The sequence below is a fragment of the Bacillus massilinigeriensis genome (assembly GCF_900117315.1).
GTDB lineage: Bacteria > Bacillota > Bacilli > Bacillales > Cytobacillaceae > Bacillus_BE > Bacillus_BE massilionigeriensis.
The window spans coordinates 3,695,432-3,753,102 of record NZ_LT630337.1 but is presented as its reverse complement, the minus strand read 5'-3'; the positions used below and the strand labels follow the sequence as shown (position 1 = coordinate 3,753,102).

At 37.4% G+C, this 57,671-nt stretch carries 40 protein-coding genes and 1 pseudogene (2 of these 41 running past the window's edge); 24 read left to right on the top strand and 17 right to left on the bottom strand.

The window, feature by feature from the left end:
- Nucleotides 1–1,041: the 3' portion of an FRG domain-containing protein gene (locus BQ6100_RS18585; protein WP_075983024.1), read on the top strand. 189 nt of this gene lie to the left of the window's left edge; 1,041 of the gene's 1,230 nt are visible here — the last part of the coding sequence; the start codon falls outside the window, past its left edge; the stop codon is at nt 1,039–1,041.
- Nucleotides 1,042–1,163: 122 nt separating this feature from the next.
- Here the strand turns inward: BQ6100_RS18585 and BQ6100_RS18580 are convergent, their stop codons facing one another.
- A complete protein-coding gene (locus tag BQ6100_RS18580) occupies nt 1,164–1,829 on the bottom strand; it encodes a hypothetical protein (RefSeq protein ID WP_075983023.1) in 666 nt (221 codons plus the stop codon).
- Between the two features lie 865 nt (nt 1,830–2,694).
- Here BQ6100_RS18580 and BQ6100_RS18570 point away from each other — a divergent pair.
- A complete protein-coding gene (locus tag BQ6100_RS18570; protein ID WP_075983021.1) occupies nt 2,695–3,561 on the top strand; it encodes an alpha/beta fold hydrolase in 867 nt (288 codons plus the stop codon).
- 457 nt (nt 3,562–4,018) lie between these two features.
- On the opposite strand, the gene BQ6100_RS21335 is transcribed toward BQ6100_RS18570, so the two are convergent.
- Nucleotides 4,019–4,189, bottom strand: coding sequence for a hypothetical protein (locus BQ6100_RS21335; protein ID WP_159433176.1), 171 nt, complete (start codon nt 4,187–4,189; stop codon nt 4,019–4,021).
- 269 nt (nt 4,190–4,458) lie between these two features.
- Entirely contained in the window at nt 4,459–5,400 is a 942-nt protein-coding gene (gene tagU / locus BQ6100_RS18565) for a polyisoprenyl-teichoic acid--peptidoglycan teichoic acid transferase TagU (protein ID WP_235816552.1), read from the bottom strand.
- A 412-nt stretch (nt 5,401–5,812) separates the two neighbouring features.
- Here tagU and BQ6100_RS18560 point away from each other — a divergent pair, with 412 nt between their 5' ends.
- From BQ6100_RS18560 to BQ6100_RS18550, 3 genes are all read left to right on the top strand, one after another.
- Nucleotides 5,813–6,343: a hypothetical protein gene (locus BQ6100_RS18560; protein WP_075983020.1), complete on the top strand. Its 531-nt coding sequence runs from the start codon at nt 5,813–5,815 to the stop codon at nt 6,341–6,343.
- Nucleotides 6,344–6,674: 331 nt separating this feature from the next.
- Nucleotides 6,675–6,953, top strand: coding sequence for a hypothetical protein (locus tag BQ6100_RS18555; RefSeq protein WP_075983019.1), 279 nt, complete (start codon nt 6,675–6,677; stop codon nt 6,951–6,953).
- Between the two features lie 249 nt (nt 6,954–7,202).
- Nucleotides 7,203–9,326 carry a YecA family protein gene (locus tag BQ6100_RS18550; protein WP_097677931.1) on the top strand — a complete coding sequence of 708 codons (2,124 nt, stop codon included), beginning with the start codon at nt 7,203–7,205 and terminating at the stop codon, nt 9,324–9,326.
- A gap of 208 nt (nt 9,327–9,534) precedes the next feature.
- Here BQ6100_RS18550 and BQ6100_RS18545 read toward each other — a convergent pair whose 3' ends face one another.
- The 4 genes from BQ6100_RS18545 to BQ6100_RS18530 all read right to left on the bottom strand — a co-directional run bounded on the left by BQ6100_RS18545 (nt 9,535) and on the right by BQ6100_RS18530 (nt 13,407).
- Nucleotides 9,535–10,341 (bottom strand): RQC domain-containing protein, encoded by an 807-nt coding sequence (locus tag BQ6100_RS18545; protein WP_075983017.1) that lies wholly within the window; start codon nt 10,339–10,341, stop codon nt 9,535–9,537.
- A gap of 302 nt (nt 10,342–10,643) precedes the next feature.
- Entirely contained in the window at nt 10,644–11,363 is a 720-nt protein-coding gene (locus BQ6100_RS18540) for a PdaC/SigV domain-containing protein (RefSeq protein ID WP_075983016.1), read from the bottom strand.
- A gap of 290 nt (nt 11,364–11,653) precedes the next feature.
- Entirely contained in the window at nt 11,654–12,472 is an 819-nt protein-coding gene (locus BQ6100_RS18535) for a Cof-type HAD-IIB family hydrolase (protein ID WP_075983015.1), read from the bottom strand.
- Nucleotides 12,473–12,621: 149 nt separating this feature from the next.
- Nucleotides 12,622–13,407, bottom strand: a complete 786-nt coding sequence (locus BQ6100_RS18530; RefSeq protein ID WP_235816551.1) for a DeoR/GlpR family DNA-binding transcription regulator — start codon at nt 13,405–13,407, stop codon at nt 12,622–12,624.
- Nucleotides 13,408–14,174: 767 nt separating this feature from the next.
- Here BQ6100_RS18530 and BQ6100_RS18525 point away from each other — a divergent pair.
- Nucleotides 14,175–15,050: a transposase gene (locus BQ6100_RS18525; RefSeq protein ID WP_235816550.1), complete on the top strand. Its 876-nt coding sequence runs from the start codon at nt 14,175–14,177 to the stop codon at nt 15,048–15,050.
- Between the two features lie 129 nt (nt 15,051–15,179).
- Nucleotides 15,180–15,359 (top strand): hypothetical protein, encoded by a 180-nt coding sequence (locus BQ6100_RS18520; RefSeq protein ID WP_141770167.1) that lies wholly within the window; start codon nt 15,180–15,182, stop codon nt 15,357–15,359.
- Between the two features lie 161 nt (nt 15,360–15,520).
- Here BQ6100_RS18520 and BQ6100_RS18515 read toward each other — a convergent pair whose 3' ends face one another.
- The 4 genes from BQ6100_RS18515 to BQ6100_RS18495 all read right to left on the bottom strand — a co-directional run bounded on the left by BQ6100_RS18515 (nt 15,521) and on the right by BQ6100_RS18495 (nt 18,829).
- Nucleotides 15,521–16,648, bottom strand: a complete 1,128-nt coding sequence (locus BQ6100_RS18515; protein ID WP_075983012.1) for a plasmid pRiA4b ORF-3 family protein — start codon at nt 16,646–16,648, stop codon at nt 15,521–15,523.
- Nucleotides 16,649–16,891: 243 nt separating this feature from the next.
- The gene (locus BQ6100_RS18510) at nt 16,892–17,437 is read right to left on the bottom strand and encodes a GNAT family N-acetyltransferase (RefSeq protein WP_075983011.1); all 546 of its coding nucleotides are present in this window, start codon (nt 17,435–17,437) and stop codon (nt 16,892–16,894) included.
- 231 nt (nt 17,438–17,668) lie between these two features.
- Nucleotides 17,669–18,358 carry a GDSL-type esterase/lipase family protein gene (locus tag BQ6100_RS18500; protein WP_159433175.1) on the bottom strand — a complete coding sequence of 230 codons (690 nt, stop codon included), beginning with the start codon at nt 18,356–18,358 and terminating at the stop codon, nt 17,669–17,671.
- Between the two features lie 99 nt (nt 18,359–18,457).
- A complete protein-coding gene (locus BQ6100_RS18495) occupies nt 18,458–18,829 on the bottom strand; it encodes a DUF488 domain-containing protein (RefSeq protein ID WP_075983009.1) in 372 nt (123 codons plus the stop codon).
- Nucleotides 18,830–19,111: 282 nt separating this feature from the next.
- Between BQ6100_RS18495 and BQ6100_RS18490 the strand changes: the two genes are divergently transcribed.
- The 4 genes from BQ6100_RS18490 (at nt 19,112) to BQ6100_RS18480 (ending at nt 21,548) form a co-directional block, all read left to right on the top strand.
- A complete protein-coding gene (locus tag BQ6100_RS18490; RefSeq protein ID WP_075983008.1) occupies nt 19,112–19,990 on the top strand; it encodes a helix-turn-helix domain-containing protein in 879 nt (292 codons plus the stop codon).
- 47 nt (nt 19,991–20,037) lie between these two features.
- Nucleotides 20,038–20,199, top strand: a complete 162-nt coding sequence (locus BQ6100_RS21330) for a hypothetical protein (RefSeq protein ID WP_159433174.1) — start codon at nt 20,038–20,040, stop codon at nt 20,197–20,199.
- A gap of 222 nt (nt 20,200–20,421) precedes the next feature.
- Entirely contained in the window at nt 20,422–20,982 is a 561-nt protein-coding gene (locus BQ6100_RS18485; RefSeq protein WP_390622422.1) for a uridine kinase family protein, read from the top strand.
- Between the two features lie 131 nt (nt 20,983–21,113).
- Nucleotides 21,114–21,548 (top strand): SRPBCC family protein, encoded by a 435-nt coding sequence (locus BQ6100_RS18480; RefSeq protein WP_075983006.1) that lies wholly within the window; start codon nt 21,114–21,116, stop codon nt 21,546–21,548.
- Nucleotides 21,549–21,898: 350 nt separating this feature from the next.
- On the opposite strand, the gene BQ6100_RS18475 is transcribed toward BQ6100_RS18480, so the two are convergent.
- A complete protein-coding gene (locus BQ6100_RS18475; protein WP_084780481.1) occupies nt 21,899–22,660 on the bottom strand; it encodes a plasmid pRiA4b ORF-3 family protein in 762 nt (253 codons plus the stop codon).
- 370 nt (nt 22,661–23,030) lie between these two features.
- Complete coding sequence (locus BQ6100_RS18470; protein WP_075983005.1) at nt 23,031–24,518, bottom strand: Ig-like domain-containing protein; 1,488 nt, start codon at nt 24,516–24,518, stop codon at nt 23,031–23,033.
- Nucleotides 24,519–25,549: 1,031 nt separating this feature from the next.
- Here BQ6100_RS18470 and BQ6100_RS22075 point away from each other — a divergent pair.
- The 9 genes and pseudogenes from BQ6100_RS22075 to BQ6100_RS18430 all read left to right on the top strand — a co-directional run.
- A pseudogene (locus tag BQ6100_RS22075) lies at nt 25,550–26,356 on the top strand (methyl-accepting chemotaxis protein); the annotation flags it as partial.
- Complete coding sequence (locus BQ6100_RS22070) at nt 26,330–26,950, top strand: PDC sensor domain-containing protein (protein ID WP_390622446.1); 621 nt, start codon at nt 26,330–26,332, stop codon at nt 26,948–26,950. The pseudogene BQ6100_RS22075 and the gene BQ6100_RS22070, both read left to right, overlap by 27 nt.
- A gap of 291 nt (nt 26,951–27,241) precedes the next feature.
- Nucleotides 27,242–29,554 (top strand): bifunctional 2',3'-cyclic-nucleotide 2'-phosphodiesterase/3'-nucleotidase, encoded by a 2,313-nt coding sequence (locus tag BQ6100_RS18460; RefSeq protein WP_235816549.1) that lies wholly within the window; start codon nt 27,242–27,244, stop codon nt 29,552–29,554.
- A gap of 398 nt (nt 29,555–29,952) precedes the next feature.
- The gene (locus BQ6100_RS18455) at nt 29,953–33,291 is read left to right on the top strand and encodes a CDP-glycerol glycerophosphotransferase family protein (RefSeq protein ID WP_075983003.1); all 3,339 of its coding nucleotides are present in this window, start codon (nt 29,953–29,955) and stop codon (nt 33,289–33,291) included.
- Between the two features lie 368 nt (nt 33,292–33,659).
- A complete protein-coding gene (locus BQ6100_RS18450) occupies nt 33,660–36,998 on the top strand; it encodes a CDP-glycerol glycerophosphotransferase family protein (protein WP_075983002.1) in 3,339 nt (1,112 codons plus the stop codon).
- Nucleotides 36,999–37,602: 604 nt separating this feature from the next.
- Nucleotides 37,603–39,588 carry an LTA synthase family protein gene (locus tag BQ6100_RS18445; protein WP_075983001.1) on the top strand — a complete coding sequence of 662 codons (1,986 nt, stop codon included), beginning with the start codon at nt 37,603–37,605 and terminating at the stop codon, nt 39,586–39,588.
- 352 nt (nt 39,589–39,940) lie between these two features.
- Nucleotides 39,941–40,591: a 5-bromo-4-chloroindolyl phosphate hydrolysis family protein gene (locus BQ6100_RS18440; protein ID WP_075983000.1), complete on the top strand. Its 651-nt coding sequence runs from the start codon at nt 39,941–39,943 to the stop codon at nt 40,589–40,591.
- The gene (locus tag BQ6100_RS18435) at nt 40,588–41,769 is read left to right on the top strand and encodes a toxic anion resistance protein (protein ID WP_075982999.1); all 1,182 of its coding nucleotides are present in this window, start codon (nt 40,588–40,590) and stop codon (nt 41,767–41,769) included. Before BQ6100_RS18440 ends, BQ6100_RS18435 begins: the two co-directional genes overlap by 4 nt.
- 598 nt (nt 41,770–42,367) lie before the next feature.
- Nucleotides 42,368–43,576, top strand: coding sequence for an MFS transporter (locus BQ6100_RS18430; RefSeq protein WP_075982998.1), 1,209 nt, complete (start codon nt 42,368–42,370; stop codon nt 43,574–43,576).
- A 727-nt stretch (nt 43,577–44,303) separates the two neighbouring features.
- Here BQ6100_RS18430 and BQ6100_RS18425 read toward each other — a convergent pair.
- A complete protein-coding gene (locus BQ6100_RS18425; RefSeq protein WP_075982997.1) occupies nt 44,304–46,418 on the bottom strand; it encodes a transglycosylase domain-containing protein in 2,115 nt (704 codons plus the stop codon).
- A 428-nt stretch (nt 46,419–46,846) separates the two neighbouring features.
- On the opposite strand from BQ6100_RS18425, the gene BQ6100_RS18420 reads away from it, so the two are divergent.
- Nucleotides 46,847–48,001, top strand: a complete 1,155-nt coding sequence (locus BQ6100_RS18420) for a metallophosphoesterase (RefSeq protein ID WP_235816548.1) — start codon at nt 46,847–46,849, stop codon at nt 47,999–48,001.
- 211 nt (nt 48,002–48,212) lie between these two features.
- Here the strand turns inward: BQ6100_RS18420 and BQ6100_RS18415 are convergent, their stop codons facing one another.
- Nucleotides 48,213–48,989, bottom strand: a complete 777-nt coding sequence (locus BQ6100_RS18415; protein WP_075982995.1) for a transglutaminase domain-containing protein — start codon at nt 48,987–48,989, stop codon at nt 48,213–48,215.
- Nucleotides 48,990–49,233: 244 nt separating this feature from the next.
- Between BQ6100_RS18415 and BQ6100_RS18410 the strand changes: the two genes are divergently transcribed.
- The 3 genes from BQ6100_RS18410 to BQ6100_RS18400 all read left to right on the top strand — a co-directional run bounded on the left by BQ6100_RS18410 (nt 49,234) and on the right by BQ6100_RS18400 (nt 55,489).
- Nucleotides 49,234–50,859, top strand: coding sequence for a triple tyrosine motif-containing protein (locus tag BQ6100_RS18410; protein ID WP_075982994.1), 1,626 nt, complete (start codon nt 49,234–49,236; stop codon nt 50,857–50,859).
- Between the two features lie 325 nt (nt 50,860–51,184).
- Entirely contained in the window at nt 51,185–54,664 is a 3,480-nt protein-coding gene (locus BQ6100_RS18405) for a S8 family serine peptidase (protein WP_075982993.1), read from the top strand.
- A gap of 303 nt (nt 54,665–54,967) precedes the next feature.
- The gene (locus BQ6100_RS18400; RefSeq protein ID WP_075982992.1) at nt 54,968–55,489 is read left to right on the top strand and encodes a cell division site-positioning protein MapZ family protein; all 522 of its coding nucleotides are present in this window, start codon (nt 54,968–54,970) and stop codon (nt 55,487–55,489) included.
- A 190-nt stretch (nt 55,490–55,679) separates the two neighbouring features.
- Here BQ6100_RS18400 and BQ6100_RS18395 read toward each other — a convergent pair whose 3' ends face one another.
- Nucleotides 55,680–56,123, bottom strand: coding sequence for a C40 family peptidase (locus BQ6100_RS18395; protein WP_075982991.1), 444 nt, complete (start codon nt 56,121–56,123; stop codon nt 55,680–55,682).
- A 346-nt stretch (nt 56,124–56,469) separates the two neighbouring features.
- Nucleotides 56,470–57,671: the 3' portion of a hypothetical protein gene (locus tag BQ6100_RS18390; protein WP_075982990.1), read on the bottom strand. 259 nt of this gene lie beyond the right edge of the window; only the last 1,202 of its 1,461 coding nucleotides appear in the window; the start codon falls outside the window, past its right edge — the gene reads right to left on this strand; the stop codon is at nt 56,470–56,472.

Below are 57,671 nucleotides of genomic sequence, written 5' to 3'. Positions count from 1 at the left end.
TTTTATAAAGAGGTTCTTTATAGGGATCCAAAAACATCAGGTTTTATCATGCAATATCCACATGGAGTGGTTATACGACAGGCAGAAAGAAATAATTATTACCGTGGAGAAAACCAAATATTTTCAAAGAGTGTCCCCTCATTAATTAGAAAGCTTAATCAATATAATAGCGAGAGCGATAAAGAACTGTATAAGCTTGTTGCAGATATGCGGATTGCAGAGTTTGGGATGTTTTTATTTGAATTTGATTTTGTAAAGAACTGGGCAACACATTATAGTGATGTGCTATTTGAAGCTTTGGCACAGCATTACGGTTTGGAGACAAATTGGCTGGATATTACAAATGACTTTAACGTAGCTTTATTTTTTGCAACCTGCTATTATGACGGTAAGGAAAAGCGATGGAAACCGTTAACACAAGACATGATTGACAGAACTGAAAATACAAAACATGGGATGATTTTTCATATACCACAATGGCAAGTTAGTACAAAAAGTATGTTTAATATTGCTGGTCAATACTCAAGTGATGAGGATGAAAAAATTATAATTAATGATGTTTTACCAATCGGTTTTCAGCCATTTATGAGATGCCATATGCAACACGGATACGGCATAAAAATGATGGATGAATTTCCTCTTCAGGATGATACTACCTTCGAAAAATTAAGATTTCGCCATTCAGAAAAATTATCAAAAGAAATATATGAACGAATGGAACAAGGCAAATTGATCTATCCTCATGAAGGTCTTTTAGACATATTGGATATTATTGAAGTAATTAGACAGTCAACTACATTTACTGAAGAGGCGTTTGACTATGCATTTAATAATAGTAATTACTATACAGATAGAGCTAAATGCAAAAGTTTACTAGTTGAATCAGCCATTCTTGGAAATGAGAAGATTACTATTGGGAATACCCACCCTTATCATCTTAGTAGACAACGAAGGCGAAAATTAGATAGGGTGTACGAAAACTTTTCTATAGAAGAAGAATACGGGATTAAACTGATGATTAGAAAAGTTGCCTATGGATAATAGAAATAATAATAGAGTGAAAAACCGGGAGGAAACACCGGGACATATCTCATGTTTCAATAAGGGTTGGAACGCGAGATACGTCCCCGTGTTTTATATCCAATTATGAAAAAGTAGGATTTTCATTTATCTACCAAATCCAACTCATTCATGTATTTCTGTAATAATTCTTGTATTTTTACGAAGTTATTTAATAGGTAATTTTGTTGCTGTATTGGAAGATGTTCATATATTTTTAATCCAGCTTCTAATTGTAAAATGAATTGCTCAAGGGAACGAATAACACCTCTATACCATATCTCAATTATCTGAGTATTATTGTCTTCATTATTTAATAGAGACTGGGTGGCCACTACCTCGGAATTAATTAAATTTCTTTCATTTCGATTATTAATGATCTTATTTATTACTTTTTGCTGATCATCATTATTTAGTTTAGCCAACTCTTCACCAATTGAAATCTTTAAGATATCAGTGATGTGGGTACTATTGATAATGCCATCATTAATATCATTTTCTAATTCTTTGGATACCTTAGCATTCAATTTTAAACTATTTAACTTATCATGAGCAGTTGGGTAATTTGTTTTGTGATTTTTATTAGTTGATGTAAGGTGAATAATATTTTCCTTATTATGGCCAATTTGTATTATTGTTTTATGTGCCTTTCCTTTTTTCCTGTTTATATCTTCGGCTATTAAATAACTCATATTTTTATAAGATTGTTTTTGAGAATTATCAAGAGAATTTACTTCATTCAAGGTCGCTTTTATTTTATCATGTTCCATGCAAATCCCCCCTTAATTTCAATTTATAGGGCGAAGGGGTTGTCTTAGAACAATATATTTTTTGAAATTCATTATCACTCAGAACCGTCTCCATGTTACAATCCTTCATCCAGTCTACAAACCACTTCATGTCAGTACTTTTTGCATTTTGACCTGATGATTTCCATTTGTTCGACATCAGAATAGAATGAACACATTTCAGATCTTTTAAATTAAAAGGAACTCTTTGACGGTTGAGAGAAACTTTTTATTGTTTGCAAAGGGTATCGCTTCAAACTTGCTACTTTTACAACACTTGTTCAATTTTATCTGAATCATAAATGGGCTGAAAAGAACAAATGGGTGTCATGATGTTCATAGGCCATATACATAACTTCATCAGTGATAATGAAATCTGACTGGGTAATCCGTTTATAACTTGTTTTGGGGAAACACCGGGACGTATCTAGTGTTTCAATATGGGTTGGACGATCGCTCTGTCTAATCCTATTTATACTTCCTTCATTGCTCAAGTTCGAAATGAATTTTGAGCATTTTTTATGTTTAAATTTGATTTTTATCTGGTGGAATTTTCAGATACTGTTGATCGATTCATTGATATCCCAATATGCACCACTTATAATAGAGTTATAGGAAAATAGTACCTTTAATTCCATTGATAGTAAGTTGGGTTAATGAAAATGAAGATAAATGAAACACCGGGACGTATCTCATGTTCCAATAAGGGTTGGAACGCGAGATACGTCCCCGCGTTTTATGAGAAAATTTGTATATCAAGGAAGCGGTGGGGACGCTCTGCTTCGTAATTAACCTGAAAAGAAGCAAAGAACCGTCCCCGTGCTTCCGCAAGAAAGTGAGGAACTTTATGAATCGAAAAATTGAGCGACTTTCATTAGAAGGGGTTGCGTTAGAATATTCCATCATTGGGAAAGGAGAACCTATTTTAGTCTTGCACGGGGGACATTCGAACTGCAATGAAGAATTTGGGTATAAGGCTTTAGAGGAGAATGGTTTCTTAGTAATTACCCCTTCAAGACCTGGGTATGGAGGGACATCTAAAGCAGCTGGAAAAAATCTTTCAATAGCATGTGCGTATTATGCCAAATTAATAGACCATTTAAAAATAGAAAAAGTTCACTTACTAGGTATTTCTGCAGGTGGTCCTAGTGCGATTTATTTTGCTTCGAAATACCCTGACCGTGTTTGTACACTCACATTGCAATCCGCAGTTTCAAAAACTTGGCTAACGCAGCAGGATAAAGAATACAAAGCTGCAAGAATCTTATTTAATCCAAGAGTTGAAAAATTCACATGGCAATTGATATCTTCTATAAATAATGTTTTCCCCAGGTTTATATTTAAACAAATGTTTTCTTCATTCAGTAATCTAAAGTATATTGAAGCAAGGGAAAAAATAAATAAAGATGATGTTGAAGCGATTAGAAAAATGAATAATCGCCAACGGTCAGGTTATGGCTTCATGATAGACCTAGTTCAAGTAAATGATATTACTATTGATGATTTAAAAGCTGTCACTTGTCCAACCCTAATTATGCATAGTAAGCATGATGGTTCTGTCCCTTTAGAACATGCATATTATGCTCATGAAAATATTCCTTCTTCAGAACTTTTCCTACTTGACTCATGGGGACATTTAATTTGGCTCGGAAACTCATCTAATGAAACAGATAAAAAGATTAATATATTTCTGAGTTCTAATAAGATATCTTGATTGCATTCATAGGAAGCATAGGGACGGTCCTTTGCTTCTTTTAATCAAGGTCCGTTAAACTTTGAAACACCGGGACGTATCTCATGTCTCAATAAGGGTTGGAACGTAGAACGGAATTATCATCCCCCTGTTAAGTCTGATTACTTTTCCATTATTGCTCAAGTTCGAAATGAATTTTGAGCATTTTTTTATGTTTTAAAGTTGATTTTTATCTTCATAGAATTTTCAGTAAGCGAATGACCGATTTATTGATATCCCAATAAACTACTAATAATCCTGTCTTTGACAGTCGGAGAACAGAAAAAGCTTGGAATCCCTTATAACTTGGGCAATTCAAGCATGTTTGTATGTTGTGAAAATTGAGTACTTTTCTTAATATTTTTGAACATCGGGGTGACAGGCACCTTCCAGTTCCTGGAAGGTGCCTGTCACCCTTCACGAGATACGTCCCCGCGTTTCACATAATATGGCTTGGATTATAATCGATAATCGAAAACAATATAATAATAATTATTAAGAATATGACAACTGTTAATATTTTTTTTGTATGTTCTATTTCTTCTCCTTTCTGCCTCATAATTTCACTGTATTTATTTTGAATTTTATTTTTCTTATTATCTATCTTCATGGATACTCCTCCTTATTTTGATAATAAGAATAATATATTGAGTCATTCTTTTTTTAATATAATTTTTCCAAATATCTTTTATAGTTTAATTATAATGGAATTGTTTTAAGACAATCAATAAGGTGCTGAAAGTAGTTCTTTCAAGAATTGAGAAATTTCGGGATGTATCGTGGTTCAATACGGGTTGGAACGGAAGAAATGTGAGTTAAGGGTGACAGGCACCTTCCAGTTCCTGGAAGGTGCCTGTCACCCATCAGAGCTATTTTCAATCAGCTAATTTCCAATTGTTCTTTTAGTTCCTTCTGGATTTTTTGTTTTTCTTGGTCGGAAATCAAAAAATAATAAATTGTATTGATTATTTTTCCTTGGCCTTCTATTGTTAGCTGTGAAATATTATTCCCGGCCGTTTTATAATTCCTTTGGATGTCAATCATCTCGTTGAATGTTAAATTCGTCTTAACATTTTTCCCTAAGGCTTTGAAAATTTGATCATAGTTTGTTAGAGAAGATAAGCTTGCGCCCTCCCGTATGACCTCTTGAATAATTTGACGTTGTCTTTGTTGACGCCCAAAGTCCCCATTTGGATCCTCATATCTCATTCTAGTATATTTCAATGCCTTTTCACCATTAAGAGTAATATCCCCCTTTGGAAAGTGAACATCATCGTATGTGAAGTCTAAGTTATTACTAACAGTTATCCCACCAACTGAATCAACAATGTCTTTAAAACCTTTCATATTGATTTGCATATAATAATCAATCGGAATATCTAAGAGGTTTTCAACTGTGTCTATTGCCATTTTTATTCCACCAAAGGCATAGGCATGGTTAATTTTATCCACTGTTCCATATCCAACAATTTCAGTTCTCGTATCACGTGGAATGCTTACCATTTTTACAGAGTTATTATTTGGGTTAACGGTTAGGACAATCATGGAATCTGAACGCCCTCGATCTCCTTGACGTTCATCTACTCCAAGCAAAAGCGCAGAAAAAGGATCCTTTTTTTCTAATGTCACTTCTTCCGTCCGTTTTTCCGATTTATCACGATCAATCGGTTGATGCATCGTTTCCACCGTATCGGTTAACGACTTATAAATTGAAAAACCATAGGCAACCGTGCCGAATATCAACAATAGAATAACAATCCCTGTAACTCTCAGCCATGTGCGTTTCTTTTTTTTCTTATCTAATTGCACCTTTCTACTCACCCAGACCAGCCCTCCGCCATTTTAGATATCTAATTACAAGAATAACAGACAATTGGGAAAAAATGTATACATAATTTGGGCAGTGGGTGTGATATAGGGGAAGCATGGGGGCGGTTCGTGCGCGAAGCATGGGGACGGTTCTCTGCTTCCGAATTCAAGTAAAGTAGAGTTGGGGGCTATATTTCCTTTCTTAACAAAAGCTAATTGAGAGCCTTATTTTTAGGGCTCTCTGTTTTTTATATGGGACTGGCGGTGAGAAATCTAGTGATTCATTTAATATTTATAGTTTAAAGACGCTTATTCAATACTTGTGGGTACGGATGGGGTATCCCCCTCATTTTCTCCATATTTTCCTCTAATTTAATATGTTAATATACTTATAGATCGAAATAACTACAGAGGAGATCACATCATGAGAAAGATTTTAGGAGTGTTAGTTGCATTTTTTTTAATATTTACCTTTACGATTCAACCGAAAATAACAGAAGCAAAGGTAAGCTATTCCTGGAATCCGAAGAAGGAATATCTATACTCCAATAATAGAATTATGATCTTCACCGAAACTAATGCAAAAGGGATACAGGGTTGGGGAGATTGGTCTTATATGAACGCCGACGACTATTCGATTATTGGGTACAAAGAATCGAAAAACGGTCTCTACCAGTACCCTAATTTTTTCAAAAAAAATAGTTCATACATAAAGTTGCTTTCCTATCCAATAAAGAAAGGGAAAAAGTGGAGTTGTGGAAGTAATACTTGTAAATATATATCTACTAAAGAAACCGTAAAAACGAAAGCCGGAACATTTAAAAATGTAGTTGTTGTATTAGAAGAATCTAAAAAAGTTAAACAAAGGAAATATTATGCTCCAAACGTTGGGCTGATTATGACAAGAGATTATACTAATTCATCGGTGAAGCAGTTGGTGAAGATTAGTAAATGAAGCATGGGGCGGTTCTGTGCTTCCGAAGCATGGGGACGGTTCTCTGCTTCCGAGTTCCAGGGCTAGAAGCATGGCTAGAAGCATGGGGACGGTTCCCTGCTTCCAAGTTCCAGGGCTAAATCATGACGCGGGGACGAATTGTGTGGTTCTTTTAGTATTTTTATTATCTCAAAATTAATATATATCGTAGGGTTCTCCTCAATTTTGCATGCCAGAAGCATTCCCTCGTTTCCATTAAACACACCACAAAACACAACACACAGACACAATCTTGACTTACAAAAAGGTGTCTGTGATACAATTTTGAAAAAGTGAAAATGGGGTTGGAGAGATGGAGATTCCAAAGCTTGAGGATTTTATGAAAGAGATTGAGAATCTGAAAAGGGAATCAAGAGAATATGGTGAGAGTAGTATAGAAATTCGTAGTGGTACGCTCCATAAAATGTTAGGGGATCATAAAGGAAAGAATGCAAGAATGGCAAGCTGCTGTAGGGCAATGTATAAAAGCATGGTACCTGGTGATGAAATAATTCAGCTTCCTGACCCTAAATCTGGCAATGTTGAAACGAAAGGGTTTGGCTCTAGGTTAGTTGTTAGATACTATTTGTAAATGGTGAGACCCGAAGAAGCCAAGTGTTTCGTATATTTAGTTTGTAAATTACTTACGAGTGGAAAAAGTTTAATATTTTGCTTATTAGAAGAAACAGAGTGATGATTTTTGCATTTCTACTAAAGTGAGCGGGATCAGAGGCATTCCTCGTGCCTTACTTACTAAATCATAAGGAAGCAAAGAACCGTCCCCATGCTTCATTAGGAAGCAAAGAACCGTCCCCATGCTTCCGTGAAAGGAATGATAATTATGTCAGTTGGAAGGAACGATCCTTGTCCGTGTGGTAGTGGTAGGAAGTACAAGCAGTGTTGTTTGAAGAAGGAAAAAGTGGTTGAGCTGGGGCAAGTGAAGCAGGGGCATTTTTTTCAGATGAAGAATCGGTTGGTTGAACGTTTATTGGATGAAGTAATTGGGACTTTTTCTTTTTCGGAATATCAGTCACTTAAAAGGAAGTTTAGGGAACGGACTGGTGTGCATGATATCTGGGAAGGATTTTGTGATCATTGGTTGGTGTTCTTTTATCGCAATCCAGCGTTTGGTGGATTACGGGGGATTGAATGGTATAACCGGAATAGGGGACGGAAGGATGAACCGGCGCTGCAGCGAATGGCTCAAGCTTGGGAGACGCTTGTACCGCGTTTGATTCAGCATGTCGATTTTAACGACCAAGGTGTTCTTGTGGAGGATCTATTTGCCCATGAACGCTTTCATATGCCGTATTGTGAAACATTGTCAGAGCCGCGTCCTTGGGGAGGGCTTTTTGGCCTATTGGAAGAATGGGATGGTGGCTATTTTATGAATGGTGTGGCTGCCATCGTAGGACCGGGTGAATTGAAGAAGGCAGAGAATTTACTTAGAAGCTGTCTGGAGAAAACAGGGGATTCCTATGGAAAGACAGCCATTGATTTTTACCCAGAAATTATAGGAGTCTTGTTTCAAAAGGAGGACTTGTCAGACGGAGAAACGAAGGAATTGGTGGAAACCAAGCTCTATTATTCGATGAGTGACATCAATGTTGTGATGAATGCTATCCACAGGACTGGTCTACTTGTAATGGATGAGTGGGATGGACAAAAAGGAAGAGGTAGTATCGTGTCCAAACGCTACCGATATGATGATAATCTGGCTAAGGGTTCGGTCTATTTAAATGAAATTGAAGGGCTCTTAGAAATCAAAGGGAATCAGTTAATTTTTCAATCCATCAAACAAGAAACTGTGACTGAGGTCAAAGAGCTTTTGGACGATATTCCAGAAGCTGTCTTCATCAAAGAAAAGAAGGAGAGCCAAAAGGTACCTGTAAGGATCCAAATGCAAAACTATAGTGTGGCATTGGATGAAGGTGTGCCATCTGTTTTCGCATTCTTTTCCCATCAGGCCGTCATCAACCAAGAGCTGAACTCGCCACTACCACAATTCGAGGGAAAAACACCGACAGAAATGGTTGCATTGAAGAGGTTTGATGAACTTGAGCTATGGCTTCGGGAGGCCGAATTTGTAAGCTATGAAAACACTAGAAAACAGTCCAAGGAAAGATGGACTGCCGATTATAATACGATTAGGCGGGCCTTGAACCTGCCGCTTTCTCCATTTACGACACTTCGGGAAAAAAGAGAATCAGTTATTACCCTTTTGGAGAGTCCAGTAAATCCTATGGTGGACTGGACGCAGGAGGAGATAGAGTTATGGGATGAGATGGGCATTCCTGTTCATGAAATGAAAAATGCATATGCCCGTGACCTGCTTGAATTTTTTCAGGAAAAAGGAGCAGGGAGGTCAGCTAATACCTTTTATAAGTACCGACTTGGGGTGCAGGTGATTTCCTATTTTTTTGTCGAGGAAGGAATCAACCGCACAACAACGATTCTTCCGGAACAATGGGAAGCATTGCTCGCCTATTATTACCTGGATTTCAACTTTGATGCAACGGAAAATCAGGCAAAGGGATTTTTTACGGTGGTCAAAAGCTTTGCGGCGTGGCTTGATGAAAGACATGGGACAACCTATGGATCTATCGTAAAGCAGCTAGTGAAGGATTTAGAGGTGCGTATATTACAGTCAATTGCAATTCTTGAAGCTTATACACCGTATCGCGAAAGAAGGTACGATTTTGCCTACAGCCTGGGAGAACTCCGCCGTACCTTAGAAAATGGTGAAGTTCCTGGTTCGTTAGAAGAAGGTCATTTTCTAGTTAAATCCGTCACCACCAAGTATGTGAATCTAGTAAAAATCGACGATAAATCCGGTCAGACGTATAAAACAACCATACCAAAAGGAATCCTTCCCCTTTTCCAACCAGGAATGATCATATGCGGATCCCTGTCTAAAAAAACAAACTGGAAGATATACAGTGTGGAAAGGGTTTATCCGAGGTAGTTGAAGCTGGGAAGCATGGGGACGGTTCTCTGCTTCCTTTTCCCCAAGAAGCAGGGAAGAAGCAGGGGACGGTTCTCTGCTTCCATTTTTCACAAAGAAGCCGGGGGAATTTTCCGACTTTACTTTTTTTACAAAAAAGCAAGGCACAGTCTCCTCCTCCCCAAGCCCAACTTCTCCTACTTCAAAACCTTCCCCAAAGCCAACTTCCCTAGTCCAAGACACGAACCACATCATGCCCACATGTTTTACACTTACCATGCAACTCAATAATGCCACGATCCTCCTTGACCTGATACTTTACGATTTGTACAACATTACAACAGGACGAACACCATACATTCCTCTCTAATTCCCGGCGAGTGTCTACTGGAATAGAAAGCCACCTTTTATTGGCCGCAAAGGAAATAACTTCCATTTCGCTATTCTTTTGTTGCACATGTTCGCTTTTTTCTAACTGATCGATAACCTCTTGGATTCTCGCTTTTAATTTTTTGCACTCAATCATTTTCCAAGCCATCAAAATGGGAATGAAATTTTTGTCACCAGAAGCTGCAATTTTATCTAGTAAAAGTAAAATCATACCACGGTCGCGCCCTGTTAAGGTTTCGACGAATTCATACCGCTGTCCCTCAGCCGCACCTCTCAATTGTTCTAGCAATTCATTGGCATAGGTTTCCCTTTCAATCTCCCACCCTTTGTCTGTAAACACTAGTACAGGCAAACGGTAGTCATATTCAATTGCTAAATAATCATGAAGGATCATCCAGTCGATTTTGGCAAGGATTTCTTTTTGGGTTATTCCTCTGAAAGAACCGTAGACTGGACTGTCATCTAAATGTAGCTCCAGAATCTTCTTCTCTTTGGAGCCTGCGAGGATCTTGGTTAACATCGAACGGCCGCCACTCATGATTAGCGGGTCTGCTCCTCGTAAAATGATCTTGATTTCCTCGTCTGATAAAGTTTCAATACCATTAGCGTCTAGTTCATATCGTACTCGTTTCTTTTTCTGGCTCATGTTTTTCATCCATTTCTGATCATTTCATTTTTATCTTCATTTTAACCTTTTTTTTGATTTGTAAAATATGAAATTTTGAAACACCGTGAAGAATCTGTGCTTTTTAAGAGGAGTGGGAACAGAAGAGGCGTTCCCTTGTTTTATCTATATAACAATGATTTTTTTCTTCCTAGTTATTTATGAGGATTTTTGGGCGTTTCTTATCAAAAGGAAGCAAAGAACCGTCCCCATGCTTCTCCCCGCGCTTCCCCGGAGAAGGAAGCAAAGAACCGTCCCCATGCTTCCACTCGGGCCCCCATGCTTCATTTATAAATTGACTTTGGAATTTTAATTATTGGCATATCTGAACTCATATAAGCTGTATACTCTTGGAAGTTTAAGGATATGCCAGAATTGGTGTATACAAATACGCTCATTGATTTTATATTGTTATAGCTTAATGTTCCTGGAAATTTCTTGTATTTCTTATTGTAACTCTTAATATAGTTAACTAGATTTTTCCTCTTTTTATCTGTAGAAAAAATACTATCAAAACTAATTAGCTTGCCAGAAGAAATATTAAAATTATAGGATTTGAGCGAAATATGATTGCGCGCTCCAGCAGCAAACTCATCAGTCTTAAATAATACGCTCAATATTTTACCATCATTAAATTTCACGGAATATGTAGTTTTATGGTATAGATCCTCTGGACCTGGTCCGTAGGTGGACCCGTTAAAGTCTTTTTTGAAATTTTCTAATGCAAGATATTCTTTATATGATTTTTTAATAGAATCTAATAAAGTTATATTAATTTTCGCCTCAGCTGTCTTACTTTTAAGACCAGAAACTTGAGGATATCTTAGATTGGAGATGTTTTTATACCTTTTTTGTACAATTTTGGTAGCTTTGGCCTTCATGAATTGATTATTCGTTTCGCTTCCGTTTGCGCTGACAGAATGGCCGACAGCAAACAAAGATGTAATTAGTACTATACTCATAAAACTTTTAAACATGGTTGATGAGTTCTTTAGTAATTGCATATTATTTTCCTCCAATAACTTTATTCATAAAAATTATAAACAACAAAAATCATTTATTAAAGGAAATCTATTGTAATATAACATTATTAAGGAAGGAAATGACGTTTCTTCGAAGAATGGTTGTTTTCTTCCTTGTTTTTTTCTCAAGAGGAACCGACCGCACGCTTCCCACTCGAAAAAAGAAGCAGAGAACCGTCCCCCTGCTTCCTACCACTCGAAAAAAGAAGCAGAGAACCGTCCCCTGCTTCCTACCACTCGAAAAAAGAAGCAGAGAACCGACCCCCTGCTTCCTACCCAAAGTACTTTTGTAAAATATATTTCAGGCCATCTTCATCATTACTGAAAGTGACCTCATCAGCGATTGTCTTTACTTCGTCCGGTGAATTTCCCATGGCAATTCCTAAACCTGCGTATTTTAGCATGTCCATATCATTAAAGTTGTCTCCAACGGCCATGATTTCCTCACTGGTAAAATGATATAGGTTCTCCAATTTTTTAATAGCATTAGATTTCGAAGCATTACCTGGCATGATTTCTAAATAGGTATCCTTAGACTTATAGATGTTTAGATTAGGGAATCTTTCTTTTAATGTTGATTCCAGTTGATTAATAACATTTGGTTCTCCCATACACAAGCACTTATGAAAATCAGTAGTTTCTTCAATAAATGAGAGAAAATCGCGTTGAATTGGAATAATATTTGTGATCTCTTTTTCCTGTATAATCCATTCATTATTATTGTCATTAACAACCCATTGGTCATGGCTATACAGGCTAGAACTAATTGTTGGATATAAAGTATTTATTATATTAAAAATTTCTTTAACATCCTCTTTGGATAAACTAGTACTATCAATAATCTTTCTTTGTCCATTTTTATCATTAGCTCCAAGTACTAGGGCACCACTGTAACATATAATAGGAGAATCTATGGATAACTCTTTTTGAATTTGTAAAATACTTCTAGGCATCCTCGCAGATACTAGCACGAATGGAACATTATTTTTAACGACCATAATAATCTCTTTTTTCGTTTCACTCGTAATTTGATGATTGGAATTTAGTAAGGTTCCATCAATATCACTAAAAACAGCCTTAAGTTTCAACATTCGATCTCTTCCTTTATATAATTTTTCAGTCACATGCTCGTGTTGTACATCCAAGGTTGAGAGTGTAGAAACTCCCGGTTGGTGATGGAAGACAAATTTTATTAAAAAAATTACAATTACCCGTGCATATCTATTGCAACTCGTACCATTTATTTTTCAATTCCCTCTGTCACTATTTCAATTTCTACTTTATGATTTTTCAATACTCCAATAAACTCTTGAGGTGGCTCTTTATCTGTAATCAAAGTATCAATATGAGAAAATGACATTGCCTTATAGTGACTGGATTTATTGAATTTCTCGTAATCAGCAAGTAAAATGACCTGTTTTGCTCGTTTCGCTGCAATTTTTTTTATATAAGCATCTTCCTGATTAGCAAAATATACCCCATCATTTAACAGCCCTGCAGCTCCCAAAAATACTTTATCAAAATAAATATCATTCAATTGTACCATAATTTCGGGAGAGTAAAAAAACCGATTTTTTTGATTTAATGTTCCTCCAAGTAAGTGAACTTCAGCATTTGCCTTGGTTGATAAAACTTCTGCATTATCAAGTGAATGGGTGTAAATAATTGATCTTACCTTTAAATTTTCACATAAAAATTTCACTGTTGTTGAGACATCAAGGAAACACAGTTCTCCATCCATGATGTAGGTTGAAGCCTTTTTTCCTATTAGAAGCTTCTGCTTTGAAGCCGTAGTTAGACGTTCTTTATATGCTTTTATTTCTTCCTTAAAATGAGGCAACGCAATCCCGCCATGGGTTCTAATTGCAGCTCCTTCCTCAACCAATTTGATAATATCTCTTCTTGCAGTATCCCTTGAAATGTTAAGCATGCTACAAATCTCCTGGTTTGAGACTTGGTTATGAGCTTTAAGATAATCCAGTATTCTTAACAAACGCTCCTCTTGATAAATAGGAAACACCTCCATTTACCTATAAATTATAAACGTTTATGCATGTTTTGTTAATTAGTTTTAATTGTTTTGTGGATATTTAAGTATTTTTAAGGAAGCGTGGGGACGGTTCTTTGCTTCCTAATTAAGAAAAGCATTCGCGGGAAGATGTTGCAACAACTAATTAAAACGAGGCAGGGTAGAATGAAATCACTTGTTACTGCCCTTAGATAGCTACGAAAAAAAGAAAAGGTATGCTCCTTTTGGGTATTGATTAGTCGTTAAATTTAACAATATGTAGAAGGAGCTACCTTTCGTATGAAGAGGAAATGGGGCGTTCCCTCGGTTCCTTAACCAGTCTATTACATTGCAAATTGCTTCATAAGATCTCAGAGAGCAGGGGAGGAGAATATTGGTGATTTATATATGAAAGCATGGGGCACGGGGAAAGCACGGGGACGGTTCTCTGCTTCCTTATCCAGTTTGTCATTATACTTTATCGCGATTTAAAACCCATAAAAATATAGGAAGGAAAATAATATGAATTCATAGAAATATTATTCTAGCCCTCGATTTAAATGTTTCAAAGCCCTTTTACACCACCACGGTAACTCTCTATTTTCCTGATTAAGTAATCAATTAAACTACTCCAATTTCCAAAAAAACCAGCAACACACTCTTCAAAATACGAATTAATCCACCAACCAATTCACAAAAGTTCCATTTAGTATCCCCTATCATACTCAAAATTCATTTTCATGATTTAACGGAAAGGTATGTACAACTGTTTGCTTCCCCAAGCAATGAATCGAAGAACTGTTCTTTTTTTCCTTTCAAAAAGGAAGCAAGGAACCGTCCCCATGCTTCCGCACCACATTATTCCAATAAGAGGTGATCAAATGTCTCGAAAAGCTAGAACTAAAAGTAGAAATGGAATTTACCATATTATACAGAGAGGAGCGAATAGGCAGGATATTTTTCATGATGAAGAGGACCGAATAAGGTATCTTGAGATTCTTCTTAAGTATAAAATGATGGTGGAAATTAAGATCTATGCTTGGTGTTTGATGGATAATCATGTTCATTTGCTGGTGGCGGAGGGGAATGAGGAAATCTCGGTAACGATGAAACGGATAGGTGTAAGCTACGCCTGGTACTATAACTGTAAATACAAAACATCAGGTCATCTCTATCAAGATAGATTTAGAAGTGAAAACGTAGAAACCCTCCGATATTTCCTTAGGGTTACAAGATACATCCACCAGAATCCTTTAAAAGCTGGAATTGTTAAGCGGGTTGATGAATGGAAATGGAGTAGTTGTATGGAGTACTACGGCGGGAAAAATTATCCTAAGAATCTGTTGGATAAAAATTATATTCTTCATCTATATTCCCCTGATATTACAGTAGCGATTAATAGATTCAAAGAGTTTAATGAAAGACAAAGTAACGCTAAATGTCTAGATGACACAGTTTTAATAAGGGTCACGTTATCGGATGAAGAGGCAAGAAAACTGATTAAGAGGGTACTTGGCAATATTGAGATTGCACAGGTAAAGAGCATGCCAAAGGCAAATAGAGATGAAGTGTTAAGAAAGGTAAAAGGCATCAAAGGAATATCACAGCGCCAGGCCGCAAGAATTTTCGGGGTATCTGCTAATTTGATATTTAAAGCTTGAAAGCAAGGGGGAAAGCAAGGGGACGGTTCGTGCGCTTCCAAAATCCATCCGGGCAACTGGGAAAGCAGGGGGACGGTTCGTGCGCTTCCAAAATCCATCCGGGCAACTGGGAAAGCAGGGGGACGGTTCGTGCGGTTCCAAAATCCATCCGGGCAACTGGGAAAGCAAGGGGACGGTTCGTGTGCTTCCAAAATCCGTCCAGGTAACTGGGAAAGCAAGGGGACGGTTCGTGCGCTTTCAAAATCCGTCCAGGCAACTAGGAAAGCAAGGGGACGGCCATCCTCTTCCAAATTCCAGCTAGGCTACTAGGAAAGCATGGGACGGCCACCCTCTTCTGAACTCCAGGCATGCTTCTGGAAGAAGAAGCAGAGAACCGTCCCCACGCTTCCACCCGTGTTTTCACAAAAAGGAAGCAAAGAACCGTCCCCACGCTTCCAAAAAAGGAAGCGGAGAACCGACCGTATACTTCTTTAAGAAAACTCACCCTTCAACATCATATTCACCATCACAATATTAAAGTCTTTATATTGCTGCATTACGCCCCATGAAACCATTTGGTCATGTTCGGGGTGGTTTTTATCAGAGATGATTTTCAAAAACTCCTCATATCCAAATTCACCACCCACGTCTTCTGGGGGAGTGGTTCCTTCTCCTTCGAGACATACGGGGTAAATTTTTTCATAATCCTCAATGAAATCCTCTGCCTCAATGTCATGTCTCCAATTATCACCAAAGTCGTAATTATAGCGTAGTGATCGATATTTTGGCAGATATTCGGATAACTTGATTCCTTTTTCTAATTTCATAGGAATCTCATCCCCAAAGCTAAGAGCCTCTTCATCACATACGATACTTAATATTGGTTTTTTCCCTTCAGGATGATGAGCAGAGTTGTTGATAGACATGGGTTCTGGTAGTTTTGATTCATTGTCGAAAATAAGGAACTCATGCAAATGATAGTCATGCCATCCAAAAGCAACCTGCAAAACCTCGTGGAGTTGTTTAAAAGTATAACGAAGTGGAACGATTAGTCTTCTATAGACATGATGTTGCTCCATTAGAAGAGTTACTTTGATTTGAATTGCTTCTGTATCGAAAATACGTCTGCCTGAGAATTTTTCTAAATCCTTGAACATCTCTTGATGTGAGTATTTTCCATCACCGGACATAAAGCGACTAGCTCTTACACTTAGGGCTGGTTGTGAAATAGATTGAGAGTCAAGGAAATCATCTAAATAATAAACAAAATCACAGATTTGATTTAACTTAGATACTAAAGACCTATCCTTTGTTTTCGCATAGGTAATTTGTGGGGCGTAGCTAATAAATTGCTCAATAACCTCATCTTTGAAGTCTTCTTCACGAAAAGTGGCCTGTATGGCTGATAAAATAAGATCATCAAAATGCGCAAAATCCTTTGCTTTTAAGCCAAATAAAACAATTGCGTAGCGATTCTGATCATTCATCAGAACCACCGTTTTTCTACGGTTGAAGGTGATTAAATTAGCGTGCCAAGAAAATAAAGGATTTTCCTCAGGGGGAGCGGAAGGTTTAATTTTTAACTGATCCTGCAATTTTTTTGTACATTGGATTAGCATGTTTTTTATTCTCCTTATAGGAAGCATGGGGACGGTTCTCTGCTTCCAAATCTATTAAAAAGGAAGCAGAGAACCGTCCCTGCGCTTCCAATCAATGCTTCTGCATTTTTTCTACTATTCTTTCATACATATCAATTAAGGTTTAGTTGATTTGATTGATGGGGATTAGAGTGATGGCCATTTTGGTGACGAAAACTAGGGTGACAGGCACCTTCCATTTAATGGAAGGTGCCTGTCACCTCCCTATCTCTGCGTTGCTTCCCATTCATCACGTAACAATCCCATAAGAATAAGATCATATCGTTTTCCGTCGCGATAGACCATTGATCGCTTTCTTCCTTCAAGTTTGAATCCAGCCTTTTCATATGCCTTTATAGCACCTGTGTTATATTCAATAACATCCAATCCGACGCGATCCAAGTTTAATTCATGGAAGGCATATCGGAGAATCAACTTTATTGCATCTGAGCCATAGCCCTTACTTCGATGAACAGACTGGCCAATCCCGATGGATAAGACTCCTGTACGATTATTCCATTCAATCCCATAAATAGCAGCGAATCCAATGAGCTCATCATTATCTATCGTTCTAAGTCGAAAATAAACAGCATTGGAACCGGTACTTCCTTCCTTTGCCCATTGATCTCTCGTTTTTGGCAAAGCCATGTCTGTATCTACATTCCTTAGATACTCCTCGTCATCGCCCCACTTCACTAAGATGTCAACATCTTCTTCTCTAGGCGCTGTTAATTTAACCTTTTCCCCATAAAATAGCTTTGAATTCATCATCATATAAACCCCTTAAAAAGTAGTTTTTAACTCGTTACTATTTGAAACCCATAAGCCTTACGCAATACCTCACCCCCAAAATAGTCCAGTTGCTCTCGTGGTTCCAAAAAATGGAAGGTGCCTGTCACCTCACTCAACCTAACTTCCAAAAAATAGAAGGTGCCTGTCACCCATCCCCGCGCTTCCCTGTCCCCCAACTCAGGAAGCAAAGAACCGTCCCCATGCTTCCCCTTATTCCTCTATGTATTGGCGGATGGTGTTGGCCCAGATTATGTAGGCGTTGCCCATGATGTGGAGGCCGTCATTTGAGTATTTGGGGTCTAGGCCTTTTCTTTTTCCTTTTAGTTTGCTGTTTATGTCAATGTAAGTAATTTTATCTGTTGTAGCTAGAGACTTAATCTTTTTATTGAGCAAATCGATGCTACGGTTGTTTGTGTTATTTCTTGCATCATCAACTGGGAGAATGCTTTGAAGATACAGCTGCGTGTCTGGAGAGTTTTTTTGGATAGTGGATACTATCGAACTATAACGCTCAAAAACCTTGTCTACTTTTACACCAAAGTTGAGGTCATTTATGCCAATCATCAAAAATACTTTATCAGGATGAAGCCTTTTTATATCGTCTAACCTTTTTAATACTCCAGCAGTTGTGTCGCGTTCAATCCCTCTATTGACAACAATTTTATCCGGAAAAATTTCATTCCACAAACTTCTTTCAGTTAGGCTATCACCTATAAAGACTACATCTACTTTTTCCCTAGTAACTAAACTATTAAATAATGAAACCTTTTGTTCATATTTTGGATAAACAGTTGATTTATTCAGTATTTTAGTAGATTTATTCTCAACTAAATCTGCCTTATTTACCACATAAACCAAACCTACTATTAAAACCAAATTTAACACTATAGAAAGCTTCAACCATAAATTTCTCCTCATTTTACGCACCTCAAACCGATTATACCTGAAAACGGGAAGCTGTGTCTGCGGTTTTCCCATGGGTTGCCTAAAATCAAAACCCTACTGATTTTCTATTCTCCTAAGCAACTCCTCACGTAAAACAATCGCGTGATTTTGATCTGTATTTTTAGCAGCATAAAGTAGCGTAACTGTTCCCTCTGCCGCGAGTTGACAAAGCTCGTCAGCTTTTAGAGATTTCTGCGGATCCGAATGAAGCTCAAACAGATATTTCTCGCGGAATTCTTCAAAGCGCTCCATTTGATGTCCAAATTCTTTTCGAAGTTCATGGCTTGGAGCTACATCCTTGCACCAATCTGTCAAGGCCGCTGCCTCCTTTTTAATCCCACGAGGCCAAAGTCGATCCACTAATATCCGATAACCATCAGATTCTACCTTTGGGTCGTAGATTCTTTTGATTTGGATTTTTCCCATAAATATCACCTGTTTCCCTTTCGTTGAGTGGTTTTTATTTTACCAAAATAAGAGTGATTCATATTAATACGGTCGATCTGATATTTATAAAAAAATTTACTAGGAAGCACAAGTGGATTCTGGTATATTCTGACTAGGATGAACTGTATAATTAATGAAAAAACAGTAAATTAATCATAGGGCATAAGTAACGTTTTTTGTAAAAACATGAATAATAACTTCTAAATATTCATAATTATGGTATATTTCTATTATATAGTAAAATATAAGGAGTGGAAATACTTGGAATACGAGATAGGAGACATCCTAAAATCCTTTCGTGAATATAAAAGTATGACCATTGAAGAATTAGCTGATGGGATCTGTACAGTGGAAGAGCTTGCTTCTTTTGAGAAGGAGAAGGCTTATCCGACGATCGAGCAGCTTCATAAATTAGGAATAAAGCTTAATATTGAGCTTTCTTACTTTTTTGAAGTGGCATCAAAGTCTACTATTAATTACTCAACAGCAGTAACTCAAATCATAGAAAAATATAAGAGAGAACGAAATTATCATGCAATATATCATATTGTTCAAAAGGAAAAACTAAATCCTATCTTCAATATAGGATATTTAAAACAGTACCTTTTATGGCATGAAGGCATATCTACGTTTTACATAGAAAGTGATTTAAAAAAAGCGATAAGCTTTCTTTATGAAGCGATAAAAATTACTAATCCGAGCAAACACAATTTAAATGAACGAGAAACAGAAATATTAAATAGTATAGCAATCCTACTATTTGAGAGTAGAGACTATAAAAGTGCTTTTCCTATATTCTTAGAAGCGCTTACGAATCTAGACCAACTCCCACATATTCTAAATCCAAAAGTTAAAATAAGAGTATTGTTTGGATTATCACAAGTTTTCACACAATTAGGCCAATATAATGAATCATTAATTTATTGTCAACAGGGAATCAATCTTTGTATAAATGAAGAATCTCTATATTGTTTAAATGAGTTCTATTACCAGACGGGTGAGAACTTAATAAAACTAGGTGAAATTGAAAAAGGGAAAGCGTCTTTTGAAAAATGCCTATTTTTATTAAAATTGGAGAATAAAACCAAAATCATATCGTTAATTGAAAAGGAAATGGATAAACTCTTATCATTTTCGTAATGGGGTTTATTATAGTAATTTTATTAATATATAAGGGAGGAATTGTAATGAAAAAGTTATTGGTAAAGGGATTAATTATTTTAGGGATTTTAGGTATAGCTGCAGTAAGTACTAATTATGATGATTCTGCAATATATCCACCACAACATAGTCCTAAACTAATAGATGATGGCGGATATACAATTAATATTTATCCACCACAACATTAATTTTTTCACCTATAAGGTCATCTTATTTACAAATTATATATCCTTTAATCTAGTAAACTTACTTAAATGTAATATGGAAAGCAGGCGTCAATAAAATGATGCCTGTTTTTCTTTTAAGTGAGAAAATCATTAAATATAAAGGATTAGATTGGGTACCAGTCACCTCCATTGGTCACCTATCGGGATGGGATGTGAATGAATGTGAATACATTTTATAAATTGATGGTGAAGATTAAACATTTCCCTAGAAAACAAGCGACTCTATTAATCGGAATCGATGGTTGCGGAGGTTCTGGAAAGAGCACACTAGCTGCAAGGTTAAAAGAAAATCTTCCAGGAGTAACGGTCGTTCATATGGATGATTTTTACCTGCCTTCGAATCAAAAGGTGGTTGGTTCGCCGGAGGAAAAGCCAGTTGGTGCAGATTGCGACTGGAGAAGAGTTTTACACCAGGTGATTGAGCCACTTAGTCGGGACCAGGAGGGAAATTATCAGCGATATGATTGGGTGAAAGATGCTCTTGCTGAATGGCATCAAGTTCCTGTTGGTGGGATTGTAATAATAGAGGGAGTTTATTCGACTCGAAATGAGTTGCTTGAGTACTATGATTTTACCATTTGGGTGGAAACCCCGAGGGAAACAAGGCTGTCCCGGGGGCTAGAACGTGATGGGGAAGAAGCTCGTGACCGTTGGGAGAAGGATTGGATGGTTGCGGAGGATATTTATGTGAAGGCCCATAAACCCCATGAGAGAGCGGATCTTGTGATAGCTGGGACAAATTAAACGTTTGTTTGAAAATTGGGCTGCCTGATTAGGCGGCTTTTTTAAGAGCTATTTTTGACATCCAAAGGTATAGGGTATGGCGATTCGGACACGATGAATGATATGAGTAAAACAAAAGAGGGATGTCATGAATGAATATAACTACAAAATTTAGAATATCTAGGCCTGCAAATGAAGTGTTTGAAGCCTTCGTAGATCCGGAGAAAATCGGGAACTTTTGGTTTTCGTTGAGTTCGGAGAGGTGGGAGCAAGGGAAGACGATATATTTGGAGTATGATTTGTACAATGCTGAATTAGACATTAGAGTTGTAGAAATTGTGAAAAATCGGAAAATCGTGTTTAAGTGGGGACCATCGGAGAATGAACAGGTGGTAACAATTGTGTTGGAGGAGCAGGATTCTTCGAGCACCATTATCGAGGTGGTTGAGGATGGGTTTGATGAGAATGATCCAGAGCTAGTAGCGAGATTATTGGATCAGAAAGAGGGGTGGGTGTTTATGCTGAGCTGCCTTAAGGCGTATTTGGAGTTTGGTGTGAGTCAACTTCGGGGTGGGTTGGCGAATTAAGTGAGGTGGTTTTGTTTTGAGTGGGGAGTAGGGATGGTTGCTTGGGGTGCAGCGGGATAGGGTGGCCGTCACGATGTTCCTGAAAATAGAGGTAGTGTGTGGCCCGTCACGATGTTCCAGAAAATAGAGGTAGTGTGTGGCCGTCACGATGTTCCAGAAAATAGAGGTAGTGTATGGCCCGTCACGATGTTTCTGAAATAGAGGTAGTGAGTGGCCCGTCACGATGTTCCAGAAAATAGAGGTAGTGTGGCCCGTCGCGATGTTCCTAATACCGGAAGAGGCTACATGTCACCTTGTCCCACCCAACCAAACAGCCGCGATGCAAAATTTTTTACATCCACGGCTTCCGTTTATTCATATTCCAATTCCTCAAGCAATAAATTGACTTCCTCTAAATCAAATTCATCTTGTTCAAACTCTCCAAACATTTCCTCTAATTCCTTCAGCCATTCATCTTCATTACCGGTTCCGTTATTCTTGTTTTCAAGCATATTCAATATCTGAGAATAGCCGGTCGTTCCGCCAATATCATCTGGTGGGCATGCTCGTTTTCCTTTGATGCAAAGAGGATGTTCGAGCGGTTCGTTTCTTTTTTCCATTTTTTCAACAATAATTTTATGCTCCCAGTTGTCTCCGAAATCATAGGTGTAATTGAAGGATTGTTTTTCCTTATGAATCCAGTAACCTAGCTTTTCTTTGTTCGCATTTCTAATATCTCTATAAGAATCAGGAATTCCAAAGTCATCATCTGGTAATTGGATTTCCACGTCTTCAATTTCAAAACTATAAAGATGATAACCTCCCCATCCCATTGCAGTCTGAATGACTTGATGTAATTGATGGAACGTGATATAGCCAGGAACGACAATTCTCCTCCAAACTGGCGGATGAGTGTCCTTCAGGGAAACCTTTAATTGATAGGTAGTTGTTTTAGAAACTCTTTTTAATGGTCTTTGTTTTGGTTCAATTGGATTTGGAATCCCCTGCTTACCTTCTATTAAAAGATTTATTTTTTCCTGTTCAGAAGGAGGGAGGTTTTTATAAGTATCTGTTTCTTTGAATTGTTTAGCTAATGAATCTAAGAGGTTATTTAAGTTTGAGTTTTTTACCATTTTTTTAGCCTCCTTTTTTAAAAAAATTGCAGTTTTCTACTTTTGAGCATGGTAATACTAGGTTTTTAAAAATAGATACATTGATTAATTAAATAGGGGCAAGTTTTTTTAAAAAATAATGCAATCATGCTGGTTGTAGATGCAAAAATTTGTCAGTAGGTAGAATTTTCTTTTTAACGGTAAATTTAAGGACTATATGCCGATTGAAAAAATATGAGTAGATTTGTGAAATGACCTCAAATTTTTATAAAAGTAGTTGGACCTACTCTTATTATAAACAAATAGAATAGGAGCTAATATGTTAGTTTAAAAAAGGTAGGTGCCTGTCACCCGATCAGGGTGACAGGCACCTACCAAAATTTGTAAACATCTATTTTAATTCTCGTGTATTCCAAAGAACGATTTCCGGTTCGTCTGATAGGCGGGTTTCGAAGAGGGCTAGTAGTTTTTCCCCGTCTGGACTGAAGGAGATTTGCCAAACCTCTGTTGGGTCTCTTCTTAGCTTGATCATTCTTTTATTATATGAAGTAACTAGTGAGCGGGTATTTGTGTAGCTGCTAGTTTCATATATTTGAATGGTTCCATCGACGCTGCTTGTTGCTAGGTATTTTCCATTTGGACTGTAGGCAAGGTCGGTTACTTTATCGGTGTGCTCGGTAAGGGTGTAGTCTGCGAGCGATGTCTCCAGATTAATAACATCAACAATGGTGTTGTCATCGCCATAGTCTCCATGAAGTACCGTCATATATTTTCCATCCATGCTAAATGCTAGGCCGCTAACACCATCGCTATCAACAGAATAGGTATTTTCAAGATTGCCAGATTCTCTGTTAAACAAATAGATATCATTTTCACTAGCAATCGCGACAGTATTTTCATCTGGTGTTACCTCTAGTAAAACGTATTGCCCAAAACCATAATTATCTTTTTCATAAATCTGCTCAATTTCACCAGATTCTAAATTTACCATAATGGTGTCATAGTATTCGTTAAAAATAACATTCCCGTCACTTGTATATCTTCTGCTATAGTCTCCTCTTCTAGGTGAGCTGCCTCCCATATACATGTCAGGGTCGTAAGCGAATTCGTTGATTTTTCTTATTCCTTGATTGTATAGTTCCATCGTTCCATTCATATTAATTTTAGCAAGGCCCTCAGGATAAAAATCGATATCTCCATCGTTAAATGTTTTTACCAATTTCCCGTTTCTTGCATCATAAACGTTACGGTTGATCGTAAACATGAGGTTGTTGTGGGACCAAGAGGAAGTCGTTTCGTATGCATCAAAATATTCGTCCACGGATTTGGTCCAATAGATTTCCCCATATTTTACTTCAAGGTCAAATGACTTTTTCATTTTTCCGGCTTGGATGGTTAGTTTGGTTTTTCCTTCAGCAAGCCCTGTGATGTTTCCTTTTTGATCGATTTTCGCAAGCTTCATGTTAGCAATTTTATAAGAAACGGCTGGAACGGCTGCGCGTGATGGTTCATATGTAATATATGGGTTTAATTTGACGGTTTGATTAATGTAAATCTCTTTTGTCTTAAGTGTTATGTTTTTTACTTTAGGAAGGACTTTGATGGTTACAGATGAAGTCTTCTTTCCTGCCTTAGCGGTAACCTTAGTCGTTCCAGGATACTTTGCTGTTATTTTTCCACTTTTAATTGAAAGGATCTTTTTATTACCGATTGTGTAGGTGATTTTTTGCTTACCGCTGTTTGTGGCCTTGATTTTGGTAGATTCCCCGACTTCTAATGTGGAGCTTGAAACCGTGATTTTAAACGGAGCCGCCGCATGAGAAATAGTAGGAGACACGATAAGAAATAGTAATAGAATGATTGATAGGAACTTCCTCATATTTTTCCCCTCCATGTGATGTAATTCTGTGCCTAGTTGAATTGAAAAGTTTGGTTAGGTTTCTAGGTGAAAAGCCCCCTTAAAAATATAAATTTATATGGATATTTTACCATTTTAGGGTGACAGGCACCATCCAAATTCTGGATGGTGCCTGTCACCCTAAATGGAAGAAAATGTCGAAGAGTATTTGTGAAAATTAGGAGGATTAGTTTCCAAAAACTAGAATATATTGTTTGAATATCCAGTTTTTTAGGAGGGGAGAACTTGAATAAACTGAAATCAATCATCTGCTTTATTCGTGGGAACCACAAGATCAGTTTATATTCTCGCAAATGTGTTAGATGTGGTTATGAGGTTAGGGAAGAGAGTCATTACAAGGAAATGTAGTGTTGTACCAGGTTTTTAACTATTAAATTGGGGCAGATACTCAGTCATAATTTTTCACATTTAAGGAGATAGGAACCCATCCATTCAAAAGGAAAAATAATTTTTACCTCCGGAAACTGTAGGGGCCAATCAATATATTCTAATATAGCTCCACCAAAGAACATCAATCATTTTCCAAAGGAATTTTTACTTAGCTAAATAGAGCTGTTAAGTAGATTTTTTCAGTAAATGCTGAGGCATACCGAATGTGAATCTGATTAGGCAATAATGATAGATTTAGAAAAATGTAGTTTTGGGTATTATGACCCATTTGAAATGGGAATACTAAGATGTTTTAAGGTGACAGGCACCTTCCAAAAGATGGAAGGTGCCTGTCACCTTAAAAAAGAGCAAATCCTGGGGGTGATTTGCTCTCCTTTTTTTTGATGGGGTGAAAAAAGGGGGTTTTGAAATTTGGACATTTCGTTTATTAGGGTGACAGAGAAATGGGCCGACACCTTCCCTTTTTTAGATCCACCATCAATTGATGTAACCTTACTTAACATTATATGTTATTTTACATAAAAAATTAACTAAAAAATAAAATTTTTTCGAATTTTTGTGATATGATGTAATAAAACCTAACGCAGAATAGGAGGTACTCTATGTTTTTATTAAAAGGTAACAAAAGAAAAAGGGCTTTGATACCGGCTTCGATACCCGTAGAAACAAATGAGAAAGAGCTGAACCAAATTGATGGACAGGTTCAAGTGGCGGTCGATCAGTTGGATGGAATTGTTGAGCAAATGAAGCTTGCTGCTGAATCACTGGACCATACTTCTACTTCAAGTAAGGAAAGTACGCTTGATTTGATTGGCCATATTGAAAAGACTGTTGAGAATACATTAAAGGTTTCCGAAAAAATGAGGGTGATAGAATCTTCTGCGCAGGAAATCTCTAGTTTTTCTGAAGAGATTCATGCCAATAGCGAATCCTCCTTTAAAGAGTTGATGATTTCGATGGACTCTCTCCACGCCTTAGAAAATAGCATGAACGTACTATCAGAGGGGCACAATCTTCTTTTAAAACAGATGGAACAGCTCGTGAATCATTCTAATAAAATTAATGAAATTCTCCATATCATCGGTTCGATTTCGCAAAAGACAAAAATACTTGCTTTGAATGCTGCGATTGAGGCGGCGAGAGCTGGAGATCATGGAAAAGGGTTTTCTGTTGTGGCCAATGAGGTGGGCGTTTTGGCAAATCAAACCTCTCAGGCTGTAGGAGAAACGAGTGTCAATATAAATCTAATCCAGAACGAAATTTCCGCTTCTACGATTATGGTTCGAAAAGAAACTGAACAGGTGCTGAAGGGGTCTAATGAACTGAGATTCGTACTTCGACATATGGAATCCTTTAAAGAGAATCTCAGCAATATTAATGAAATGGTGTCGGACTCTACACAAGCAGTTAACGCACAAACAGTTGGAGTGGTGGAAATTGTGAATCTCTTAGAGGAAATATCCGAAATGTCACTAGATAATAAGGATTTAGCCTATAAGGTCACGTTAGATATGAATGAACAGCATGAGAGTATCGGTCAAATTTTATCAACAAGTCGCTCCCTCACAAATACCTCAACCGAACTGCAAAAAATAATTAATAATAATAATCTGCTATCAGGTAAAAAACCAATCGATTATCAAATGATAGAGGCTGTGCAAAAGAAACTAATAAACTTCCTAGCTATTTCCTCAATAGATGTCTTAGACCCAACTCTTCATGAAACAAAATTAAATCAGTTTTTGAATGAACATTCCGAGCTCGAGGCTGTTTGGACCAATCGACTCGATGGTACCTTTATTTATTCCAATCCACCAGCGGGATTAGTTAACGCCAAGGCAAGACCATGGTTTATCCAAGCGAAAAATGGACAAACCTTTGTCTCAGAGCCCTATATTTCTGCATTAACGAAGAAACTATGTACCACCATCTCCTGCCCAATCTACCGTGGAAAAGAAATCGTGGGTGTGCTCGGTGTAGATGTCCTGATGGAACTTCCGTAGGGTGACAGGCACCTTCCATTTAATGGAAGGTGCCTGTCACCCTTTCTTATATCAAAATAGCAAAATTAATTAAAAATCCAATCACCAGATAAAATTAAACAATTAAAATATTTAGAAAAGTAAGTCAACTAACGCAACTCAACTTTTCAGTAATAAAGCGACATAGAGAGCTTTACAACGTAAAACAATTTTTACAAATTTTTATAAAAATTTACATAAAATAGATTTCAACTGGAAATGTTTGGTGTTATACTTAAAAAGCTTTAAGTTAATTTGAAAGGGGACAAATCGATGTCGTATAAACGTAGAATGAAAAAGATCGTTGCTACTTCAGTGGCAGCTGGATTAGTAACTGCCCAATTTGTTTTTCCAACTCTGAATGCGCCAACAGCACAAGCAAAAACAACCTCTAAGACACAGCCATTCTCCATTTCTACACCAATTGTTGATTTTTCAAAAGGCACGAAGGCAACTGTAACTGTCACACCGAAAAAAGGTCATTCCGGTAAAGAAACCGTGGTATTTCAATTAATGGACGGAAAGACTCTGGTTTCACAAACAGCAGTAGAGACCAATATTACAAGCCCAGAAACTTTTACCGCGCATTTCACCTCATCAAATAAGAATTACTGGGTCCAGGTTTTGGTGGTAGACAAATACAATGGGAAATTAGGCACGAATCTCGCAACTCCAGCTTCAACTTCGCCTTTTAAACTTCGAATCATGGAAACCACCGACGTACATACCAACCTTGTAAACTATGATTATTACAAAGACGCACCATCAGACACAGTGGGCCTTGCAAAAACAGCAACCCTTATTAAACAAGCGGAAAAAGAAGTGAAAAATAACGTTCTCGTTGATAATGGAGATTTAATTCAAGGAACTCCACTTGGAACTTACGAAGCGATTATTAGCCCATTGAAAAAAGGTGAGGTTCACCCAGTCTATAAAGCGATGAACAAACTAGGCTATGATATGGCAACGTTTGGGAACCACGAATTCAACTATGGCTTGAGCTACTTAAATGAAGCAATCAACGACGCGAACTTTCCGTATGTAAATGCGAACGTTTATAAAAAAGACAAGGACAAAAATCCTAACAATGACAAAAATCAATTCACACCATATAAAATTATGGAAAAGAAGGTTTACGACATAAATGGAAAACAAACGACTGTGAAAATTGGTTTTATCGGCTTTGTTCCACCACAAATTATGGACTGGGATAAATCAAACCTAGAAGGAAAAGTCATTGCCAAGGATATCATTGCTTCGGCGAAAAAATACATTCCTGAAATGAAGAAAAAAGGTGCAGATATCGTCATCGCCCTTACACACTCTGGTTTCAATGGAGATGTGAAAAATAAAGAAGATGTCATCTACTCATTAAGCAAGGTATCTGGAATTGATGCAATTACTTTTTCACATACCCATAAGGTCTTCCCAGCGGCAGATGAAAAATCATTAGATGCGCTATTTAAAGACGCAAGCGGCAAGGTTTTCCCAGGCGTTGATAATGCTAAAGGAACAATCAATGGTGTTCCTGCAGTTCAGGCTGGCTATGGTGGTTCAAATCTAGGAATCATTGACCTTGATATTCAAAAGGTGAATGGAAAATGGAAGGTTTATAATTCCCAATCTAGTACTCGCGCTATTGTTGATAAAGTGACAGGCACGAAGGTTGCAGCAGATAAGTCCGTCTTAGATGCTGTAAAAGTGAACCATGAAGCAACTATCAAATACGTCAACACTCCTATCGGTAAAACAACAGCACCAATCCATAGCTATTTTGCATTAGTTCAAGATGATCCATCCATTCAAATCGTGACCAATGCACAAAAATGGTATGTTGAAAAATACATTAAAACGAATAAACCTGAATTAAAGGATTTGCCGATTTTATCCGTTGGTGCTCCATTTAAAGCAGGCCGCAACGGGGTAGAAGAGTTTACAGAAATCAAGCAAGGTGATCTAACCATCCGCAGCGCCGGGGACCTATACCTTTATGACAACACGTTAAAGGCTATTAAGGTAAAAGGATCTGTTGTAAAAGAATGGCTAGAAATGACGGCAGGTAAATTCAATCAAATCGATCCAAACAAAACAACCGAACAAGAGCTACTAAATCCTAACTTCCCGGTATATAACTTCGATGTTATTGATGGAGTTACGTACCAAGTGGATGTCACAAAACCTGCTAAGTATGACTCAAATGGTAATAAAGTTTCAGACGCAAGTCGAATCATCAATCTTCAATTTGAAGGAAAACCAGTCGATCCAAATCAAGACTTTATTGTCGTAACGAATAATTACCGAGCAAATGGTGGGGGAAGCTTCCCAGGTGTAAAAGGTAGTGAATACGTGGTTGACTCAGCTGACGAAAACCGTCAAATCTTAATGGATTACATCTCTGAACTAAAAGAAATCAATCCAACAGCAGACAACAACTGGTCCATCGCTCCAATCAAAGGAAATGTTAACGTAACCTTCACATCCTCACCAAAGGGTGCAGAATACTTAACCAAAGACGGCAAAATCACCTACACCAACAAAACAGACAGCAACGGCTTCGGAATCTTCAAGTTCGACTTAAGTGAGTAGGGTGACAGGCACCTTCCAGGAAAATTCCAGGTGACAGGCACCATCCAAATACTTCCAGGTGCCTATCACTGACAAAATACCGACAAAATAACGAACCTTCATTCAAATAAAGAGGCTGGTTCAATAGGTTGGTAGGATAAACCGTCGGATCCGGCCTTTTCTATTAGGGTGACAGGCACCTTCCAACAAATGGAAGGTGCCTGTCACCCTTTTATACCCTTTTATATTTTGATTGACATTATCCAAGAAAATATTAAAATAGCTATGTTAGATACAGAAAATTAGTAGTTTTGTATACATAGAAGGTGTTGAATTGTTGTAATGTTTGGAAAATGGGCCAACTCAATTTGTTGATTTAATCTAAAAAGGAAAATAACCATAAGGTGGAAGTATAGTATATGTTGCGAAAAATTGTGAGAAAAGCAATGAACTTTTTTAGGCCAACACAAAAGGAAACGAAGTTTAAGAAGCAATTAACAATTAAGAAGGATAACCATATGCTTTCGATTATCGGACAGCTAGACGGAGTTTATCGTGCGAAGGAATTGTATATGGCACCGAGCCCTGATGACACGATGATTAAACTAGCTGACATTCAGCCTTCTACTCATTTCAAGTTTGATGTTGACCTACAAAGGTATGAAGAGGAGTACACACCGACCAGATACGGTTTTTACCTATTGGTGCAGGTTTCACAGGAACAAGTTTCTCCCAATCGATATGAAGCATTAAAAAAGAATGCCACAGCAAAAGAGGTTGCCCTTGCGGATGGAGGCTTCGCCCTCGAATACTTAGTTCGACTAGGGAAATTTGATAAAACCAATTTCGATGCCTATGAAAAATTCAATTTTCAACATAAATCAGGCTATGTGTATATAAACAGCAAAGGTTTCATCTCTTTAGTCATAGATTTGCCAGTGAACGTAAAACCGAAGGCAACCATTGATAAAATCAAATCAACAGACGGTCACTTCTATGTAAGTGGAAAAATCGTTTCAACTAGTTCAAAAATTGTAGAAGCGCAAATTTTATTAACCGGACGTGAAACCGGCGAAAAATATAGAGTTCCTGCAAAACTAGAAGCTCATCCTGAAAAATCAAAGAGCTCCTCCGGCTATTGCTACTACAACTTTGAAAAGGACCTGGATTTAAAAACAGTTGGCGATGGAAAGCCGTTAAAAGAGGATATTTACGATTTTTACTTGGAATATCAGCTCATTAACCAAGAAGAAAATATGACGGTAAGGCTTGGGGCACCGCGATTTTTCGTAAAAAAATATTCCAAAGTGGCTCATTTAGTGGACGGAGATTCCGTTTTCACCGTATCTCCTTATTTTACAATCAAGTACTTTAACCTATCCTTTCAGGTTGAAAAGTATGAAAGGGAGACCTACACCTATTTAACCAAAATGATGAAATGGGCATGGTTATTGCGACCACTAAATAAAAAACGCGACATTTGGTTAGTAGGAGAACGCTCCTATAAAGCCCAAGACACAGGTTACCATTTTTTTAAATATATGAGAACCGAGCATCCAGAACGGAATGTCTACTATGTCATTGATAAGGATTCACCAGAATTAGAGAATATCAAAGACCTAGGCAACATTTTGTTTCAAGGCTCAAAGGAGCATATTTGGCACACCCTTATGGCTACTAGAGTCATAGGCTCACATCACCCTGACTACCTCTACCCGATTAGAACGGAAAAATTTAAGAAGGCCGTCAAAGCGAAAAAGGTCTTTTTACAGCATGGGGTCATGGGAACGAAAAACATGGTTTACAACTATGGAGTCATGTCAAAAAGCTTTGAAACAGACCTATTTATTGTCAGCTCTGATTATGAAAAAAGATATATCGTCCAGGATTTCGGCTACGAGCCATCCATGGTGTCTGTCACCGGATTATCGAGGTTTGATAGCCTTTTAAAAAATGATGTCAAAATCAAAAGACAGATCTTAATCATTCCGACCTGGCGTGATTGGATTGTTAACGATGAACAATTTAAGGAAAGTGAATATTTTGCTCGCTATCGTGAATTAGTTTTTCACCCGTTAATGCACGAGTATGCGAACAAATATCATTTTGAAATCGTGCTCTGCCTGCATCCAAATATGCAAAGATTCACCTCCTTTTTCAGTGATGCACCTGTCAAGATTGTGAATCAAGGGGACATCGATGTTCAATATTTGTTAAAAGAAAGCGCCATGATGATCACGGATTATTCGAGTGTAGGTTTCGATATGAGCTTCTTAACCAAACCGATTATCTATTATCAATTTGACCGAAGTAGATTTATTGGAAAATACCCATCTCATCTTGATTTAGACAATGACTTGCCTGGTGAAATTGTCGATCAAGTCGAAGATATTTTAGAATTTGTAGAAAGCTACGCAGCGGATAATTTCCGAATGAAGCCGGAATACCAAAAGCGTGCTTCGAAGTTCATCAAGTATCGTGATTTAAATTCATGTAAAAGAATATATCAAGCAATTTTACAAATGCCGGCCTTTAAAAAGCAATCAATCAAGTCAATGGTGAGAAATTCAGAATTCTTGCAAAAGGTGTTCGGCCGGTTTAGAAAAAGCAAATACTACTTCCCAACGATGAAGGCCTTTTACAATGTGGCGAGAAGGATTTTACCGGTCGATGACAAGCTGATTGTTTTTGAAAGTGGTGTTGGAAAACAGTATTCAGATAGTCCGCGTTATATATATGAAGAAATTGTGCGAAGAAAGCTTCCATATAAAAAGGTTTGGGTTTACGATAAGGCGATGAAATTCCAAGACCCGAATACGATTAAAGTCCAGCGCTTAAGCTTTAAATATTATTATTATTTGGCAAAGGCAAGGTATTGGGTCAACAATCAGAACTTCCCGACCTATATTAAGAAGAGACCACAAACAACATACCTTCAAACGTGGCATGGTACGCCTCTTAAGAAAATGTTGTTTGATATGGAAAGTGTGCAGGGAAGGTCTGATGACTATGTGGAGCGCGTGTATGGAGCAACGAAGACATGGGATTATTTAGTGTCACCAAGCCCATATGCAACCGAAGCCTTTAAAAGTGCCTTCCATTATGAAGGAAGCATTTTGGAAATGGGTTATCCAAGGAATGACTTGTTCTACCGAAAGGATAATATTCGGGTAGCCTATAAAACGAGGAAGGCGTTAAAGATTCCTCCGACGAAAAAGGTCATTCTATATGCGCCGACCTTTAGAGATAATCAAACAAAGGGTGGAGCGAATAAGTTTTCATTCGATATTCAGATGGACCTCGAGCAGATGAAGAAGGCATTAGGTGATGAGTACGTACTGCTCTTAAGGATGCACGTTGTAATTAAAAATAAAATCACTATTCCGCAGGAGTATAAGGATTTTGTCATGGATGTATCGACTTATCCAGATATTCAGGAGCTTTATTTGATCTCTGATATTCTTATTACGGATTATTCATCTGTTATGTTTGACTTTGCGAATTCCAAGAAACCGATCCTATTCTTTACATATGATTTAGAATTTTATCGTGATGAGCTAAGAGGCTTCTACTTTGACCTTGAAAATGAAGCCCCGGGTCCAATGCTTAAAACAACCGACGAAATTATCCGTACCGTTCAAAATATTGAACAAGTACAAAAGGATTACAATGATAAATACAATCACTTCTATAGTAAGTTCTGCAAGCTAGAAGACGGCCACGCAACCGACCGCGTTGTAGATAAGGTGTTTAAATAGGTGACAGGCACCTTCCATTAAATGGAAGGTGCCTGTCACCTATTCTGCGTCAAAAACCCCCTTCGTTTGACATGATTTTTATTTATATTACAATTATTTATGTTGACTCTTTTTGAAAAATGGAAGTGAGAACCATTGGAGGGAGTCGAACAATTAACCTTAGACTTGTGGAAGCAGGGGTGAAATCATCATCGATTTCTTTTTATTGTCCATGAAGCTTCTGAATGGATGAGTCAAAAAAGCGAATAATAAAGGATACAAGTTCACAAAGAACGGATTTGTTAGGTTCACAATTTAAGACCCCCTCTATTTCAATTTTGATTTTAGGCTGACTAAAGGAAAAATAACAAGAAAGGTGGGAAAACAACATGATTCGAAAAATAGTTAGGAAAGCCATTCAGCTATTTAGACCGACAAATACGAATGTCAATAAATATAAAAAGAACATAACAATAAAGAATAATAACCAAACTCTGTCCATTACTGGAGAGCTCAATCCTGCCCACAAAGCAAAACAATTATTAATGGCCGCAAGTCTAACGGATCCAATGATCAAGCTTTCAGAAATTCAGCCTTCTTCTCATTTCCATTTTGATGTCGATTTACATAAGTTCTTAAATGAACTATCTCCAAAAAGATATGGCTTTTACATATTGGTACGGGTTTCTCAAGAAGGAATTAGTCCCAAGAAATATGAAAAATTAAAAAGCAATTCTACCGCTAGAGAAATTCCCCGTGAAGATGGTGGCGTCGATATCGAATATATTATTCGGGTCGGAAAGTTCGAAACCACACATTTTGAAGCATATGAACCATTTATTTTCCAAGAAAGATATGGATTTGTTTATGTGAATAGAAAAGGCTTCATCTCATTTGTTGTAGACATGCCAATCAACATAAAGCCAACGGCAAAAATTCATGAAATCCATTCGATAGAAGACCATTTTTATGTGTCAGGTGAGATTGTTTCAAAAAGCTCGAAAATTGAAGATGCACAGGTTCTCCTTGTTGGCCGCGAGTCAGGGCTAAAATACCGAGTACCAGCAGGCATCGAATTTTGTCGGCAAAAGTCGGTAAAAAAATATGGGTATAGCTATTATCAATACGACTGCGTTCTCAACCTAAAAACGATTGCAGACGGGAAGCCGTTGAGAGAAGACATCTATGATTTAAACTTTGATCTAAAATTAAACAACCAACCCGAAAGAGTCATCGTTCGAATAGGAAAGCCAAAAAAACAGGCGAAAAATTATTCAAAGCCTGCTCAAATCGAGTCGGAAGATCGCATATTCACAGCAACGCCTTATTACACCATTAAGCATTTTAATTTATCCTTACAGGTCGATTGCTTTAACAAGGAAAACTTCCTTTATTTAAAAAAGATGCTGAAATGGGCATGGCTTATGCGCCCGTTTTATAAGCGTCGTCAAATTTGGTTAGTTGGTGAAAGGCCATATAAGGCGCAGGATACGGGTTTTCATTTTTTTAAATATATGAGAACTCATCATCCCAATAGAAATGTCTACTATATCATTGAAAAGGATTCACCAGAGCTGAGAAATGTCGAACCATTAGGGAATATTCTCTATTTTGGGACGAAGCAGCATATTAAATATACATTGATGGCGACAAGAATTTTTGGCTCTCATCATTCAGACTATCTTTATCCGATGCGGGTTAGTGCGATTAAGAACAAGGTCAAGGCGAAGAAGATCTTTTTACAGCACGGGGTTATGGGAACAAAAAATACCGTCCATTTTTATGGAGTCAATTCGCCCAGCTTTGATACCGATTTATTCATCGTGAGCTCAGATTATGAGAAGGAGATTATCCTCAGGGATTTTGGTTATGATCCTAGACAGGTAAAGGTTACGGGATTATCCCGTTTTGACAGTCTTTTTGCAGGGGATGTTGAAACGAAAAGACAATTACTGATCATCCCAACCTGGCGCGAATGGATTGTCAATGATGAAAAGTTTTTAAATAGTGAGTACTTTGATCGTTATCGCGAATTAGTTAATCATCCAAGCTTACATGAGCTATCGAAGAAGCACAATTTTGAAATTGTCTTCTGCTTGCACCCAAACATGCAGATGTTTACGCCATTTTTTAAGGATGCGCCCGTTCGAATTGTTAACCAAGGCGAGATTGACGTTCAATATTTGATGAAGGAAAGCGCCATGATGATTACCGATTATTCAAGTGTGGCCTTTGACTTTAGTTTTTTACACAAGCCTGTTGTGTATTATCAATTCGACAGAGATCGTTTTATTGGAAAAAAACCTTCCCATCTCGAATTAGATCTCGATTTACCAGGGGAAATTGTCTATCAAGTCGAGGATATTATCAGTTTAGTCGAAAGCTATGCGCAAAATGATTTTGAGATGAAGCCTGAGTTTAAAAAGCGGGCTTCGAAATTCGTAAAATATCATGATCAAAATGCAAGCAAGAGAATTTATGAAGCAGCCTTAAAAATCCCTCATATTAGAAAATCACCTATTAAATTATTGCTGCAAAATGAATGGATGGTTAAATTTTATAAGAGATTTAGAAAAAGCAGATTTTATTATCCTACAATGAGAGTGGCTTATAACATTGCAAAAAGAGTTTTACCAGTGGATGAAAAGCTGATTTTATTTGAAAGTGGAATTGGGAAACAGTATTCAGACAGTCCCCGTTACATTTATGAGGAAATTGTCAAACGCAAGCTGCCGTATAAAAAGGTTTGGGTTTACAATAAAAGCCTGAGAACTAAAGATAAGAATACGATTGTTGTCAAACGCTTAAGCGTTAAATATTATTATTATTTAGCGAAATCCAAGTTCTGGGTCAACAATCAAAACTTCCCAACCTATATTATGAAGAGACCTGAAACAACCTATTTACAAACTTGGCATGGAACGCCTCTTAAGAAAATGTTATTTGATATGGAAAGTGTTCAGGGACGGACAGAGGATTATGTCGAACGCGTCTATGGTGCAACGAAAACATGGGATTACTTAGTTTCGCCAAGTCCATATGCGACGAAGGCTTTTAAAAGCGCGTTTCGTTATGAAGGAAAAATCCTAGAAGTGGGCTATCCGCGGAACGATTTGTTCTATAAGAAGGAAAAGGATCGTGTGGCGGACCTGACACGGAAAAAATTAAAGATTCCTGCTGATAAAAAAGTAATTTTGTATGCTCCGACGTTTAGAGATAATCAAACAATAGGTGGGGCGAATAAATTCGCATTTGATATTCAAATGGATTTGGAAAAAATGAAGCAGGAGCTCGGCGATGAATATGTGTTGTTGCTGAGGATGCATGTTGTGATTAAAAATAAAATCACCATTCCTGCCGACTTTAAGGATTTTGTGATGGATGTGTCTAAATACCCAGACATTCAGGAGCTTTACTTAATTTCAGATATCCTAATGACTGACTATTCATCCGTAATGTTTGACTTTGCCAACTCAAAGAGACCGATTCTATTCTTCACCTATGACTTAGAATTTTATCGGGACGAGCTAAGAGGCTTCTACTTTGACCTAGAAAACGAAGCCCCTGGCCCAATGCTCAAAACAACCGAGGACATCATCCATTCAGTCAAGAACATCGAACAAGTACAAAAGGAATACAGCGAAAAATACAAGAAATTCCACGACACCTTCTGCTCACTAGAAGACGGCCACGCCACCGAACGAGTCGTCAACGCCGTGTTCCGGTGACCGCGTGTTCCGGTGACAGGAACCTTCCAAGAAATGGAAGGTGCCTGTCACCCATTTGTCGAAATTTGATATGAATAAATGAGAAGAGAGCTAATACCATATAAGAGGTACTAGCTCTTTTTTTAGGTGCCTGTCACCATCCAGAAAATGGATGGTGACAGGCACCTGTTCACAATTTTGACATGGGCTGGGATTATCTTTTTTTCTCTAGATATACTAGAATAATATATGGAGGAAAGAGGTACTCAAAAATGGTAGATTCGTTTAAGATAGTAGCTGAGTTGCTGCTTATGAGATCGAATAATTATGGATAAGTAAACTCATTCCACATAAGCAATCAATTCAGCCTTATGGAACCGTGATTATGTTACTATTTTTTGGGATTTTTATATTATTGCGTGACAGATTTGATCAATTCAGTTATGATAGTGGATATGTTTTAGAGGATGGTGAAAACCAAACTTTATAAAGTCTCTTGTATTTCATATACTCCTTTGTTATAATGAAAAGTCGTGACAGAAGAAAAACGTAATTAAGCTAGAAAATCGATGCTAAAAATGAATGATATTTTATTAGATTGTAGGTACTAAGGAAGGTGGATCAGATGCGTAATTTATTTGCAAATAAACAATTTGTTATTCGCAAGCCTCTTGGTTTTTTCCTTTTAGCAGCTGTACTCCTTTGGATTAAAACTTATGTTGCTTATCAGGCAGAGTTTACTTTAGGTATAGATAATACAATGCAGAGGTTCCTATTGTTTATCAATCCGATAAGTTCCTCTTTATTTTTCCTTGGAATAGCTCTTTTAGCTAAAGGGAAGAAATCAATTAAATGGATTATTATTATTGACTCTTTAATGTCATTTTTACTATATGCAAACATTGTCTATTATCGATTTTTCGCTGATTTTATTACATTACCAACCCTTACCCAAACGAAAAACGTTGGAGACTTAGGACAAAGTGTGTTTGCTCTATTAAGACCATACGATATTTTATATTTCGTTGATATTGCCCTACTACTTGTACTTGTTTTTGCGAAAAAGGTTCAAGTAGATAATGAAAAGCAAAGCCGTTTCAAAACTGCTACGGTCTTTTTAGTGGCCCTTGGTATTTTATTTGCTAACTTAGGATTAGCAGAGATTGATCGCCCGCAATTATTAACAAGAACATTTGACCGTAACTATATTGTGAAATATTTAGGTATGTATAATTACACCATCTATGATGCTTACCAAAGCTCAAAGGCGTCTGCGCAGCGTGCGTTGGCAGATAGCTCTGAAATTGTAGATGTGCAAAACTTTACAAGAGCGATGTATGCTAAGCCAAACAAAGAATACTTTGGTAAGGCCAAAGGGATGAATGTGGTATACCTACATTTAGAGTCTCTTCAAAGCTTTATCATTGACTATAAGTTGAATGGAAAAGAAGTAACGCCATTCTTGAATTCTTTAACACATGATTCTGATACTCTTTATTTTGATAACTTTTTCCACCAAACTGGACAAGGAAAAACTTCAGATGCTGAGTTCATGTTAGAAAACTCTTTATTTGGATTGTCACAAGGTTCAGCTTATTCAACAAAAGGTCATAATACGTTCCAAGCTGCACCAGCTATTTTAGGCCAAAAGGGTTATACTTCAGCCGTGTTTCATGGAAATACAAAAACTTTCTGGAACCGCGATGAAATCTATAAATCCTTTGCATATGATAAGTTCTTTGATTCAAGCTATTACAATATGAGTTCTGAAAATGTGGAAGGATATGGATTAAAGGATAAGCCATTCTTTAAGGAATCCATGCCATATTTAAAATCTTTAAAACAACCGTTCTATACAAAATTTATTACGTTAACAAATCATTTCCCATTCCCGCTTGATCAGGAAGAGGCAACGATTGAACGTAATACAACGGGCGATAAGTCAGTGGATAACTATTTCCAAACTGCTCGTTATCTTGATGAGGCAATTGAAGAATTCTTTAGCTATTTAAAAGAAGCAGGACTATATGACAACACAATGGTTGTTATGTATGGAGATCATTACGGTATTTCCGATAACCATAACAAAGCAATGTCTCAAGTCATTGGCAAGGAAATTAATGAATTTGAAAGCACACAGCTACAACGTGTTCCATTATTCATTCATGTACCTGGTATTGATGGAAAGGTTATGCACCAATACGGCGGTCAAATTGACCTCCTTCCAACTGTGCTACACCTATTAGGAGTTAATACGAAGGATTATATTCAATTTGGATCTGACTTGTTGTCAAAAGACCATCGTCAGGTTGTTCCATTCCGTGATGGAGACTTTGTTACAAACGAAATAACTGCTATCGGTAATAAATATTATGATAATCAAACTGGTGAGCTAGTCGAGGAAAATGAAAGCATTAAGCAGGCTGAAGAAATGGCTCAAACGAAATTAGAGCTTTCTGATAAAGTAGTCAACCAAGACTTATTGCGTTTCTACACACCAGCAGGATTTACAAAAGTAGATCCATCAAAATACAACTACAACAATCCAAATCCTGTGAGCTCAGAGGATGATGAAGAAGCAAATAATGAGCAATCAGAATCAGAAGAATAATATGAAATGGAAAGCTGATGAGAAGTTAATCTCATCAGCTTTTTAGATAGGGTGACAGGCACCTTCCATTTAATGGAAGGTGCCTGTCACCCTATCTACGTCTTGAGACCTAGATGGAATTACACACGAGGTCTATTTCGCTTTAGGAGGATTTGAATTATTGTAAGTGTAGGATAAATTGTTTAAAATAATATTAGAGAAAATTTGGTTAATATTGGTCGAATGAACCTATCAAAGGGGTTTAAAACAATGAACCGTTGAAAAAAACATTATTAAGACAGACAGTTCACTTGAAACTTTTTATTAATAATATCGTATGTATAATATCGAAAGAAGGCAGGAGTCGATTGTTATGAACCCGTTTTTATCATTTCTCGTTCGGACGTTTTTCGCTATTCCAACGACTATCGTGGTATGGCTTGTCAGTTTTTTTGCATTCGAGCAAACGTTTTTTCTTTCAACTGTGTTTGCCATTTTAGGTGGGGCCATTATGTATTATTCCATTAAAGGAATATCAAAGCGTCGATTCTTAAAAAGACACGGTCTATCTAGAAAAGAATACATGTATATCGAAAAGAATCTTGAGGAAGCAAAGAAGAAAATCAATCGTTTAAATAAAGCATTATTTTCTGTCCGCAGCATCGCTTCATTAAAACAAAATATTGATATTGTCCGGGTATCAAGGAGAATTTATAGCATTACAAAAAAAGAGCCAAAGCGTTTTTACAAAGCGGAAAAATTCTACTTTACCCATTTAGATTCGCTAGTGGAGCTCTCCGAAAAATATGCATTTTTGGCATCACAGCCAAAGAAAAATTTTGAATTAGAAAATTCATTACGTGACACACGATTAACGATAGAAGATCTAACTGGATCCTTAGAAAAGGATTTGTACTACATTTTATCGAATGATATTGATGAGCTGAATTTTGAATTAGATGTAGCAAAAAAGTCGATTAAAACATTGAACGACATTGAAGACGAAAGCAGGAGGATAAAATGAGTCAAGAGAAGGAACCCCTTTTAAAAGAAAGTCATTCATTTGATGATTTATTAGCAAATCCGTTTGGTGAAGACGAACTGCTCGTAACCCCGTCAGCCCAAACGGTTCAGGATAGACCCCCAAGATTGATTGATATATTACCAGAAGAAAATAAGCAAAAGGCCATGCAATTATCGAAGCAGATTGATCCAACGAACCATCAGGCTGTAATCTCGTATGGTACACAGGCGCAGGCAAAGCTTTTAACCTTCTCCCATTCGATGCTAGAGCACGTTCAGCAAAAGGATATCGGGGAAATTGGAGAAATCATTAGCGACCTAATGAGAAAGCTGAAGGATGTCAATCCGGACGAATTAACCCAAGAGAAGAAAGGCCTATTTTCCAGGATGTTCGGTAAAATTTCAAGCTCAATCCAAGAGGTTTTATCCAAATATCAAAAAACAGGTGCTCAAATTGATCGCATTACCGTTAAGCTGGACCGTAGCAAAAATGGCCTAATGAGCGATATCCAGCTTCTTGACAAGCTGTATGATAATAATAAGGAATATTTTCATGCATTGAATGTTTTTATCGCAGCTGGTGAATTAAAGCTTGATGAGCTACATGACAAGGTCATTCCAGAGCTAAAAAGAAAAGCCGAAGCATCCCAGGATCAAATGGCCTTTCAAGAGGTCAACGACATGATGCAATTTGCAGATCGCCTTGATAAACGTCTACACGACCTAAAGCTAAGCCGACAAATCACTATCCAGAGCGCACCGCAAATTCGCCTGATTCAAAATACAAACCAAGCGCTCGTGGAAAAAATTCAATCTTCAATAATGACTGCGATTCCACTTTGGAAAAACCAAGTCGCAATTGCTTTAACGCTAATCCGCCAACGCCACGCAGTCGAGGCGCAAAAACAGGTTTCAAAAACAACGAATGAATTACTTTTGAAAAATGCTGAAATGCTTAAAACAAACACAATCGAGACGGCAAAAGAAAATGAACGCGGCCTCGTTGACATTGAAACGTTGAAAAAAACCCAAGAGAACTTAATTTCCACTCTAGAAGAAACGTTGCGGATACAAGAAGAAGGACGTTCAAAACGTCGCCAAGCAGAGCATGAATTAATCTCAATGGAGAATGAATTACGGGATAAATTATTGAATTTAAAGGGCCCGCAGAATCAGTAGGGTTTATTGAGTTTGATGAGATAAAGGGAAAATTGGATATTTATTAAAAGATAGCAGGGAGGGATCCCTGTTATTTTTTTGTGTTTTTGTATGGAATGAAGATATTTTGTTGTTGGGGGAGAGGAGAAGTGTCTTTCAAGAGTTGGATGAAGGACAAAAAGTGATTGTGGAATGGTGGAAGTGTCTTTCATAAGGAGGATGAAGGACAAAAAGAAGTAGGATTACAAGAAAAGTGTCTTTCATAAGAAGGATGAAGGACAAAATGAGGTTGGGAGTGAGGAAAAGAGTCTTTCAAGAGGTGAATGAAGGACAAAAAGAAGTAGGAATACAAGCAAAGCGTCCTTCATAGGGAGGCAGAATGTCAAAACGTAGTTTGAAAATAGAAGAAATGTCAGTCACAAAGAGGCTTAAAGACAATTCTTGCCTAGGTAACAAAAAAATATTGCTCAGGATTCAATCAGCTATCACCCCTAATAAAATTTGAAGAATTTGCAAACTGTATAAAAAACGATTATTTTAAAAAGCAAAAACGTGTACATTTAACTCATTAATTAGGTAAAATATTAATTAGCTTAACAAGCGTGAAAGGAGTGCTTCTATGAGTGAAACCCTAGTGAAGAAAGCTTCACAATTTGAGAGCTCAGATAAAATTTGGACACGCGATTTTATCCTAATTTGTTTATCTAACTTTTTTATTTTTCTAGGATTTCAAATGACCTTACCAACTATTCCGTTATTCGTTGAGCATTTGGGTGGAAATGATCAGCTGATTGGTTTTGTGGTGGGGATTTTTACTTTTTCTGCATTATTCATTCGTCCTTTTGCTGGACAGGCCCTTGAGACGAAGGGAAGGAAATTAGTTTATTTAACCGGACTATTTATTTTTGTTATTTCTATTTCCACTTATTCCTTTGCAGGAAGTATCATGTTTCTATTTATTATGAGGATTGTTCAAGGAGTTGGCTGGGGTTTTTCAACAACGGCATCTGGTACGATAGCGACTGACCTTATTCCTCCTAATAAACGAGGCGAAGGTATGGGTTACTACGGTCTTTCTGGGAATCTTGCCCTCGCATTCGGACCATCTTTAGGTCTAACCTTAGCTGGAACAGTCTCATTCTTTTACCTATTCTTAATCTGTGCTGCTTTAGGTCTAGTTTCCTTTATCTTATCTTCGAGGATTCGTTATAAAAAAGTAGAGCCAAAGCATCACAAAAAAAATGAAGCAAAGTTGTCAGCAAATAATTTATATGAAAAAAGTGCAATTTCACCATCCTTTCTTATGTTTTTCATCACGATAACTTTCGGTGGAATCGCAACTTTTTTGCCATTATATAGCGCACAAAAGGGAGTTTCCGGAATTCAGTTATACTTCCTTTTATATGCTCTTGCCTTAATGGCCACCCGGGCATTTGCTGGACAATTGTATGATCGGAAGGGACATATCGCCACCTTTGTTCCTGGTGCAGTCTTAATCGTGATAGCGATGAGCTTATTAGCATGGCTCCCAAATTCCGCCATCCTTTATACGGCAGCAATTATTTATGGCTTGGGCTTTGGTACGGTCCAACCATCCTTACAAGCATGGTCTGTGGAGGGATCTCCGCCACATCGTCGAGGAATGGCGAATGCAACCTTTTTCTCCTTTTTCGATTTGGGAATTGGAATCGGCGCTATGGCCTTTGGCTTTATCGGACACATACTCGGCTATAGCAGCATTTATATAACCTCAGCCTTTTCGGTGATTATTTCGATTTTGATTTATCTTTACCTACTATTTAAAGGTGGTAAAACAAAAACAGTCTAAAAGGAAACATTGCACCAAACATGTTATATTTAGAGGTTTACCTGATACAGCAAATACCGTCAAATCAAGGATAGGCCAAAAAAAGGATAGCAGGCACCAAAAATGTTATATTTAGCGACCTACATGTTCTCACAAAAACCGTTAAATCAAAGGCAGTTTTAAAAAGAGAATAACTGAAACCAAAAATGTTATATATAGAGGTAAACCTGAAAACACCAGAAAAGATAAGTCAGTGACACTGTAAGAAAGATTATAAGGCACCAAAAATGTTATATTTATCGCCCAACATGTTCTCACAAAACCCGTTAAATCAAAGATAGTTTTAAAAAGAGAATAACTGAAACCAAAAATGTTATATTTAGAGGTTTACCTGGTACATCAAAAGCCGTCAAATCAAGGATAGGCCAAAATAGAATAACAGGGCACCAAAAATGTTATGTTTAACGGGATCCCTAAAACCGGAAAGTTCCAGACACCAAAAAGATTGTTAGGCACCTCCCACCAAAGAAAAAGTGAAGGCTTCCCGGATACCAAAAGGAATCTAATCTCAAAAGGGGGTCAGGATCCAATAAACATAACAAAAATAACGACCCCCTGAATTCAGCAGCCTGCCCCAATGCCCATTCTGGTGTAATCAAAAGAAGGATCTGACCAAGCTAAAAAAATAGCCCCAGTCAGATCCTTCTTTTATAAAAATACCTACAATACTACATCCACTTCAATATTTCTACTCCCCAAACACCTCATTAAACTTATCCTTCACTCTCTTGGCCAGAATAATCGTAGCGTCAATGCCTTCGTCGATTTTCTTCTTCCATTTTGGGCTTTCTTCTTTAATATAGCCACCGATTTCTTTGGCTGTTTTCTTTACTTGTTCTTTTTTCTCATTGATTCCTTCTTCGCGTTCTTGTTTGCCTTCTTCCTTTTCATTCAGGCGTTTGCTTGCGGATTGGACATCAAATGGTTGTGGTTCCACATACTTCAACGATTGCTCCATAATCGCGCGAAAAATTGGGACAACAGTCTGAGAGCTACTTGTTGATAAGTAATGCTGTCTGTCTGTTTTATCATAACCAAGCCAGACTGCCCCAACTAGATTAGACGTGTATCCTACAAACCACTGATCCTTTGTACCGTTGATATCGTTATATGGCAACTGGGTAGAACCAGTTTTTCCGGCTATTTGAACGTCAGGAATATTCGTTGCCTTCCCTGTTCCATTTTCCACCACATCTAAAAGCATGGAGGTCATGTCTCTAGCTACTTTTTTACTTGTAACCTTCGTCGTTTTTTCCTTCCGTTCGGCAATGATATTACCGGTTGGTCCGACGATTTTTTGAATCAGATGCCCGTCATTTCTTTTTCCATCATTGGCAAAGGCAGAGTAGGCTTCTGCCAATTGAAATGGGGAGATCCCTTTATGCATTCCACCAAGAGCTATTCCTAAATAATGATCTTCTTTTTCTAAAGGAATACCGAATTTCTTTAAGGAAGCGATTCCTTTATTTAAGCCGATTTCATCTAAAAGCCAAACCGCAGGCACATTCAGTGACTCTTCAACGGCTTTATACATTGGAACCTCACCGGATTCGGAGTGGCTTTTACTAGAATTTTCCGGTTTGTACTTTCCAAAACTCATTTCTTCATCCTTCAGCATGGATGTAAAGGTATAGCCTTCCTCGAGTGCTGGAGTGTAGACGGCGAGCGGCTTCATCGTCGATCCAGGCTGTGCTTTTATATGAGTGGCCCGGTTAAAGCCACGGAATACCTGATCACCGCGTCCGCCGACCAACGCGCGAACTCCTCCAGATTCAGGATCAAGAAGTACGGATCCGCTTTGGACTAATTCCGAATCGACACTATTTGGAAATAGGTAATCGTTCTTGTACACCTTCTCAAGTGATGACTGAAGGTTTTGGTCCATTTCCGTGTAAATCCGGTAGCCTCTTGTTAAAATTTCATCCTGTGTTAAGCCATATTTGTTAATGGCCTCATCAAGCACCGCATCCGTGTAATATGGATATTCTCTTTTAATATAGCTTCCGCCACCATCTTCAAGTTCGATTTTTTCCTTAACAGCCTTTTTGTACTCTTCATCTGAAATCTTACCGAATTTTTTCATCTGTCCAAGAACGACATCTCTTCGTTCCATCGCTCGGTCATAATTTTGGTACGGATCATAAGCAGAAGGTGCCTGCAGCAATCCGGCGAGAAGAGCTGCCTCACTAATCGAAACGTCTTTAATATTTTTGTTAAAATATTTCTTGGATGCCTGATCGATTCCCCAAGCACCACTGCCAAAATAAACCTGATTCAAGTACATCTCAAGAATTTCATCTTTAGAATAATTTTTTTCAATTTCTACGGCTAAAAATAATTCCTCAATTTTTCGTTTATAAGTCTGTTCCGGAGATAACAAGGCATTTTTCGTCAGCTGCTGCGTCAACGTACTTCCGCCACCTGTAATTTCCCCAGCAAAAAAGTTATTGAAGAACGCTCGTGATATCCCTTTAATGGAAAAACCATTATGCTCATAAAAACGGTGATCCTCTACGGCAATGACAGCATCCTTGACATGATCAGGAAGATTTTTAACCGAGATCCCTTCCGTTCGGTTCGTTGAGACCTTTCCAGCGACATCCCCATCCTTGTCGTAAATGACTGTTGCTTGGCTCAAGCCCTTTTTCAATGTCTGGACATTCGCCGTTTTTGCCATAACCGCAAAAAAGACGATCATAATTAAAATCATTGTCAAAAATATTAATAAAAGTATTTTGGTCAAATGCGTTCTTTTCCAAAACGCCTTAAACTTCTCCCAAAAAGACTGTAAAAGTTCTTTCATATTTATGGACCTTTCTTTTTCAAATTTGACCTTACTATTATGGTTCGAATTCTTTTACTCTACTATTTTAACGGTTAGTGGGCATACTGTCACTTTAAGAAAATGGAAGATTAATAGATTCCAGCTGGCGAGCAAAAAATCGTCATTCCCTAACAAAAAACGGTATCAAACGACAAACTTATTAAGACGAACAAAAATCCGTATCAAAACGACAAACTTTTTAAAACTAACCAAATTAATAGACGAAAAAACTAACCTTTTCGATACACATTTTTACTAAAACAAATAACGTAAAACTCAAATCCCCAAAAAATTCATTGGATAACTTTCCTCCTTTAGACAAATGATATTGACACAATTAGTCCAGTTGCTTTTTAAATTTTTTGCAATATGAGCAAAGTTTTAAAAGAATTGGAAGGGCGATGTCTATGAAGAGAATTTCGATCATGCTTGGATTATTACTTATTTGTATGACGGGTACCCATCCATTTACCTTGAATGGGGAAGCAGTTGAAGAGTCACTTCCACCTACGATGCAGGTTCGGCTTTTAGAAACAACCGATTTGCATGCTCATATGATGGATGATTTATACGATAAACGAGAACCTACAGTGGAGTACGGACTAGTTAGAACAGCTTCTTTAATTAAACAAGCGAGGCGAGAGGTGCCAAATACGCTATTATTTGATAATGGAGATTTATTGCAAGGAAATGCGCTCGCTGATTATGTCGCAACAAAAAAAGGGTTGGCTCCAGGAGAGGTTCATCCCGTTTACCAGGCCATGAACCTTTTAAAATATGACGCCGCCACCTTTGGAAATCACGAATTCAACTATGGACTTGAGTTCCTGAATGATGCGATAGAAGAGGCCAATTTCCCTTATGTTAATGCCAACATTTACGTTAATGACCGCAACAGCTTAGACATCGACGACATCAATTACTATAATCCCTACATCATCTTGAAAAGAACAATGATCGATTCAAATGGGAAAAAACACAAGCTCAAAATTGGCGTACTCGGATTAGTGACTCCTTTAATTATGTACTGGGATAAGGGCAAGTTGATTGGCAAAATAAAGGTGAAAAACATCGCAAAAACCGCAGAAAATTTTATCCCGATAATGAAGCAAAAGGGAGCTGACATTATCATTGCCCTCGCTCATAGTGGGCTTGAATCAGGGATTTCAGCGAACAATAACATCGAAAACACGATCTATCCATTGAGTAAAGTGGAAGGAATCGATGCCATTCTATACGGCCATACCCACCATATTTTCCCCGACGAAAACCGTACCTTTACCGTCGATGGGGTTGATACAAGAAAGGGAACAATTAATGGAGTTCAAGCTGTACAAGCAGGCCGCTGGGGAAGTCATTTAGGAATTATTGACCTCCAACTTGAAAAAATAAACGGCAAATGGAAGGTCGTAAACTCTCAATCCTTTACAAGAGCCATTTCGAAAAAAATAAAAGGAAAGAGCTACCCGCTAGTAAAACCAAATCAAACCATCGTAAACGCAGTCAAACACATTCACCGTGAAACTCTTCAATATTTAAAAGAGAAGGGTAGGGCTAGGTAAAATAAGAACACGGTCTAGGTTGTATTGGTCATTTAAAAAAATAGAAGTTGCGGGTTTCTTCATTTTAACAACAAAAAAGCAGGGTGTGATTCAATAATGAATCACACCCTGCTATTTCTATTGCTGCTAACTTAAATGCGAATATAACCTTGTTTTTCCTATTAACACCTTAAAAGAGAACCCATCACAAAAATTCCCCTTCACTCACTAATCAAATCGCCTTCGGATACTTCTTCGTATTCCACTTATGATCCTTCCTCATCTTACTATCATTAATCAAAAAGTAATTGTACGTCTTAACCTGTTTGCCACTAGTTGTAATGGGGTCATCCCATGTGGAATCGACATGGTAATATTTTCTACCAAGCTTAACTAGGTTCCAAGCATGATCAATCCAATAACCATTACTTGCGCCGAAACCAACAACAAAATAATTTGGTATTTTTGCCTTATCCAGTAGAATCTTCATTGACTCTGCGTAGCCTTGGCACACGCCCACTCCTTTTACAAGGACTCCGTAGGCATTATAGCTACTTTCAGGGATGGTGCCATTTTCATAATTTTTAATATCATATTTCGCATGATTGATGATGTAGTCGTGAAAGTATTTTATTTTATCCTTTGTTGTCTTTTTCGATTTCGAACCGTTGTATATCGTATTGACCTTTTTATTTAGACTGGAAACTTGGGATTTAATCATTTTGGTGGAGCCGTTATAGCCGATTTCAAGTTTTCCGTTTGTCCATAAGAGGGTTGTATCGTAATCAATATAAAAAATCTCGGGATGATCTTCGATGACCTTATTGAAAACATCAAAAACGTAGTCATTATATTTTACATTTACGATAGGCTTTAAGTTGACCATCGCTTTGTATATGGTGTTGTAGTTTGGATCCTTCGATAAATTTGTAGCTGCTTCAACTGAAAATGCTTGAGTTGGAGAGATCAATAAAGCTGCGATAACAAGACTGAAGAAAAGCTTTTTCATGAAGTCACTTCCTATCAATTAATTAATTAATTAATCTTATTTTAACTTAATTGAAGTAAAGGTGAAATAGTAAAAGATTCATAGATTAGGTAGGAATTTTCCATTTTTTAAACTATAATCATTTTAGTATAGTAAAAAAGTATTAAAATGTCGCGTATGCCAAGTGAACTATATTATCCTATATAAATCATGCAGCGCTACAACAGAGAGAAAATTTTTATCATAATACGAAAGGATGATTTATATGAGGAAATACCTTCTAACGTTTAGCGTCATCTTCTGTTTCCTTATATCCGCCGTTGTGCCTGCTGCCCAAGCGGAGACAAGCTTTTCAAAGGCAAGCACAAACGAATTGGAACCAAATGAGACGAAAGAAACCGCTACAGTAATGGACCTTGCGACCTCCCAATCTGGGACGCTTACTAATGACCAGGATGTTGATTATTATCAAATCAACATGCCATTATCTGGTACATTTTCACTATCCTCTTATCTTGGTAATGAGGAGCTAGATAATGAGTACTTCTATTATTCTTATCATGTAAAAATTTATAATAGCTTAGGTGAGCTCATTAAAGAAAGTGATTCTGACTATGGTTATGATGAAGTCAGCGATTACTACTATTATTTACAAGCATTAGACAATATTGAACTGGAAAAGGGTACATATTACCTATCTGTTCAGTCAGATAATGAAAATGTCGGGATTGAAAATCAGAGCTATCAATTAACACCAAAGGTTGAGTATCATCCGGACTTTTCACTTAAGAGCATTACACCAAGTGTCAAATCTCCATATGTTAATGGAAAAACAATCAAGTTAACAGCAAATTCTGATACAGCAAACCTTGAATATCAGTTTAGAATTAACAACACAGTCGTTCAAAGCTTTAGTACGAATAAGGTTTATCAGTGGAAGCCTAGCAAGGCCGGAAAATATACAATTAAGGTCGAAGCAAGAAAAACTGAATTTCCAAATACAATCGTATCAAAAACCTTAAGCTATGAGATTAAGGATGGAAAGGTGACGATTTCCTCCCTTGTTAGAGATAAAACGTCACCAAGACCAACATCCACAACGATTAAATGGACTGCAAGAGCGTCTGGAATGGGATTGGAATATAAGTTTAGCGTGTATAAGAATAAAAAATGGTCAACCTTACAAAACTATTCAACCAAAAGCTATGCTTATTGGAAGCCGAAAACAGCTGGAACGTACAAGGTAAGAGTAACAGTTCGCAGCAAGGTTTCCGGAAAATCAGCAACAAAGGATTCAAGCAGCTTTACGATTTATAAGCCTTCTTCTTACTCCATTACATCTTTAAAATCAAGCCTGAAGTCACCACAAAAGGCGGGAAGAACTTTTTATATTTCAGGAAAAGCGAAGGGAAGCTATTTAGAATATCGTTACCGAGTATATAACGGCTACAGCTGGTACACGATTAAGGATTATTCTAGTAGTAAAACTTTATACTGGACACCGTATGCTAGAGGAAACTACAAGATTGCCTTAGATGTTCGTCAAAAGGGATCATCAAGGAAAAAGACAAAATATCTTTCTTTTACAATTAAAGATGCGCCAAACTTCTATGTAAGGTATACCTATAATTACTACAGTAATTATGGCACGCTATATATGGAGAATAAAGGTTACAGAAACTTAAGGGTAACGAAAATTGAATTTAAAAATGGAAAAAGTACGATTTACTCATACTCTCCAAAAAGCTGGTATTTTATTGCTCGTTCCTATGGAACCTACTATTTCTATCCGAAAAAGGCTTTGTCCAAGTATACCTGGGGTACAGTGGTAAGAGTCCACTACACCTATGATGGTATAAAGGATTACATTAGTATTTATCAAAATAATTAAGTCGACTTAAACTTAAATTTTCATCATAAACAACCGACCAGAATAAAATAAAAAGGGCTATCCCAAAAGGTGCCTGCACCACAAGTAAATCTATATCATTTATAAAGAAGATATAGTTTTGTGATGCACGGCACCTTCTTTTTGACCAGACATTCATCAGGTTAATGATTGAATAGAATAATATTTTAGACTAGCTTTAATTACCAGGTCATAGTACTTTATAATTATTTTTCTAAAATGTCATAATATCCTGAGCTTTTCATATATTTAATTTGGTATAATAACCTTAATTTTACAAAATATATAATCATTGGAGGAAAGTTACATGGGGAAATGGACTCGAAAACTAGCAGCATGGACCTTGAGTGCTAGTTTAGTAGGAACAGCATTTTTACCTGCACCATCGATTGCTTCTGCATCAAGTACCGATCGTTATGTAAAAGATTTAGTGGCAAACAAGTTTAAAACGCTAAAAAGCAAGATAAGCGAAAAACAAGAAGTCTCTCCTTACAGCAAGGATACGTTGGTCATAAAATATGACAAGCCATTGTCAGCAAGTGACCATAAAAAGGCAGGAACTAGCATAGTTCGAAGTATTTCATCCTTAAACTATGTGGTTGTGAAGCTAAATAATAAGACGAAGATGGAGCAGGCGTTAAAGGCCTATCAGGCAAATAACAAGGTACTATCTGTCAGTCCGAGTGCCAATCTAGTTTCCTATTCCACCAATGATCCAAAAGTAGACAAGCAATATCATCTTTCACAATTAAATATTGAAAAGGCTCAAAAGCTTGCCGGAAATAAAGGTATTAAGGTGGCGGTCATTGATACCGGAATTTATGGTGGTAATCCTGAATTAAGCGGACAGCTGCTTCCAGGCTATAACGTACCAGATTCTATGAGTCAACCATATGCGGAGGATCATGGAACTCATGTTGCTGGAATTATTGCTGCAAAGAAAAATAACGGCGTCGGTGGATATGGAATCAATCCAAACGCAAAAATCATTCCTATCGATGTTTTTAGTAGAGATGTAGGCGCATCCGAATACTATGTGGCAGAGGCCATTCTATACGCTGTGAAGCAAGGAGCAAAGGTTATCAATATGAGCCTTGGCACCACTGTCCCAACTCCATTAATCGAAGAAGCTGTAAAAGCAGCTATTAAGAAGAATGTAACCGTAGTTGCAGCAGCGGGAAATGAGGCGTGGGACTTACCAAGCTATCCAGCTGCAATAGAAGGGGTTATCAGTGTCGGCTCAACCAATAAAGATAAACAGCTATCAGCCTATTCGAATTATGGCCCATCTGTGGATGTCGTGGCACCTGGTGAGGACGTGTATTCTACTATTTATGAGTATGAGAGAAAAACAAGCTTCCGCAACATGAGTGGTACATCTATGGCATCACCAGTCGTAGCGGGGGTGGCATCCCTACTTTTAACCAAATATCCGACTCTTACACCTGAAAAGGTTGAATATATTCTTGAACATACATCAACCGATTTAGGTTCAAAAGGTTTTGATACGAAATTTGCTAATGGATTAATCAACCCAGTGGCTGCTCTATCTTTTAATCCAAAGAAAATTCCAGCTTCCGTCACGAACCCTAATACGGAAAAAGACATTTTAGCAGCAGCAAAGGAAATCCAAGTAACAACAAACTATCAATATGATGGAAAAATAACAAAAGCAAACGAAATTCAATGGAAAAAATTCGAAGTTAAAAAAGGCGAATATATTCAAACCACTTTATCTGGCGCTGAGCAATTTGATTATCAAATGAAAATACATTTATACTCTTCTGATGCGAAGCAAGAGTATACTGTGAATTCAACATCAGCTGGAAAAACAGAAGGAAAATTATTAAAAGTACCGTTTGATGGAACACTTGCCATTGGTGTAAAAGACTCCAATGGAAGCTTTGATGACACAAGTCGTGCCCTTTCGAAATATAAGCTATCTATTCAAAAGGTATCCGAGCTTAATGATGATGGCAATACACTAGAAACTTTAACAAATATTGATGCTTTTCCTTATTCTTCAGGTGATAATGTCCTAACATTTACTGGAGATGAAGGGGATGAGGATTACTTTAAGGTGAAAGTAGAGGAGCCAAAAATTTTACAGGTGGCAACAACCGGTGTTCCTGGAATCGATACTAGTATTTTTGTGTACCCAGCAGAGATGTTAATCCCACCAGCCCCACCAGCTGATGGAACAGGTGAGGCGTTACCTCCAGGTTTTGCGATGCCAGCACCAGAACCAATGTTTGTTGGAAACAGCAAAGGCGCAGGTGAAGGAGAAACTCTATCATTTGAAGCTGTACCAGGTATGGAATATGTCATTGAAGTGACGAATAAAGTTATTCCTTATTACAGTTCAAGTATAACTACTACCAACCTAATAGCAGAACCATCTGCTATTCCATATCAAGTAACCGTTGATGGAAGAACCACCCTTGATGATGAGGATGGATTACCAATGAGAGGTGATATTCCAGCTGAGCTTTTACTTGAAGGAAAAATGGATATTGCCACCTACGCAAAGCAAAAAATTGAACAAAGAGCACAGGATCCTTCAGATAATTGGGTAGATTTACAGAAGAATGAAATTGAAATGATTCGTTCTATGGCACGTCCATATGAAATTGGTACAAAAGGCGAAGGATTTTTACAAAACTTTGATGACCAGGATTATTTCAAATTGACACCTTCTAATTCTGGTATTTTAGAAATCAATTTAGGTCAGCTTAAGGACATTCCTCAGGTTGAGGTTTATAAAGTTAGCGAGTATGAGGAAGAGGATGGCACGAAATATCCTGCTCTCGATCAAATTGCCTATAATTTCGACTTCTTATCCATGACAGGCCAATTAAAATCAAAACTTTATGCTGGATTGAAAAAAGGGGAAGAATACTATATTAAAATTTCTTCCAACTATATGAGTCTATCCATTGATAATTATTCATTTACATCAAAAGTAATCATTAGTAATCCACAAGATAAATATGAAGACAATGATACCGTTGCGAAAAATCTACCATCCAGTAGCATTACTGCAAACTTAGCGATGCCATTCGATTCAGACTTATACTACTATACTGCAAAAGCAAATGGCACAGTGGGTGTAACCCTTGAAAGGACCGCATTAAGTAAGACTAATGCTGCCAAGTATCCTAAAGAGCTTCAACAAAATCTCCATTTGATCGGGATGGTCATTGAGGATACAAACCGTAACCGTAAAATTGATTTAAAAGAAAGCGAAAAGGTATACTACATCGTTCATGGTTTTGAATACGGCGATTCATCGGGCTCTTTCCAAGCGAAAAAAGGGAAAAGCTATATTGTTCTAGCAACCGGTCTGACAGAGTATTTGGATCCAATTAGCTTAAATCCTTACAAGCTTTCTGTTAAGCCAGCCAATGTGAAGGATGAAGACGCAAAAAGCGTTGTGAAAAATAACAAACCGTCCAAACCACTTTCTTTGAAAAAGGTCAGCTCAAGAGCCTATGAAGCAAGCGGCTATTTCAACGCAGGAGTCGCTTATGGTGATAAGGATTGGTACAAATTGAACTTAAGTAAAACAACAAAGGGAAAAATCACTCTAACCCATTCAAAAGAAATCGACGGGGCCATTTCACTTTACAATAAAGATGGCAAGCTTTTGAAAACTGTCAACTACTACCCAGAAGGCGATAATGAAACCTTGTTCTTTAACTTGAAAAAAGGAACTTACTATATTAAGGTTCAGGATAGTCATGGAGATGCTAGCATGAATCCTTATAAGGTGAGGGTTTCTTGGTAGGCATAGCTTTATTGAAGAAGGGTTTATAGTTCGATTTTTTGGGAATTAACTGGTATCTTGAAAATAGTTTAACGTAATAGAGGCCTTCACTGCGTGGTTTATTGGCGGTGGGGGCTTTTCTTTTGCAGGGAAACGAAGCTAAGGTAGGTTTTTGCATAAGGGCAGTGGCGGGTCAGTTATTTTTGCTAGGAAATAGGATTGAACGCATTCTAATAATCTAGTTCTAAAGTATTGCTTATGATAGAATTATAAGTAATATTTTTCATAATACTTACAATAACATCTTCAAGGGAGTAATCGACAATGAAAAAATTTATATCCTTTTTCGTAAGTATCTGTTTACTGACTTTAGGATTAACGTTCAACTCAACTGATGTTCAAGCCGCAAGCTATGACAAAGCCTATGCAGCAGTGGCTCTTGTCGTAAAATCTTCACCGGGTACTTCTTACAAAACCTTAGGAAAGATTAAAGCTGGTCAAACAGTGTACGTTTATGGTGGCGTTCCTATTGGTAAGGATCAGGGGAACTTACCATCCTACAAACAATATGGATGGTCCAAAATCAAATATAAAAACAAATATGCCTATGTGAAAACACACCAGCTAAGCTTTGCTAATCCATACAACTGGGCACCAGGAATAAAAACAAGGGTCATTAATGAAATCAAGAAAGAGTATGTTTCAAAGAAAGATAAAACAAAATTAGTCAAATCTAATGTGACAAGCAATCAGGGCTTTTACACTATGTATATACAATTTGACGGAAAAGGAAAATGGTATCAACTTGTAACAATTAACTGTAAAACGGGATGGTACCACGGTTAGATGATGGATTGAGCACGAGCAAGCAATCGATAAAAAAGGCAATTCAACAGTGTCTAGACTGATGAATTGCCTTTTCTTTATAAGGTAAAATTAAGATCCTTCCTCGCACAAGGTTAAAATCAACTTTACCAAATTAAAAAGGCCTGGCCCCTCATAGCAGAGGATGTCAGACCTTGAATGATCATATGTATTATATTCTTTTCGCACCAACGTAGCGTGGTTTCCAGTAAACATGGCTTAAGGAATCGATGCGAACTCCGTTACTAGCGGAATGAACGAATTTGTTTTTGCCTATGTAAATTCCAACATGAGAGACACTTACACCATTTGTATTAAAGAAGACGAGGTCTCCAGTTCTTAAATTTTTCTTTGATACTTTTTTACCAGTATGAAAGATAGCGCTTGCAGTGCGTGGTATAGATTTACCAGCCTTTTTGAAAGAATATCCGACTAAACCTGAACAATCAAAACCTGCAGGTGAAAAGCCACCAGTTTTATACCTTACACCTATTTGTTCTTTTGCCACTTGAACTGCAGCTTTCCCAAAGGAAGATGCTTCAGTTGTAAGACTACCGAAAAGACCGCTAAACAGTATTCCAAAAGATATCAAGCAAGTTATGAAAATCTTCTTCATGCAGCTACCCCCGAAAATCTATTATAGTAACAAATCTAGTAATTTAGTCTATCAATTTCCCGTAGTTCCATTCTCTCAAAAAGTTTCACTTTTGTGGTTACAGTTTCATTCTATTTGTGTTACAGGAATATTACAAAATTCGCCCGTTATTGCTACAAAATGAAATAGAATGTCACAAAAGGACACTTCTCAACAGTAATTTTCATTATTTTTTCTCCTAAAACTACATTTTCGGAATGATGGGTTTGAAAATTTTTTTTAGGGAGCCGGCTTCTTTGGGGGCGCATGTATTTATATGAGGGGAGGAAAAAAAGAAGCGCCACAAAGGACGCTTCCCATCGTTTATTTATTCAAGTGTAAAGGTTACTTCATAAGTTCCTGGTTCCGGTGGAAGAGTGAAGTTTAGCCCGTTAAAGTATGTGCCAACAGGTATCTTGTAGGTATGTGCTGAATTTTTGAATACAAGATATGCCTGAACGGGATTAGAGCTTTTATTATCATAAATAGATTGCAATGTATTGCCATAGCTATCCTTTAGAACAAAGGTTAATTGGGTCCATGGATTGGACTCTGAATCGGAATAGATTCTGTCACCTACTGTAAAGGGCATATCCTGATTAAATGAAAGATTTGCCGTTAGATGATCACTGATGTTTACATTTGTTGTTTTTGTAAAATTCTTTTGAGCTAGGGTGTAATTATATTGCCATTTGTTATTTACGATTAAGTCTGCAAATGCATCTTGATAATTTAATTTATTGAGATAAATTTTTGCTGAAGTTAAATTCTTTTTGTTAAAGAAGGAATATGAATTTTCCCCCTTAGCTGTATGAACTGAAAAGCTACTTAATCCAATGGAAGCTTTTGTTGTTTTCTTGATAGTTAGTTGGGTTGAAGAGAGATCCTTTGATGAGATTGAAACAGTTTCTTTAGCGCTATCGATTTTCAGATTTGATTTAAAGAATTGTAAATAAGTATTTCCACTATGTCCGACTATTTCCATTGTGTAGGTCTTTTTAGGGACATAGATTTTCCCGCTTTTCAGGTTGTAGAAGGATCCGCCAGAAAGAGGTTTTCCCTTTTTGTCATAGGTTGTTAAGGAAATACTGTCAAAGGTTAAACCTTTAATAGGGGTCTTAATCGTTACTTCAGAATAATTTTTTGCGCTTAAGGAAATGGTTTTCTTGTTACTGCTTTTTGTTATTGTTAAATAATAAGCTTTGTTGCCAACATTAATGACTCCATAAATAGTAGGGGTTTTGCTCCAGTTCACACCACTAAAGGTAGTACCGGACTTTGATTTTTTTTCTTTTAGGTTTAGATATGAATAGTAATAATTGTTCGATTCACTTTTGGCCTGATAATAAAAGGCGCGGTAATTAATTGAACCCTTAATTGTAAATTCTCCACTTGGAGCGGGCTTGACGGTAATAGATTTTTTCACGGTCAGCCCTTGGTATGTAACCTGGATTTCAGTTTTTCCAGCGCCAACGGGTTCTAAAAATTGACCGTTTATTCTTACGATCTTTGTATTTTTAGAGAGGATTT

Coding starts and splice junctions, on each gene's coding strand:
- BQ6100_RS18580 (WP_075983023.1), bottom strand. CDS start 1,829: ATGGAACATGATAAAATAAAAGCGACCTTGAATGAAGTAAATTCTCTT.
- BQ6100_RS18425 (WP_075982997.1), bottom strand. CDS start 46,418: ATGAAAGAACTTTTACAGTCTTTTTGGGAGAAGTTTAAGGCGTTTTGG.
- BQ6100_RS22070 (WP_390622446.1), top strand. CDS start 26,330: ATGGTGTCGGACTCTACACAAGCAGTTAACGCACAAACAGTTGGAGTG.
- BQ6100_RS18430 (WP_075982998.1), top strand. CDS start 42,368: ATGAGTGAAACCCTAGTGAAGAAAGCTTCACAATTTGAGAGCTCAGAT.
- BQ6100_RS18495 (WP_075983009.1), bottom strand. CDS start 18,829: ATGGGAAAAATCCAAATCAAAAGAATCTACGACCCAAAGGTAGAATCT.
- BQ6100_RS18485 (WP_390622422.1), top strand. CDS start 20,422: ATGGTGAAGATTAAACATTTCCCTAGAAAACAAGCGACTCTATTAATC.
- BQ6100_RS18540 (WP_075983016.1), bottom strand. CDS start 11,363: ATGCAATTACTAAAGAACTCATCAACCATGTTTAAAAGTTTTATGAGT.
- BQ6100_RS21330 (WP_159433174.1), top strand. CDS start 20,038: ATGAAAAAGTTATTGGTAAAGGGATTAATTATTTTAGGGATTTTAGGT.
- BQ6100_RS18545 (WP_075983017.1), bottom strand. CDS start 10,341: ATGAGCCAGAAAAAGAAACGAGTACGATATGAACTAGACGCTAATGGT.
- BQ6100_RS18470 (WP_075983005.1), bottom strand. CDS start 24,518: ATGAGGAAGTTCCTATCAATCATTCTATTACTATTTCTTATCGTGTCT.
- BQ6100_RS18410 (WP_075982994.1), top strand. CDS start 49,234: ATGAGGAAATACCTTCTAACGTTTAGCGTCATCTTCTGTTTCCTTATA.
- BQ6100_RS18535 (WP_075983015.1), bottom strand. CDS start 12,472: ATGTTGAAACTTAAGGCTGTTTTTAGTGATATTGATGGAACCTTACTA.
- BQ6100_RS18415 (WP_075982995.1), bottom strand. CDS start 48,989: ATGAAAAAGCTTTTCTTCAGTCTTGTTATCGCAGCTTTATTGATCTCT.
- BQ6100_RS18530 (WP_235816551.1), bottom strand. CDS start 13,407: ATGGAGGTGTTTCCTATTTATCAAGAGGAGCGTTTGTTAAGAATACTG.
- BQ6100_RS18510 (WP_075983011.1), bottom strand. CDS start 17,437: ATGATGAATTCAAAGCTATTTTATGGGGAAAAGGTTAAATTAACAGCG.
- BQ6100_RS18460 (WP_235816549.1), top strand. CDS start 27,242: ATGTCGTATAAACGTAGAATGAAAAAGATCGTTGCTACTTCAGTGGCA.
- BQ6100_RS21335 (WP_159433176.1), bottom strand. CDS start 4,189: ATGAAGATAGATAATAAGAAAAATAAAATTCAAAATAAATACAGTGAA.
- BQ6100_RS18395 (WP_075982991.1), bottom strand. CDS start 56,123: ATGAAGAAGATTTTCATAACTTGCTTGATATCTTTTGGAATACTGTTT.
- BQ6100_RS18525 (WP_235816550.1), top strand. CDS start 14,175: ATGAATCGAAGAACTGTTCTTTTTTTCCTTTCAAAAAGGAAGCAAGGA.
- BQ6100_RS18445 (WP_075983001.1), top strand. CDS start 37,603: ATGCGTAATTTATTTGCAAATAAACAATTTGTTATTCGCAAGCCTCTT.
- BQ6100_RS18435 (WP_075982999.1), top strand. CDS start 40,588: ATGAGTCAAGAGAAGGAACCCCTTTTAAAAGAAAGTCATTCATTTGAT.
- BQ6100_RS18515 (WP_075983012.1), bottom strand. CDS start 16,648: ATGCTAATCCAATGTACAAAAAAATTGCAGGATCAGTTAAAAATTAAA.
- BQ6100_RS18400 (WP_075982992.1), top strand. CDS start 54,968: ATGAAAAAATTTATATCCTTTTTCGTAAGTATCTGTTTACTGACTTTA.
- BQ6100_RS18475 (WP_084780481.1), bottom strand. CDS start 22,660: ATGGTAAAAAACTCAAACTTAAATAACCTCTTAGATTCATTAGCTAAA.
- BQ6100_RS18420 (WP_235816548.1), top strand. CDS start 46,847: ATGAAGAGAATTTCGATCATGCTTGGATTATTACTTATTTGTATGACG.
- BQ6100_RS18570 (WP_075983021.1), top strand. CDS start 2,695: ATGAATCGAAAAATTGAGCGACTTTCATTAGAAGGGGTTGCGTTAGAA.
- BQ6100_RS18405 (WP_075982993.1), top strand. CDS start 51,185: ATGGGGAAATGGACTCGAAAACTAGCAGCATGGACCTTGAGTGCTAGT.
- BQ6100_RS18480 (WP_075983006.1), top strand. CDS start 21,114: ATGAATATAACTACAAAATTTAGAATATCTAGGCCTGCAAATGAAGTG.
- BQ6100_RS18560 (WP_075983020.1), top strand. CDS start 5,813: ATGAGAAAGATTTTAGGAGTGTTAGTTGCATTTTTTTTAATATTTACC.
- BQ6100_RS18440 (WP_075983000.1), top strand. CDS start 39,941: ATGAACCCGTTTTTATCATTTCTCGTTCGGACGTTTTTCGCTATTCCA.
- BQ6100_RS18455 (WP_075983003.1), top strand. CDS start 29,953: ATGTTGCGAAAAATTGTGAGAAAAGCAATGAACTTTTTTAGGCCAACA.
- BQ6100_RS18450 (WP_075983002.1), top strand. CDS start 33,660: ATGATTCGAAAAATAGTTAGGAAAGCCATTCAGCTATTTAGACCGACA.
- BQ6100_RS18555 (WP_075983019.1), top strand. CDS start 6,675: ATGGAGATTCCAAAGCTTGAGGATTTTATGAAAGAGATTGAGAATCTG.
- BQ6100_RS18550 (WP_097677931.1), top strand. CDS start 7,203: ATGTCAGTTGGAAGGAACGATCCTTGTCCGTGTGGTAGTGGTAGGAAG.